The organism is uncultured Maribacter sp., from assembly GCF_947500985.1.
Classification (GTDB): Bacteria; Bacteroidota; Bacteroidia; order Flavobacteriales; family Flavobacteriaceae; genus Maribacter.
Genome location: NZ_CANMTX010000003.1, coordinates 576716 through 634386, shown reverse-complemented (window position 1 = coordinate 634386; position 57671 = coordinate 576716). Strand labels below are relative to the sequence as shown.

The following is a 57671-nucleotide window of genomic DNA, read 5'->3' as shown; positions in this document are numbered from 1 at the left end:
AATTATCTCAGCTTAAAACAGAACAGCACCAAATAGCAACGGATAGCGATAATAAGAATAATGGATACATGTTATTCGCATTCTTGGTATTCATCTACGGAATTACAATTTTCAGTTTCTGGAAGTACGGTAAATTTTTATTACCTGAAGCAGGTTCTGCTCATGGTGAAGAGTATGATAGCTTGATGTTAGTATCGATGGTTATTATATTTATAGTACAGACATTAACACAGGCACTATTACACTATTTCGGTTATAAGTATTCTGGTAAGAAAGGTCAGAAAGCGTTGTTTTACGCTGATAATGATCGTTTAGAGTTCATCTGGACAATTATACCCGTAATCGTATTAGCAGGTCTTATACTTTGGGGATTATACACATGGACAACTATTATGGATGTTAATGATGAAGATGACCCAATTATAGTTGAGTTATATGCACAGCAATTTAACTGGACTGCTAGATATGGTGGTGGAGATAATGTTTTAGGTGGCGCCAATGTTAGAATGATCGATATCGATAAAGCAAATGTGTTAGGTTTGGATGAATCTGATACTTATGCACATGATGATGTTATTGTTAAAGAATTGCATTTGCCGGTAGGTAGAAAAGTGAATTTTAAAATGCGTTCTCAAGATGTATTGCACTCGGCTTATATGCCTCACTTTAGAGCACAGATGAACTGTGTACCAGGTATGATTACTGAATTTTCGTTTACACCGATTTACACTACAGAAGAAATGAGAATGAATCAAGATGTGGTAGCTAAAGTGAAGAGAACTAATAAGCTACGTGCAGAGAAAGCTGTGAAAACAGGAGAGGCAATTGATCCTTGGGAGTTTGATTATATCTTGCTTTGTAATAAGATTTGTGGAAAGTCACATTACAATATGCAAATGAAGATAATTGTAGAAACAGAAGAGGAGTATAATGAATGGATGAAAGGTCAGTCAACATTCGCCGAGACGGTAATGAAAGACGAAGCTAGTCCTGCATTTAATACTGTAAGTTCAGTTTCAATAGGAGAGTAGTTTTTTATACTCAAGTCAACAAAGCTATAATAAGAAAATTAATAAAAATAAGATTACGATTATGTCAGCAACAGCACATGCACATGTAGATGATCACGCACACGACGATCATGGACATCATCATAAAGAAACTTTTGTAACAAAGTACATCTTTAGCCAAGACCATAAAATGATTGCCAAACAATACCTTATAACGGGTGTATTGATAATGGGTTTTATTGGTATTGCAATGTCATTATTATTTAGAATGCAATTGGCATGGCCAGGTGAGGCATTTCCAATATTTGAGGCTCTTTTAGGAAAATGGGCTCCAGGTGGAGTTATGGATGCTGACGTTTATTTAGCTTTAGTAACAATGCATGGTACTATCATGGTATTCTTTGTACTTACTGCAGGTTTAAGTGGTACGTTTAGTAACCTATTGATTCCGTTGCAAATTGGTGCTCGAGATATGGCATCAGGATTCCTTAATATGGTATCATTCTGGTTGTTCTTTGTTTCAGCTGTAGTAATGGTTATTTCATTATTTGTTGAAGCAGGTCCGGCAGCAGCTGGATGGACAATTTACCCACCTTTAAGTGCATTACCAATGGCACAACCTGGTTCTGGTTTAGGTATGACTTTATGGTTAAGTTCAATGGCGATTTTCATTGCATCATCTCTTATAGGATCTTTGAACTACATCGTAACGGTTATAAACTTAAGAACTAAAGGAATGTCAATGACAAGATTGCCTTTAACGATATGGGCTTTCTTTGTAACGGCTATTATTGGGGTAGTTTCTTTCCCAGTTTTATTGTCAGCAGCATTATTATTGATTATGGATAGAAGTTTTGGTACTTCTTTCTTCCTTTCAGATATATTTATTCAAGGCGAGGTTTTACATTATCAAGGTGGTTCGCCGGTATTATTTGAACATTTATTCTGGTTTTTAGGGCACCCAGAGGTGTATATTGTGATTTTACCAGCAATGGGATTAGTATCTGAGATTATGGCTACTAGTGCACGTAAGCCTATATTTGGTTATCGAGCTATGATTGCTTCTATTCTTGCAATTGCTTTTCTTTCAACAATTGTATGGGGTCACCATATGTTTATCTCTGGTATGAATCCATTTTTAGGATCTGTATTTACATTTACAACTTTGTTGATAGCGATACCTTCAGCGGTGAAAGCATTTAACTGGATAACAACCCTCTGGAAAGGTAATCTGCAATTAAATCCTGCGATGCTATTTTCAATTGGTTTTGTATCAACATTTATTACAGGTGGTTTAACAGGTATTGTTTTAGGAGATAGTACATTAGATATTAATGTTCATGACACCTATTTCGTAATTGCTCACTTCCACTTAGTAATGGGTATCTCTGCATTATATGGTTTGTTTGCTGGTGTGTACCATTGGTTCCCTGTAATGTTTGAAGGAAAACTTTTAAATAAGAATTTAGGATATGTCCATTTTTGGGTAACTGCGGTTGCTGCTTACGGTGTGTTCTTTCCAATGCATTTTGTTGGTATGGCAGGTGTACCAAGAAGATATTATGAAAACACGGCGTTTCCAATGTTTGATGAACTAGCAGATATACAAGTATTAATGACCGTATTTGCTATTATTGCAGGTGCTGCTCAATTAGTGTTCGTAGCAAACTTTATCTATAGTGTTTTCTATGGTAAGGTTGGTCCAGTTAATCCTTGGAAATCTAATACATTAGAATGGACTGCTGAACAAAAGCATATTCATGGTAACTGGGCTGGTGCAATACCAGAAGTTCATAGATGGTCTTATGATTATAGTAAGGTTGATGAGAATGGTGAATATTATATTCCAGGTCAAGATTACATACCACAACACATACCACTTCAGGAAAATGAAGAAGAAATGAATCATTAAGCTTCATTGAGTTATATAAAAGCCCAACTAGTAATAGTTGGGCTTTTTTTTGCAATCTTCTTAAGATATTGCTAAGTTGTTTTATTATTACACAAAATTAAATACCTTCAATTTTAAATAGAAGTTTAGATTATGAAAAAGTTCGCCCTACTTGTTATAGTATTGTTTATTTCAGTTAATGGTTACTCTCAACGTAAACCTAAGATAAAGGGGAATAAAAATGTCATTGAAGTAAGAGAAGATTTAGAGCCTTTTACAGCAATTGAATTAGTCGATGATTTAGATATTGTAATTCAGAAGTCTACAACTGAAGGTTATGCGTTAGAATTGGACGATAATTTATTGGATGTTCTTAAATTTAAAGTTGACGATGGTATTCTTAAGATATCATCATTTTATAATATAACGTCAAAAAAGAAACTTGATATTACTATCTTCTTTCAAGAACTAAGTAGTATTAAGATGCTAAATGGTAAAATTAGCATGAAAGACGTTATTTCTACAAATCGCTTAAGAGTACAAACTTTTGGTACTTCTAGATTAGAATTAAACGCTACTGCCGATATTATGGATATTACAATGGAAGAAATAAGTTCTGGTGATTTCAATTTAGCTAGTGATTCATTGAATATAACCTTAAAGGATAGAATAGATGTGAAATTGTATAGCACAGGAGCCAGTAACAATATTTACATGTATAAAAATGCTTCAGCGAAAGTAGAGGGTAATGCAGATTACTTAATGGCGAAAATGTACGGTAGTAGCTCTTTAAAAGCAGCTGACCTGCAAGCCAACTATGTGCTTCTAGTTACTGAAGATTCGCCAGATATTGAAGTCAGAGCATTAAAAACCTTACAACTTAGTTCAAAAGGAGGTACTAGAACCAAACTATATGGTGAACCACAAATTACCATTTTAGACTTTCTAGATACCTCGCGATTAGAAAAGGAGCGAAACTAATTCGCTATAGGTGCTGTCATTAAATGCTCAGGTATGCCAAAACCGTCTACAAGACTATTTAAATGTGGTCTTAGCTCGGTACATAAACGTTCAACTCTTTGGCGTATAGCTTTTGACTTAGTTCCGCTAATGTAGCCTTGTTCTAGATACCAAGAAGCATCTTTTCTTATTTCGGAAAGTGCGTATAAAGTTCCTAATTTTTCAAATAACGCTTTATACTCTGGTTCAGTCATTGAGCTTGTGTGCTCTATAAATGATTTATAAGCTAGTTCGGCACTATATGCCTTGCCAAGAGTCATTAAATGAGTTTGAACCTTTAAAAATGCTTGATAAGACGGAATACCTTTTTTAATATATCCCCTAATTCGCATAGCTATTGTATAGGTAAGTCTTCTTGTTCTATGCTCAAAGGCATGAACATGAAACTTCGGGTTGTATAAATGGTCCTTATCCGTCTTGTTCGTGTATAGCGGATTTATGGTAGAAAGCTTATCACTTAGTTGAGAGCTTAACAGTTTTAATACCGTTGAAAAGCCTGCGCTATTAAATTCAGCTTTAAAATCTGAAAGTACGCCTTTTGCCGCAAGTTGTAATAATACATTATTATCGCCTTCAAACGTGGTGAATATATCTACATCGCCTTTTAAATCTGCAATTCTGTTTTCTAACAAATAACCTTTGCCGCCACAGGCTTCACGACATTCTTGAATAGTATCGTTAGCATACCAGGTAATAATAGATTTAAGTCCTGCTACCTGTGTTTCAACTTGTCTTTTGTCTGGTTGAGATTCATCGCAGTAAAGCTTCATCATTTTATCTAATGTAATGTGATACACATATGCACTTGCAACTAGCGGAGTTAAACGTAATTGATGAGATGGGTAATCCATCAATAAATCTTCCTGTATTTTTACACTATCATTAAATTGTCTTCTTTTTAAAGCATGTTTAATAGCTATGGTCAGCGCATATTTGGCTCCGCCTAAACCTGCTCTCGCAACACAAATTCTACCACCTACTAAAGTACCCAGCATGGTAAAGAATCGTTTGTTAGGATTTTTAATTTCCGAATAGTATTCTCCATTACCTAAAATGGTTCCGTACTTGTTTAGTAAATTTTCTTTGGGTACTTCAACTTGATTAAACCAGATCTTGCCATTATCAACACCGTTTAGCCCTAGTTTATAACCATTGTCTTCAATAGTTATACCCGGTAGTAGCTCATGCTTTTCATTTCTAAGTGGAACTAGAATGGCATGAACACCTTCATTTTTTCCATTAATAATAAGCTGGGCAAATACAGATGCCATTTTAGAGTGTATGGCATTGCCGATATATTCTTTATTGTCATTTTTACCAGGAGTGTGAATGACGATAGTTTCAGTTTTCTTGTTGTAGGTTGCTGTAGTTTTTATTCCGCGAACATTTGATCCGTGTCCGGTTTCTGTCATTGCAAAGCATCCTAATAATTCTGTTTTTCCTGTTGCGGTTAAATATTTGTCATGGTGTTTTTTGGTTCCCAGTTTTTGAATGCTTCCTCCGAACAATCCAAATTGTACACCAAATTTTATAGCTAAGCTTCCATCAGACCACATCATATTTTCGAAAATGGTAGCATAGCCCTCCATATCATTGGTGCCGCCATATTCTTTTGGGTAAGCCATTGCACCGTACCCTTTATCCGCTAGAAATTCTACTTGTTTTAAAACATGATTTCTAAATTCTTTTTTGTCACGTCTAACTTCCCATGAAAATATAGGATCGTTAAGTACTGATCTAAAGGAATCTATAGCTTCTGCATGTTCTCCTTTTAAAATGGTGTCTATAACTTGTGCAGAATACTGTGAAGACTTTTTTTCTAAATCAATATGTACCTCAAATAAATGATTGTAATGATTTGGTTGAATGCCCAAGTTTATTTCAATCTCTTTAATTTGATCATTGAACAAGATGTCATTATGATAATGCGATGCTACTTTTTGACTGAATGCCGCAAGCGGATATGTTTCATGCTCTATCAACTTTACATTGCTATTGATAATTAATTGTTTCCAAGACTTAAATAATTCGTTCTTTGGTGGATTTTTGACATTCATCCATGTTTTAAGTTGTTTTTTATCATCGCCAGATAATGTGTTATCGTTAGAAATAGCATAATCAACGACATTTATTTCTGAAGCCGAGAGCAGGTCATCTGACCAGATAATATAAAAAACAGGAATATATTGTAAAACTTGTGCAGTATAATTTTCTTTTGTCATGCCATGAAATTACAATATTTAGTTAGATTTCTTATATGTATTTAACGCTTCATTTAGGGATTCGGATAAATTCAATTACCTAATGGTATAGATGTAAAGTTATCTCGTGTTTGTCTATCTTTGTTAGTGTATGAACGAGTATTTAGATCCATCTGCTGATGGTTTCTCTAATGAGGAGCTAGACATTGAAAGAGCATTAAGACCCATAAATTTTGACGATTTTACAGGTCAAGAACAGGTGCTTGAAAATCTTAAGGTATTTGTTGAAGCTGCAAATAGAAGAGGAGAGGCCTTGGATCATACCTTGTTTCATGGTCCCCCAGGTTTAGGTAAAACTACATTGGCAAATATCCTAGCTAATGAATTGGGTGTAGGTATCAAGATCACTTCCGGTCCTGTTTTGGATAAACCTGGCGATTTAGCTGGACTCTTGACAAATTTAGATGAGCGGGATGTTTTGTTTATTGATGAAATTCACAGATTAAGTCCTATTGTAGAAGAGTATTTATACTCTGCGATGGAAGATTATAAGATTGATATCATGTTAGAATCTGGGCCAAATGCGCGGTCTGTTCAGATTAATTTGAATCCGTTTACTTTGATTGGTGCTACCACCCGTTCTGGATTATTGACAGCACCAATGCGTGCACGATTTGGTATTCAAAGTAGGTTACAATATTATTCTACCGAATTGCTTTCGACTATTGTTGAACGTAGTGCAGAAATATTACGTGTACCCATTACTCAAGATGCAGCCATAGAAATTGCCGGTAGAAGTAGAGGTACACCTAGAATTTGTAATGCGTTACTTAGAAGAGTACGTGATTTTGCAGAGATAAAAGGAAATGGCTCTATTGATATGGAAATTTCAAAATTTAGCTTAAAGGCATTAAATGTAGATGCGCATGGGCTAGATGAAATGGATAATAAAATTCTAACCACTATTATTGATAAGTTTAAAGGCGGTCCTGTAGGTATTACCACTTTAGCAACTGCGGTATCTGAAAGTGCAGAAACTATTGAAGAAGTTTATGAGCCATTTCTAATTCAGCAAGGGTTTATTATGAGAACTCCTCGTGGTCGTGAAGTAACCGAATTGGCTTACAAGCACCTTGGTAGAATAAAAGGAGGAATTCAACCTGGCTTGTTTTGAGTATAGACATAAAATCTAAATGGACAAATAGCATTAAAACCGAAGCCAAACGCCTCGGTTTTTTATCATGTGGTATATCCAAGTCAAATTTTTTAGAAGAAGAAGCACCTAGGTTAGAAAAGTGGTTGAATAAAAATATGAATGGCGAAATGAGCTATATGGCTAATCATTTCGATAAAAGATTAGACCCGAGATTATTGGTTGAAGGCTCTAAGTCGGTTATTTCTCTTTTATTAAATTACTATCCAGAGGAAACGCAAACCGATGATTCTTATAAGATTTCAAAATATGCATATGGTCAAGATTATCATCATATCATCAAAACCAAACTAAGGCAATTACAAGAGTTTATTACCGAGGAAATAGGCGAGGTCAATGGTCGTGCTTTTGTAGATTCTGCCCCTGTATTAGATAAAGCTTGGGCAGCAAAAAGTGGGCTAGGATGGATAGGTAAGAATAGCAATTTACTCACCCAGCAAGTTGGCTCTTTTTATTTTATAGCAGAGTTGATAGTTGATTTAGAATTAGAATATGACCATGCGGTAACCGATCATTGTGGTACCTGTACCGCCTGTATAGATGCCTGCCCAACACAGGCAATTGTTGATCCGTACGTTGTTGATGGTAGTAAGTGTATTTCTTACTTTACGATTGAGTTAAAAAATGAACTGCCAAACGAAATGAAAGGTTCTTTTGATGATTGGATGTTCGGCTGTGATGTTTGCCAAGATGTTTGCCCTTGGAATCGGTTTTCGAAACCACATAATGAACCATTATTCAACCCTAATCCAGACCTCCTTAGTATGACTAAAAAAGACTGGGAAGAAATAACTGTCGATGTCTTTCAAAAAGTGTTCAAGAAATCTGCGGTTAAGCGAACGAAGTTCGACGGACTCACAAGAAATATTGAGTTTTTAAAATAATTGAAACTTCTCAATCGTTTTCGTTCGATTTTCTGAATAGTAATGTACTAGAACAGTCTTAATTATATTATATTGGTAGTCGTTGAAAATTACGTTTTCCGAAATAATACTATAGGTTTTGTGAGAATGTACTAAAACGTATCACCAATTAATTAACTGATCTCGTACATGAAGTTCAATAAACCAAGTCTAAGTTTCTGGCAGATATTTAATATGAATGTTGGTTTTTTAGGAATCCAGTATAGCTTCGGGTTGCAGCAAACCGCTATTAATCCTATTTTCTTATATCTAGGTGCCCCAGAAGATATGCTTCCTATTTTAAATATCGCTGGTCCGGTAACAGGGTTAATTGTGCAGCCTATAATTGGGGCTATTTCAGATAAAACATGGTCAGAACGTTGGGGTAGAAGAAAGCCTTTTTTCTTGATTGGGGCAATTTTGGGTAGTTTATGTTTATTCGCTTTCCCAACGAGTCCCGTTTTATGGTTTGCTGTTGGTTTACTTTGGATCCTTGACGTAGGTAACAATATGGCAATGGAGCCTTATAGGGCTTTTGTTGGTGATAAACTTCCTGAGAAACAATTGAGTTTAGGTTATCAAATGCAAAGTTTGTTTGTGGGTGCAGGTATACTTTTAGCAAATGGATCTATTGTACTATTCCAATATTTATTTGGAGGTGAATCTGTTGAAGTTGCTGGAACGATACCTACTTGGTTGTACTACTCATTTTATATTGGTGCAATTCTTTCCATTACCACTATCCTTTATTCAGTTTTAAAAACTCCAGAAATTCCCCCTTCATCAGAAGAGTTGACCGCGATTAACAATGCAAAAGCTAAACCGTTAACTGAGCGCATTGCTTTACCCTTTAAAGAAATTAGAGAATCTATACAGAAAATGCCCAAATTTATGTGGAGAGTAGGGGTAGTATATTTATTTCAGTGGTATGCACTATTTATTTACTGGCAGTATACTACACCGCTGTTTAAATTGACAATGGGCTACTCAACAGGAGAGGCAGCTTCTCAATCTGCACAAATGAGTTTAACTTATAATATAGTTACCATGGTAGTTGCTTTGGCTTTGGTGCCTTTGACATTGAAATTCGGTGGTAAAAAAATATATGCATTAAGCTTGTTCGGTACTGCTATTTCATTATTTACGATTCCGTATATCTCAGATCCGATTATGGTTCTGGTGCCAATGGTTCTTTTCGGTATTGGTTGGGCGGCAATGATGGGTATTCCTTATACCATGGTGTCAAAAGTGGTTCCGCAAGAAAGACGTGGTGTTTATATGGGTATCTTAAATATGATGATCGTAATCCCTATGGGTATTGAGACGCTCACATTCGGACCTATTTATAAATATTTACTTGGTAATAATGCTATTAATGCCATGTTGTTTGCTGGAGCATTTTTTGCAATCTCTGCTTTTTTAGCATTACGTCTTAATGTGACAAATAAAGAGAAGGCGTCTGAATTGTAATTTTATATGCTACTTTGAGCATATAAAATAGAACAATATATTTTGTTTACATAAATACGGATCTGCTTAACGCTTTCTTACAGAATACCTTTAAATTTGTTTTTTTAAATAGAAGAGTATGAGCAATGAAAAGCTAAGAAGAGAAGCACTTATTTATCATGCAAAACCACAGCCTGGTAAGATAAAAATAGTACCCACAAAACCTTATAGTACACAACGTGATCTTGCTCTGGCTTACTCGCCCGGTGTGGCGGAGCCTTGCTTAGAAATAGCAAAGGATAAAGAAAACGCATATAAATATACCTCTAAAGGTAATTTAGTTGCTATTATTTCTAATGGTACGGCTGTATTAGGATTAGGAAACATAGGCCCTGAGGCATCAAAACCTGTAATGGAAGGTAAAGGTCTTCTTTTTAAGATTTTCGCTGATATCGATGGTATTGATATTGAAGTGGATACTGAAGATGTAGATAAGTTTATTGAAACTGTAAAGATGATTGCCCCAACTTTTGGTGGAATTAATCTTGAAGATATAAAAGCCCCTGAAGCTTTTGAAATTGAACGCAGATTAAAAGAGGAGTTAGATATTCCTGTAATGCATGATGATCAACATGGTACTGCTATAATTTCTGCAGCTGCTTTATTAAATGCATTAGAGATTTCTGACAAGAAAATGGATGAAGTGCGCATCGTTATCAGTGGTGCGGGTGCTGCGGCTGTTTCATGTACTAAATTGTATAAAGCATTTGGTGCCAAGGCAGAGAATATAGTAATGCTTGACAGTAAGGGTGTCATTAGAAAAGATGCAGATAATTTATCGCCAGCTAAAAAGGAATTTGCTACCGATAGAAAAATTAACACGCTTGATGAAGCGATGGTTGATGCCGATGTATTCGTTGGTCTTTCAATAGCTAATGTAGTAACTCCAAATATGTTACTGTCTATGGCTAAGAACCCTATTGTATTTGCTATGGCTAATCCGGATCCAGAGATAGCTTACGATTTAGCAGTTGCTACCAGAAAAGATATTATAATGGCAACGGGACGATCTGATCATCCTAATCAAGTAAACAACGTACTTGGTTTTCCATTTATATTTAGAGGTGCTTTAGATGTTAGGGCAACGGCAATAAACGAGGCTATGAAAATGGCAGCAGTAAAAGCTTTGGCAGATTTAACAAGGCAACCTGTACCTGAACAAGTGAATATAGCTTATGGCGAAACAAGATTAACATTTGGTAAGGAGTATATTATACCTAAGCCTTTTGATCAGCGATTAATATATGAAATACCACCTGCAGTAGCTAAAGCAGCTATGGAGAGTGGTGTTGCCAAAGCTCCAATCGATGATTGGGATAAATATAGAGAAGAACTTATGCTTCGTTCGGGTAACGATAATAAAGTTGTGCGATTATTACATGGTAGAGCACGTAGTAATGCTAAGAGAATAGTATTTGCTGAAGCTGATCATTTAGATGTTTTAAAAGCAGCACAAATAGTTCATGAAGAGGGTATTGCTATTCCTATTCTTTTGGGTAGAAAAGATATTATTCTTGAATTGAAAAAAGAGTTGGAGTTCGATGCTGATTTGGTGATTATTGATCCTATCTCAAAGGAGTTCGACGAACGTCATATTCGTTATGCTACTAAATATTGGGAAAGTCGTAAACGAAGTGGTGTAACTTTTTACAGTGCAAAAATAAAAATGCGTGAGCGTAACTATTTTGGCTCGATGATGGTTCTTGAAGGTGATGCAGACGGAATGATTTCTGGTTACTCAAGAGCTTATCCTACGGTAGTAAAACCAATTTTAGAAGTTATTGGAAGAGCAAGTGGGGTTAAAAAGGTCGCAACAGTGAATATTATGATTACCGATAGGGGTCCATTATTTTTAGCGGATACCTCTATTAACATAGAGCCAAATGCAGAAGAGCTTGCAGATATAGCACAAATGACTGCGAATGTTGCTTCTAATTTTGGTTTTGATCCTGTATTGGCGATGTTGAGCTATGCTAACTTTGGGTCTTCAACGCATCCTAATGCTAGAAAAGTTAGAGAGGCTGTTCGTATTCTCCATGAGACAAAACCTGATTTGGTAGTTGATGGTGAAATACAAATGGATTTTGCTTTAAACAAAGAACTTCATGAGAGTAAGTTCCCATTCTCTAAACTAGCGGGTAGAAAAGTAAACACTTTAATATTTCCGAATTTAGAATCGGCAAATATTACCTATAAACTTTTAAAGGAACTGAACAGTTCAGAGTCTATCGGTCCAATTATGGTCGGTTTAAGAAAAGCGGTTCATATTATGCAATTAGGTGCCAGCGTAGACGAAATAGTAAACATGGCGGCAATAGCTGTAATTGATGCTCAAGAGCGCGAAAAGCGCAAGAAAGCTAAAGGTTCAAAATAATATTTAATTAAATAATAACTCAAACAGGGAAATTGGTAGACATACTTCTTTCCCTTTTTAATTTTAAAAAAACCATGATACATCACTTAAGAGGAAAACTAGTAGAGAAGAACCCAACTCATGTTATTATCGAATGTGGTGGTGTGGGCTATTTTGTAAATATTTCTTTAAACACTTTTTCAAAACTGCCAGAGCAAGAAAACATCTCAGTTTTTACGCACCTACAAGTGAAGGAAGATTCTCACACGTTGTTTGGGTTTGTTGAAAAATCTGAACGTGAAATATTCCGATTATTGCTATCTGTTTCCGGTATTGGATCAAGTATAGCCAGAACCATGCTTTCATCTATGTCTCCTTCTCAGGTAAGAGATGCCATTGCTAACGGAGATGTTGCATCAATACAGGCCGTAAAAGGTATAGGAGCCAAAACCGCACAACGTGTAATTTTGGATCTTAGAGATAAGGTATTAAAAGTTTACGATATAGATGAACTTTCACTAAGTATAAACAATACAAATAAAGATGAAGCGTTATCTGCTTTAGAAGTTCTAGGCTTCGCACGTAAACAATCAGAGAGGGTTGTCGATAAAGTGCTTAGTCAAGATGCTTCTCTAAGTGTCGAGAATATAATTAAACTCGCGCTCAAAAATTTGTAATAAGTTTGAAAAACGGGGTAACTAAATTTCTTAAAATTTCTTTTAAGCACATCTTTGTATTCTTTATGTTTTTGGGTTCCATAACAAGTGTTGTGGCGCAAGAAACAGAAGAACAGGAAATTGATTCGGTAAAAACAGGGTATGATCTGGGGAGAATTCTAATTGAGAATCCAGAAAGTATTGTGTCAAGGTATATTTATGACCCAGAACTTGATCGTTATATCTATAATGAGAGTGTGGGCGATTTTAATATCGGTTATCCTATAATTCTTACACCAGATCAATATTTTAAATTGATTAGGGAAGAAGGAATAAAATCATATTTCAAAGAAAAATCTGATGCATATTCAGGTAAAAAAGAAGGTAGTGAAGAAGCTCGTAAAAATTTACTTCCTAACTTTTATGTAAATAACGATTTCTTTTCAACCATTTTTGGTGGTAATACTATAGAGATAATTCCACAAGGATCTGTTGCGATGGATTTAGGTGTTATCTGGCAGAAAAATGATAACCCATCTTTATCACCAAGAAACAGAACGAATCTTTCTTTCGATTTTGATCAGCGTATTAGTCTTAGTATGCTTGGTCAAATAGGGGAGCGTTTGCAAGTAACTGCCAATTACGATACAGAAGCAACTTTCGATTTTCAGAATATTGTTAAGTTAGATTATACGCCAACAGAAGATGATATCATTCAATCTATAGAAGTTGGTAACGTAAACATGCCACTTAATAGTTCGCTAATTTCTGGTGCTCAGAGTTTATTTGGTGTAAAAACGAAGCTACAATTTGGTAAAACATCTGTAACTGCTGTTTTTTCCGAACAACAATCACAAAACAATACTGTAGTAGCACAAGGCGGTGGTACGGTAAACGAATTTTCATTAACTGCTTTGGATTATGATGAGGATAGGCATTTCTTTTTAGGTCAATACTTTAGAGACAACTATAACAATGCTCTTTCCTCTTATCCTTATATACAAAGTCAAGTTCAAATAACACGTATAGAAGTTTGGATAACCAATAGAACACAACAGACCTTGAATGTGCGTAATGTTGTGGCTATTCAAGATTTAGGTGAATCAGATATAACGAAAACTAGAGTTGGTCAAAATAGTGGTAGCGGTAGCGGTTTCTTTAATGGTCCTGCAGATTTAAGACCTAGAAACAACGCCAATGATTATGATCCCGCGTTAATATTAACCAATAATGGTGCGTTAAACGATAATATTAGGGAAATAGCTACAGTAGAAAGCGGTTTTAATGCAGGTAGTTTTGCTGCCGGGTATTCTCCAAACCAGGGCTTTGATTATGCTTATTTGGAAAATGCACGAAAATTAGTTGAGGGTACAGACTTTGATTACGATAGTCAACTTGGGTACATTTCATTAAATCAGCGTTTAAGTAATGATGAGGTATTGGGTGTTGCTTATCAATATACTTTTCAAGGTCAGGTTTATCAAGTGGGTGAATTTGCCAATGGAGATGTTGAAGCTACAACAGTTACAACTGATGCGACTAGTACTATTATAGAGAATAATACACTTATCTTAAAGTTGTTAAAAAGTAATATTACCAACATTTCGGATCCGATTTGGGATTTGATGATGAAGAATATTTATTCAACTGGTGCATATAGTTTAAGTGAAGAAGATTTTAAAATGAATATTCTATATTCAGACCCTACCTCTAGAAATTATATAACACCTATTGAAGAAGGTTTGGCTTCTGGCTGGCCAGAAGGTTTGGAAGAGACCATACTTTTAAATCTCTTTCATTTAGATAGATTAAATACTTATGAAGATTTACAGCCAGGGGGTGATGGATTTTTTGATTTTATAGATGGTCAAACAATAGATGTACAGAATGGGAGAATTATTTTTACCACTGTAGAACCTTTTGGTGAATATTTATATGAAATTTTAGAAAACGGCAATAGTGGTCAATACGATGTTACTTCTGGTTATAATGCAAACCAAGAGCAATATGTTTTTAGGAGTATGTACTCGTTAACTAAAACTGCTGCACTTCAAGATTCTGAGAAAAACAAATTTTTATTAAAAGGTACCTATAAATCTGAAAGTAGCAATGGTATTTCTATTGGTGCTTTTAATGTTTCTCAAGGTTCGGTAACGGTTACGGCAAACGGTAGAACCCTGCAAGAGGGTATCGATTATACGGTAAACTACCAATCGGGCACCGTTCAAATTTTAGATCCAAGTTTAGAGGCATCAGGTGTACCTATTAATATATCTGTAGAAAACAATGCTGTCTTTGGTCAACAAACACGTCGATTTACTGGTGTAAATGTAGAACATCAATTCAATGAGAAGTTTGTGTTGGGGGGTACATTGTTAAACCTTAATGAACGGCCACTAACTCAAAAATCTACTTACGGTGTAGAATCTGTAAATAATACTATTTTTGGATTGAACGGTAATTTTTCTACTGAGGTTCCTTTCTTGACCCGTATGGTCAATAAGTTACCAAATATAGATACCGATGTACCTTCTAATTTTTCTGTAAGAGCAGAAATGGCGGCATTAATACCTGGTTCTCCAAGTAATGCAGATTTTGAGGGCGAAACAACCACATATTTAGATGATTTTGAAGGTGCGCAGGCGTTAATTGATATTAGAGCTTCACTTGGGTGGTCTCTTTCTAGTATGCCTTTAGAATTTGGTAATGGCGATCAGCTTTTTGGTGGCTCTCCAGAAGACCCAACAAACTTATTAAATGGTTATGGTAGAGCTAAACTATCTTGGTATTCTATTGATCCAATATTCTTTACCACACAAAGACCTGCTGAGATTAGCGATGATGATATTTCAACAAACGCTACAAGAAGAATATATATAGATGAAGTATATCCTGAGACCGATGTAGCCCAAGGTACAACACAAGTACAAACAACTTTAGATATAGTGTACTATCCTACGGAAAAAGGACCATATAATAATAACCCTGATTTTGAGACGGAAGCTTCAAATGAAAAATGGGGTGGTATGATGCGCTCACTAAGTAGTACAGATTTTGAACAAAGTAATGTCGAATTTGTACAGTTTTGGGTAATGGACCCTTATGTAGATGGTGTGTCTAGTGGTTCTGGTGAGTTGGTAATTAATCTTGGTAATATTTCTGAGGATATTTTACGTGATGGTAAAAAACAGTATGAAAATGGATTGCCAGGTGTAGATAGTAGTGATTTTGTATCAGCAACTTCTTGGGGAGAAGTACCCGCAACACAATCTTTGGTATATGCTTTTGATGCCGACGAAAATAATAGAGTGTTACAAGATACTGGTTTTGATGGTGTTGATGATATTCGAGAAGCTGATATTTATACTAATAATAATGGTGATGATCCAGCATTGGACAATTATACTTATTACTTAAATAAGGAGGGAAGTATATTAGAAAGGTATATTGATTTTAATAACCCGCAAGGTAACTCACCTGTTTCGGTTTCTGATACCGATAGGGGTTCTACAACATTGCCAGATGTTGAAGACATTGATAGAGATTTAACCATGAATACGGTAAATAGTTATTATGAGTATCGTATAGCAATAAAGCCAAATACCACAATTAATGATGAGTATGTAACTGATATTATAGAAGGTACCGCTAGTGGAGACACTAGAATACCGAACGGAGATGATGTGAATTATCGTTGGATACAGTATAAGGTTCCCTTGAGCGACTTTGCTGATGCCATTGGTGGGATAACTGATTTTAGGTCTATTAGTTTTATGCGTATGTATATGACTGGGTTTACCGGCCAGACTATACTACGTTTTGCAGCTTTAGATTTGGTAAGAGGAGATTGGCGTACATATACCAGTACATTACAAGATACAGATATCGATAGTGACCCAACTGACGATGGTACTACTTTAGACGTAAATACCGTAAATATTGAAGAAAATAGTAGTAGAACGCCAATACCATACGTATTACCGCCAGGTGTGGTTAGAGAGCAACTTAATAATAATAACACTATTATTCGTCAAAATGAGCAATCTCTTTCTTTGACGGTATCTGATCTAGAATCTGAAGATTCGAGAGGGGTTTTTAAATATTTAAATGTAGATATTCGTCAATATGAACAATTAAAAATGTTCATGCATGCAGAGAAAATTGTAGATAGTGATTATGCAGATACTTCGACTCCATTAGTTGGTTTCTTGCGTATGGGTACAGATTTTACTCAGAACTATTACCAAATTGAATTACCATTAGAGTTTACACCTTTTACGGCAGTTGCAGATGATGAGGTGTGGCCAGAAAATAATGAGTTGAATATTTATCTTAGTGATTTGACAAAAGTTAAGTCGCAATGGATTTCAGATGGCGATTTAAATGATGTTCGATTCTTTGAGATTGAAAATGATGAAGTAATTCCCGTTGGTGAATTTGATGTTCGTACGCCTGGTAGAGTGCGTATAGGTATTAAAGGTAATCCATCATTAGGTAGTATTCGAACTATGATGGTGGGTGTAAAAAATCAAGATATTTTACCGGCCAGAGGAGAAGTTTGGTTTAATGAACTACGCCTTGCAGGTTTAGATAATAATGGAGGTTGGGCAGCTATTGCGGCTATTGACGCAAATATTGCAGATTTTGCAAATATTAGTGCAACCGGAAGTAAAAGTACATCTGGTTTCGGGTCTATTGATCAACTACCAAATGAACGTGCTCGGGAAGATGCAGTGTCTTATGACGTAGTTACTAATGTTAATGTCGGTCAATTATTTCCTAAGAAATGGGGTATTCAATTACCGTTTAATTACGGAATTTCAGAGCAATTGATTACGCCGGAGTTTGATCCAGTTTATGATGATTTAAAACTAGAGGATAGAATTGCTGCTGAAGATACTCAAGAAGGTAAAGATGAGGTCTTGGAGCAAGCTGAAGATTATACTAAACGTACCAGTATCAACTTAATTGGTGTTCGTAAAGCTCGTGGTGAAGAGGCTGATGCCAATTTTTATGATATTGAAAACTTTACATTCAACTATAGCTATAACGAAACTGACCACAGAGATTTTGAAATAGCAGAATTAAAGGAGCAAAGTGTAAATACAGGTTTTGTATACAATCATAGTTTTGAGCCGGTCGAGTTAGCACCTTTCGCTAAAAAAGATTCGCTTTTTACAGGTAAGTACTGGCAATGGCTAAAAGACTTGAACTTAAATTTATTGCCATCTAATATTGGGATTACTTCTAATATTAATAGACAATTCAATGCACAACGTTTTAGAGATGTGTATACCGATGGAGAAGATAGAATTGAATTACCTGAGTTACAACAACGTAATTATTTGTTTAATTGGCAGTATGCTATCAATTACAATTTAACAAAGTCGTTACGTTTAAATTTAACGGGTTCCAATAATAATATCGTTAGAAATTACCTGAACGAAGATGAACCTTTAGAATCCACTGATCGAATTATGAATGAATTGGGTATGTGGGACGGTTTCTTTGATGTTGGTGAACCGAATAGACATTCTCAACAAATGCAATTGAACTATGAGATTCCATTTTCCAAAATACCTGCGTTAGACTTTATTAGTACACAGTATTCATATACCAGTAATTTTGATTGGCAAAGAGGTGGAGATGCATTGTTTGAAGTAGCCGGTGAATATATCAACACGGTACAGAATGCAAATACGCATACGTTGACTTCTTCTTTGACTATGCAGAAGTTTTATGATTTAATCGGTCTTAAAAAACGTGAAGCTCCTAAGGCTTCAACTTCAGGACCTATACGAAGGGATAAATCTGGCGCGTTGTCCGAAGATCAAGAAAAAATTAAAGGGAAAACAAGCGATTTATTCAATACGGTTGTAGATATAGTTACTATGGTGAAACGATTAAATTTTAACTATAGTGAGAATAATGGTACTGTACTACCTGGATATACACAATCTGTTGGGTTTGTTGGTACTACCAAACCAACTGTAGGTTTCTTATTCGGTAGTCAATCAGATGTTCGTTATGAAGCGGCTAGAAACGGTTGGCTTACAGGGTATGCGGAATTCAATGAGCAATTCATCCAAAGAACAAATAAGCAATTGAATATTACTGCTACGGCACAACCAACAAGAGATATTACAATTGACCTAGTGGCAGACAGACAGTTTTCAGACAGCTATCAAGAAAATTTTAATGTTGTTGATCAAGAGTATAACCTGCAGTTGGGTAACAACTATGGTAGTTTTAGTATTTCCACTATGATGATCGGTACTGCTTTTGGTAAGAGCGATGAGTTCGATTCAAGTACTTTTCAGCAGTTTAAGGATAATAGAATTACTGTTGCGAATAGGTTGATTTCCGATAGATCGCAACCTGTAGGTGATTTAGATGAAGATGGTTTTCCGCAGTTATATGGCAAAACTCAACAAGAGGTATTATTACCTGCTTTCTTTGCAGCATATACAGGGCAAGATGCTGAACGTGTAAACTTAGATACGTTTAGAGATATTCCAATACCTAACTGGAGTATTAAGTATACCGGTTTAATGAAAAGCAAATGGTTTAAAAAGAAATTTAAACGCTTTTCTCTAAGTCATGGGTATCGTGCATCATATAGTATTAACTCCTACCAAACGAATTTAGAGAAGGTGCAGTTGATTAATGATGGTCAAGATGCTATAAATGCTGAGAATTTAGATCTCTTGCCGGATTTAATTTTGAACAATGTAGTACTTACAGATCAGTTTAATCCTTTGGTTCGTGTAGATTTTGAAATGAAGAATTCTGTTAGCGTGTTAGCAGAGGTAAGAACAGATAGGGCATTATCATTAAGTTTTGATAATGATTTAATGACCGAGATTAATGGTAAAGAATATACAGTTGGTTTGGGGTATCGTTTCAAAGATGTAAAATTTGTAACCAATATTGGCGGAAATAAAACTAGATTAAAAGGTGATTTAAATTTAAAAGCAGATTTGACATTACGTGATAATATTACGATTATTAGAAATTTAGATATCAATAGCAATCAAATAACCTCTGGTCAAAACCTTATGTCATTGAAATTTACCGCAGATTACGCCTTAAGTAAGAACCTAAATGCATTGTTCTTTTACGATCATTCATTTTCTCAGTTTGCAGTCTCTACGGCTTTTCCACAAACAACTATTAATACCGGATTTACAATTCGTTACAATTTTGGTAATTAATAGGGCTGTTTAATAAGGGATAGACTTAATTATTAGCTGCACTTTTGATCAAATCATAACATTTGTAATTATTTTGATAACCTAAGTTGAAAACTTTACATTTGCCGAAGTAAAAAAATAATAAAAGATTATAATGAATATACCAGCTGAATTAAAATATACAAAAGATCACGAGTGGGTTAAGATAGAAGGTGATGTTGCCATTGTAGGTATTACAGATTTTGCACAAGGTGAATTAGGTGATATTGTTTATGTAGAAGTAGATACTCTAGATGAAACATTAGATCGTGAAGCTATTTTTGGTACGGTTGAAGCAGTAAAAACTGTTTCTGACTTATTCTCTCCATTATCTGGTGAAATTGTTGAATTCAACGAAGCACTAGAAGACGAGCCAGAAAAAGTAAATTCTGATCCTTATGGTGATGGTTGGATGGTGAAAATTAAATTTAGCGACGCTAGCGAATTGGAAGATTTGTTAAGTGATGCTGCATATAAAGAGATAATAGGTGGTTAAAAACACTATTTATAAAGTACTTTTCATAAGCTGGATGATGTTTGTAACATTTTCCAGCTTATTTTCTTTTTCAGGAATTGGTACCTCAAGATTTAATATTCCGCATATGGATAAGGCTGTGCATTTCACATTCTACTATGTAATGGTAGTGCTGGGTTACTTAGCAATACCTAAAAGCAAAGAACAGGGCATAGGTAAGTCTAAGTTATTGTGGTACATTGTTTTATTCGCTGTGCTGTACGGCATAATTATTGAAGTATTACAGCATGTAGCTACCGCTGATAGACATGGTGATCCATTAGATGCAATAGCAAATTCTACCGGAGCGATTGTTGGAATGTTGGCTGTTAGATTTATAATTTTTCGGGTGCCCTCGTTAAAATGAAAATTTTAGTTGCATTTTTATGGATTAATTAGTTAAATTAGCAATCACTAAATTGAATATATATGGAACCTAAAAAGAATCCAAAAGCGGATTTAACAAAGAACAGCAGTCTTTATTTCGTTATCGGTTTGTTCGTAGTAATGCTATTTACTTTTGTAGCATTTGAATGGAAAACGTATGATGAGGTAAATGATTATGATATTTCTATGAATGTGGATGATCTTTTAGATGAAGAGGTTCCAATGACAGAACAAATCAAAACTCCACCACCTCCACCACCACCAGCTGCACCTGAAATTATTGAGGTTGTAGAAGATGAAGAGGAGGTTGAAGAAACTGTAATCGAGTCTACTGAAACCAGTCAAGAAGAAGAAATCGTTGAGGTTGAAGATATCGCGGTTGACGAAATTGAAGAAGACGTAGATGTACCTTTCGCAGTTATTGAAGATGTACCTGTTTTTCCAGGTTGTGAGAACGAGAGCGATAAAAGAGCTTGTTTCAACAAAATGATTCAGAAACACATTGGTAAAAACTTCCGTTATCCAGAAATTGCCCAAGAAATGGGTGTTCAAGGTAGAGTAAGTGTAATGTTCGTAATTCAAAAAGATGGTAGTATTGGTAACGTTAGAATGCGTGGACCAGATAAGAATTTAGAAAAAGAAGCTGCTAGAATTATCGGTAAATTACCTAAAATGACTCCTGGTAAGCAAAGAGGTAGAGCAGTACGTGTTCCTTTTAGTATTCCAATTAACTTTAAATTACAATAGTATTTATTTACTGTTTTAATCATATAAAAAAAATCCCGAGCAATTTGCTCGGGATTTTTTTTAGGTTTAATTTTCATAAGCAATCTATTTTTTTAAACTGGTATAGAAAATAGTTCTCATTCGCTCAGGACTTATGAATCCAGTTCCAAAGTCATTATCGTATTTAGATGATATAGATGAATCTTTTTCTACCTGTTCTAGAGTGTCACCAGATGCTATAGCTTTAAGAATATTCTCTTTAATAGTTTCTAACATATCAAGGTAAGCAATAAGTTTTTGTTTGTTAGAAGGTCTACCGTGACCAGGTATAATTATAGTTTTGTCATCAATGACCATTATCGCTTTTGCTATAGCGGATATATAACCTTCAACACTACCACCATTTTTTAAGTCCATATATGGATAACGCTCAGAAAAATACGTATCACCCATATGTAGTACATTGTTTTTCATAAAATAAATCATTGCGTCGCTATCGGTATGGGCGTTGTGTACATGAAAAGCCATTATGGTTTCATCGTTCTCAAATAACTGTAATTCTTCTGAAAAAGTAATTTCGGGTAAAATTTCTTTACCTAATTCAGGTTTCTCTTCTAGCTTTTTCTCTAGACTCTTTCTGACATTATTTTGAGCGATTAATATGGTCGATTCAGAATTGAACTCCGCATTACCACCAGTGTGATCGCCATGCATGTGCGTATTTATTAAATACTTTAATGGTTTATCCGTAATGCTAGATATAGCCAGTTTAATCTTCGGACTCAATCGTGCAAATTGATCGTCTATCATAAAAGAATTGGTAGCATTGACGTATAGACCAATATTTCCTCCTTGTCCAGTAAGCATATACACTTCACTAGTTAACGTGTCAATTGTGATGGTGACTTCTTTCTCTTGGCTCCAGCAAATAGAGTGAATTAGAAAAAGTACAATAAGTAAGTTTAAATGTTTCATTTTTAAGTGTTAAAGTGTTAACTCATTAGCTTTCAAATATACTAGAAATAAAGGTTTAAGGTTGCAGAAATATAGTAGGGGGGTTATCTTTGCAGACCTATTTAAAAAATATGAAAACGGCTGTTGGTTCGGAAAAGGGAGGTGCATTCGCATTGATTTTTGCCGATTTTAAGGAGATTACCAAAGCTAGATTGGCTATTAGTGTCGTTTTTTCTTCATTAGCAGGTTATTTTTTAGGTGCTTATGAAATACAATGGTTTCAAGTTTTGCTTCTTGCCTTTGGTGGGTATTGCATGGTTGGTGCTAGTAATGCGTATAATCAAGTTATAGAAAAAGATTTAGATGCGTTAATGAAGCGTACTAAAAATAGACCTATACCTGCTGGTCGTATGACCGTTAATACAGCAATGATTGTTGCAATTGTTTTGACATTACTTGGTATTTTGTCTTTATATCTTTTAAATCCTAAAACAGCAATGTTTGGGGCAATTTCTATATTTCTATATACTAGTGTTTATACCCCTCTAAAAACAATTACTCCGCTTGCGGTATTTGTTGGGGCAATACCTGGAGCAATACCGTTTATGTTGGGTTGGGTGGCTGCTACTGATGATTTTGGTATAGAGCCTGGTACCTTATTTATGATTCAATTTTTCTGGCAATTTCCTCATTTTTGGGCATTAGGTTGGATGTTGGATGAAGATTATACCGCTGGTGGATTTAAAATGTTACCGACAGGTAAGAAAGATGCAGCAACTGTATTGCAAATAATAATGTATACCATTTGGATGATGGCAGTTTCAATAATTCCCGTTTTTGGTATTACTGGTAGACTACAATTATCAGTAGTTGCTGCAGTACTAATCTTTTTGATGGGTGCTGTGATGTTAGGTTTTGCTTTTCAATTGTATAGAAAGCGAGATAATGTTTCGGCGAGAAAATTAATGTTGGCAAGTGTCAGTTATATTACACTGATGCAAATAGTTTACGTAATAGATAAATTTTTAGCTTAATTATGGATTTAACACAAGGTACGGCGGCAGAGAAAAATGCAAGGGCAAAAAAGATGATGCTTTGGTTTGGTATTATCAGCCTATTAATGGGTTTTGCGGGGTGGACAAGTGCTTATATTGTAAGTAGTTCACGAGAAGATTGGTCCAGCGACATTACGCTACCAAATTCTTTTCTATATAGTACTATAGTTATCATTATTAGTAGTCTTAGCTATATGATGGCGAAGAAAGCAATTAGAGAAGGTAAAAATGCAAGCGGTACTAAATGGCTATTGGCAACGTTAGGTTTAGGAGTACTTTTTATTTTTCTCCAATTCTCGGGTTTTTCTCAATTAGTATCCGAAGGGTACTACTTTACAGGACCTACAAGTAGTATAAAAGTATCTTATGTCTTTTTGATTGCAATGGTGCATGTGGTGCATGTTGTGGCAGGTATGATATCCTTATTGGTGGTATTGTACAATCAAAACAAAGGAAAATATAGTAAAGAGAACTATTTAGGTGTTACCTTAGGGGCAACATTTTGGCATTTTTTAGATTTATTATGGGTCTATTTGGTGTTATTTATGTTCTTTGTGAAATAAAAAGTGTATCAAAGTTAGTTTTGAGTCAAATTGCGTTTTTAAATAGTTCAAAAAAATGTAAATTTGCTAAAGTTTTATTAAAACGATAATTAGTATATGAATTCTACGGTGACTACGGGAACGGAAACAAGCGTATGGGGTGGTGGCAACCAGCCTTTAGGAGCAAGCTATGGAAAAATGATGATGTGGTTTTTCCTTGTATCGGATGCATTAACTTTCTCTGGATTTCTAGCAGCATACGGCTTTTCAAGATTTAAATTTATTGAAACATGGCCAATAGCGGACGAAGTGTTTACACACGTTCCTTTCTTTCATGGAAATTATCCCATGATTTATGTTGCACTTATGACTTTTGTTTTGATCATGTCATCTGTAACTATGGTTTTAGCAGTTGATGCTGGTCATAAAATGAAACAGAATGCAGTTATATGGTATATGTTCGCTACAGTTATTGGAGGTATAATCTTCGTTGGTTCTCAAGCTTGGGAATGGGGGACTTTTATTAAAGGTGACCATGGTGCATTAGAAACTAAAGGTGGTAGAATATTACAATTCGTAAAGGCTGATACAGGTGAGAGAGCTTCGTTAGCAGATTTTGCAGCTTCTATACCAGATGATAGAATTATTCACGAAAGAAAAAACGGAATTTGGTTTTTTCAAGAGCCGTCTTTAACTAGTGTTTCACTAGCAGAGGTGGTTGAAGGGTTTAAAGCTGATTCTAATATTTTGATTAGAACTGAGCAAATCAATGAAGAAGGTGAGAAAACACTTTTAGATAGAAAAGCCTCATTAGCAAAATTGGCAGAAGCAACACAAGTTGTTGAAGGTGCTAACTTGATTCATAATGAATATGGAAGTAGACTTTTTGCTGACTTCTTTTTCTTTATTACAGGTTTTCACGGTTTCCACGTATTCTCAGGTGTAGTAATTAATATTATTATTTTCTTTAATGTTGTTATTGGTACTTATGAGCGAAGAGGTCATTATGAAATGGTTGAGAAAGTCGGGTTGTACTGGCACTTTGTAGATTTAGTTTGGGTATTCGTATTTACCTTCTTCTACTTAGTATAATCCAATTAACAAAAAACAGCATTACTGAAAATAGAATTTTAGATTAAAGTAAAATGGCAGACGGACATAAATTAGAAATTTTTAGAGGACTTGTAAAGTTCAAATCTAACACACAGAAAATCTGGGGAGTATTAGCTTTTCTAACGCTTATAACTGCGGTAGAAGTAGTCTTAGGGATTATTAAACCGGCATCATTAACTGATACTTATGTATTGGGTATGAAATTGATCAACTGGATCTTCATTATATTAACCTTAGTTAAAGCGTATTATATTGCTTGGGATTTTATGCACTTACGTGACGAGAAGTCTTCACTAAGAAGAGCTATTGTTTGGACACCAATATTTTTGGTTATTTATTTGACATTTATCCTACTAGTAGAAGCCGATTATATTTATAATGTATATAAAGATGGCTTTGTAAGTTGGAACTTCTAAGTTATAATTAACAGTATTAAAAGACGGTTTTATTACCGTCTTTTTTATTTTTGTATAGTTTGTAATTTATTGATTATATCTATTGTAACTAATTAAATGGTTTCAATAACTAGTCTTCCTGATTTATGAAAAAGACCTTTGTTCTTGTTGTCTTATTTGTGCTGCCAATTGTGGCATATTTATTCTTTGCCTCTGGGGTAACTAATTTTGGTAAGCTAGCGCAGCTAACAAAAAATGTTCATGAAATAGATTTTTCTGATGAAGCTAAATTTAAAGGTAAAATTACCATTTTAGGTTTCTTAGGTTCTGATGTTGAAGGTAGAAAGGGTAATGCATTCAATATAAATCAAAAGATATATAAACGCTTCTACGAGTTTAAAGACATCCAATTTGTTATGGTTGTTGCTCATGACGCGGAAGGTGAAGTCGAAGCGCTTAAAACGGAGCTGGCTACACTAGCAGATAATGATAAGTGGAATTTCGTGTCTGCTAATGATATTCAAATTCAAGACCTTTTTAATAGTTTAAAAACTGACATCGTATTAGATGCTAAAAACAGTACCTCTTATGTTTTTATTATAGATAAAGACTTGACATTAAGAGGTAGGTCAGCTGACGAAGATGATGGTACAAAATATGGTTTCAATTCTAACTCAGTTTCAGATTTGAATAATAAAATGATCGATGATGTAAAAATTGTACTAGCAGAATACAGGCTTGCATTAAAAAAGAATAATACTGATCAATCTAAATAATGAATAAGAAGTATACATACGTTTGGGTTTCGCTAATTGTTCTAATTTTTGGCATTATTGTAGTGCCAAGAATAGTAGAAAGATTGTCTTCTGGATCTGTAGTTGAGAACGATCGTCTAAATGTTTCTGCAAAAGAGAATAGCGATAAGCTTGGCTATATATTGTTAGATGGGAAACGAAGAAAAGTGCCTGCTTTTGAATTTATAAACCAAGATAGTGTGGTTGTTTCTGACAAAGACTATTTAGGTAAAGTATATGTAGTAGATTTCTTTTTTACCAGATGCCCAAGTATCTGCCCCGTAATGACAACTAACTTAGTTGGTGTACAAAAGCATTTTAAAGATGCTGATGACTTTGCAATTGCATCTTTTAGTATTACACCAGAGTTTGATACACCACAGGTGCTAAGAAGTTATAAAGAGAAATATGAGATTCAAGATAACAACTGGAATTTAATGACCGGTGATCATGATGGTATATATGAATTGGCAAATGCAGGTTTCAATATTTTTGCAGCAGAAATGCCAGATGTTCCTGGTGGCTTTGAACATTCAGGTTTTTTCGCACTAGTAGATAAAGATGGTTATTTACGTTCAAGAAAAGATGAGTTTGGTAATCCTATTGTATATTATAGAGGACAAATTTTAGAAAAGGATGGCGTCAATGATCACGGTGAAACAGAAGAAATAGGGATTCTGAAAATTGATATTCAGAAATTGTTAGACGAATAAGATATTAGTATGCAAGGGAGTGTAAAAGACGAGAAAAAGTTTAATAGATTAATTGCGGTTGTTTCTATTATTATACCAATAGTGGTAGCCATTCTTTTTGGGGTTAAATTGCCTAATGTTGAACCGCTTTCATTTTTGCCGCCAATCTATGCTGCTATAAATGGATTAACAGCTGTATTGCTATTGATAGCTGTCTGGGCTATTAAAAATGGCAATCAAAAATTACATCAGAATTTAATGACAACCAATATTGCATTGTCTTTGCTATTTCTGATTATGTATATAGCCTATCACATGACATCAGACTCTACTAGTTATGGTGGAGAGGGTGCTATTAAATATGTCTATTATTTTATTTTAATAACTCATATCTTACTTTCTATTGCATTAATTCCTTTAGTGCTTAGAACTTATGCAAAGGCATATCTAAAGAAGTTTGAAGATCACCGGGCATTGGCGAAATATACATTTCCTGTTTGGTTATATGTTGCCGTTACCGGTGTTGTAGTTTATTTAATGATATCTCCTTACTATGCATACTAAACAAATGTTATTATTGGTAGTAGTTTTATTTCTATTTCTATTGATTCCGATAGATGCTGAGGCGCAATGTGCAATGTGTAGAGCGGTTTTAGAAAGTGAATCTTCTGGTAAAACAGCTGAAGGCATTAATAATGGTATCGTTTATTTGATGGCTGTTCCGTATGTTTTGGTAGCTGGTCTTTTCTATTTTATCTACAAAAAGATGAGGCCTTAAATTTTTTTTATAGTTTTTTTACACAAATAGTGTAACATTCTTCCATTTGGTTAGTCTTATGATTGTGTGATACTTGTATTGCACTCATCAATCAATCAAACTAATCAATCAATCTTATGTTCGACTTAGAACGTTGGCAAGAAATTTTCGATACTATTCGCAAGAATAAGTTACGCACTTTTCTCACAGGACTTTCTGTTGCTTCCGGAATTTTCATTCTAGTTATTTTATTGGGTTTTGGTCAAGGCATGCAAAATGGTATAGCCAAAGAATTTGAGCAAGATGCTGCTACTAGTGTTTGGGTCTGGCCAGGAGTTACCACTATTGGCTATAAAGGTATGAACCCTGGTAGACCTATTCAATTTCGTAATGAGAATTACGACATGGCCGGTGCTTTGTTTGAGGATCAAATTGAGAATAAATCTCCAAGGTTATTTGTTAGAGGGGTATTCGTAAACTACGGTAGCGAGTCTTTAGCTTATAATGTACAGGGTGTTTCTGATCAATTTCAATTTATCGAAAATGAGTTTATGACCTTAGGGAGATTCCTTAATCAACAAGATGTTGATTCTAAGGCTAAAGTTGCCATCATCAGTAATAAGATTAATCGAGAAGTGTTTCATGCGCTAGAGAGTCCTGTGGGGGAATTTTTAGACCTATCTGGTATCCCTTTTAAAATTGTTGGGGTATACGGTGATATTGGTGGCGAACGAGAAGAAGACCGTATTTATATTCCTGTCAGTACTGCGCAACAGGTTTTTAATGGTGCTGATCATTTAAATAATCTTTCCTATACATTGCCTCCTGTAGAAGATTTCGAAACTGCCGTTGCTCAATCTATCAAATTTAAGAACGAATTAAAATCGTATTTACAAAAAGCACATACTGTTGCTCCAGAAGATACAAGCGCAATTCAAGTATATAACCCTATGGAAGAGGCTAAGCGATTTTATGCACTAATGGGCGGTATCAAATTTTTCTTTTGGTTTGTTGGGGTGTGTACCATCATCGCAGGTATTGTTGGTGTTAGTAATATCATGTTGATTGTAGTTAAAGAACGCACCAGGGAAATTGGTATTCGAAAAGCACTCGGAGCCAAGCCATGGTCAATTGTTGGGATGATTTTGCACGAAGCAATCTTTATTACTGCAATTGCAGGTTTTACAGGACTCATTTTAAGCATGGGGCTGTTGGAAATTGTTGGACCGCATGTAGAGGTAGATTATGTGTTAAACCCCTCAGTGAATTTCAATGTTGCCTTAACCACTGTATTTGTTTTGATTTTTGCAGGAGCTGTAGCGGGATTTTTCCCTGCATGGCGAGCGGCTAAAATTCATGTTATAGAAGCATTAAGAGACGAGTAGTAAAAAAATAAATAAGTATAACTAAATAAGATAGAACCATGTTCAATGGAGACCGTTGGAAAGAAATCTTAGAAGTATTATCTAGCAATGTATTTAGAACATTGGCTACTTCTTTTGGTGTGGGCTGGGGTATTTTTATTCTAATTATATTACTTGCTGCAGGTAAAGGTTTGGAAAATGGTATTCGTGCCGATTTCGGAGACATCGCCACTAATACCATGTTCATGTGGTCACGTAATACGACAATGTCATATAAAGGACTGCCAAAAGGAAGACGTTTTAGTTTTAAAATTGAAGATGTACAGGCTATAAAAGACAATATTCCCAATTTAAGATTTATTTCTCCCCGAAATCAATTAGGTGGTTTCGGTGGTGGTAATAATGTGGTTCGTGGATTGAAAACAGGTGCTTTCAACGTTTACGGAGATTATCCAGAAATAATACGGCAAGAACCCATGACCATTACTTCTGGTAGGTTTGTAAATCATAATGACATTCAAGATAAAAGAAAAATTGCTGTAATAGGTGTTGGTGTACGAAATGAGCTTTATGACCAAGGAGAAAAAGTATTAGGAACCTATATCAAAATTCAAGGAATTAATTTTATGGTAGTAGGTACCTATCAAAAGAAAGATGATGGCGGTGGTGAAGAAGGTCAAAAAGAAATCTATGTTCCGTTTACTGCATTCTCACAAGCTTTTAATATGGGTAACGATGTCGGGTGGATGGCGATAACTGCTCTAGATGGTAGTTCCATATCTAATTTAAAGGAGAAGATAGTAGGTGTGGTCAAAGAAAAAAGAAAAATTCACCCAGATGATAAACGTGCCGTCGGGTATTTTGACTTGTATGAACAATTTAATCGAGTAGAAAGTTTGTTCGGCGCATTACGCTGGGTAGCTTATTTTGTAGGGGTATTGGTTCTATTATCCGGAATTATCGGGGTAAGTAATATTATGCTCATTGTAATTAAAGAACGAACCAAAGAAATTGGAATACGTAGGGCTCTAGGCGAAGCTCCTTGGTCTATTAAAAAACAAATTTTAATGGAGTCTATTTTCCTAACGATCATATCTGGTATGATCGGTATCGTTTTCGGTGCTGCATTTATATATGGCGTTAATGCGGTTCTTGATTCCGTAGGTCCGGTAGATATGTTTGTGAACCCAAGTGTAAGTTTAGGTGTGGTGGTCATTGCACTGGTCATTTTAATATTTTCCGGATTATTAGCCGGTTTCATACCTGCACAAAGTGCTATTAAAATAAGACCAATTGAAGCTTTGAGAACAGAATAAAATTATCATCAAAATATAACCAATCAAAAAATGAAAAAGTCAACAACAATTGTAATCCTGCTAATTATCGTACTAGCCTTTGGTGGCTCTATGTTCTATTTGTATTCTAAAAATGCAGAAGATCCCGTAGTATATCAAACAGAAGAGCCTTCTAAGCAGACCATAATAAAAAAGACAATGGCTACAGGTAGTATTCTTCCATTAGAAGAAGTGCTTATTAAGCCGAATATTTCAGGTGTAATAGAGAAGATTTTCGTGGAGGGTGGAGATTATGTAAAATCTGGCGATTTGCTGTGTACCATTAAAGTAGTACCTAATTTAAGCTCATTAAACGATGCTAGAAATAATATCAATGAAGCCAAAATCAATTTAGATGATCAATTGAGAAATCTTGATCGTCAAAAAGGTTTGTTTTCTAAAGGGGTAATTTCTAAGGTAGACTTAGAGCGTGCTCAGTTGAGTTATGACCAGTCTAAGCAATCTTACGCAGCTGCCAATAAAAGATATGATATTGTAAAAACGGGTACTACTTCTGGTTTTGGTAATGCCGCAAATACACAAATAAGGGCAACGGTTAGTGGTATGGTGCTAGAAGTGCCTGTAGAAGTAGGTAATCAGGTAATTGAGAGTAATAATTTTAATGAAGGTACTACCATAGCAGCTATTGCAGATGTTGATAAAATGATTTTTGAGGGTAAGGTAGATGAATCAGAAGTTGGGAAAATTAAAGAAAATCTTCCCTTAGAAATTACCGTTGGTGCTATAGAAGATAAAGTGTTCGATGCTATTCTAGATTATATAGCTCCGAAAGGAAATGAAGAGAATGGCGCTATACAGTTTGAAATAAAAGGGACGCTTAAGAAACAAGACTCCGTATTCATTAGAGCAGGTTTAAGTGCAAATGCATCTATAATTTTAGCTCGTGCAGATAGTGTTTTAGCAGTAAAAGAAGCTTTGGTGCAATTCGATGATAAAACCAAAAAACCATTTGTAGAAATCGCTACAGGCGATCAAGAATTTGAAAGAAGAGATATAGAATTAGGTATCAGCGATGGTATTCATGTTCAAATAAATTCAGGCATTAAAGAAGGTGATAAAATTAAGGTTTGGAACGAGGTAGTGCCCGATGAGCTTGCCGAGAACGAATAAAATAAAAAAAGTATTAAATTGATGTAACAAATTATACGCTGCATAGTCTAATGAATAGACAGTGTAAAAATTGTTCAAAACAACAACCAACATGATTCAAATTAAAGATCTTCACAAGTCCTATAAAATGGGCAAGAATTCTCTTCACGTTCTTAAAGGAATAAATTTTAATGTTGAAGAAGGGGAGTTAGTAGCTATCATGGGCTCTTCTGGTTCGGGTAAATCTACCTTATTAAATATTTTAGGTATGTTGGATAGCTCTGATTCTGGGGAGTATATTTTAGATAATGTTCCAATCAAAGATTTAAACGAAACTAAAGCTGCTAGATACAGAAACAAGTTCTTAGGTTTTGTTTTTCAATCGTTCAATCTTATCAATTATAAAAGTGCAGCAGAGAATGTTGCCTTACCATTATATTACCAAAAAGTACCAAGAAAAGAACGTCAAGAAAAAGCTTTAAAATATTTAACTCAAGTAGGTCTAAAAGAATGGGCAGGTCATTTGCCTAGCGAGCTTTCTGGTGGTCAAAAACAACGTGTTGCCATTGCAAGAGCTTTAGCTGCTGAACCTAAAGTATTGCTTGCCGATGAGCCTACAGGTGCATTAGATAGTAAGACATCTTATGAGGTGATGGACTTGATACAGAAAATTAACGATGCGGGAAATACCATATTGATAGTTACTCACGAACCAGATATTGCAGATATGTGTAAGCGTATTGTGCATTTGAAAGATGGAGTAATTATAGAGGATAAGAAAATAGAACAAGTAAGAGCCGAACAATATGTTTGATAGAGACATTTGGCAAGAAATTTATCATAGTATAAGCAACAACAAGCTTAGAACTTTCCTTACTGGGTTTTCAGTAGGTTGGGGTATTTTCATTTTGGTATTGCTTTTGGCTTCTGTAAAAGGAATGCAAAACGGATTCACACTTCAATTTAGTGATGATGCTACCAACTCCATTTTTGTTAGAACAGGTACTACTTCATTGGCCTATGGCGGATTTGAAGCTGGACGGAGAATTCAAATGACGAATGATGATATTGAATACATTAAAAGAAGTTTTCCTGACGATGTAGAATATATTAGTCCGAGAGTATACCAAAATACATCGGCACGTTATAAGAGCGAAACGGGTAGTTATAATATACAGGCTGTTTACCCGGATCACCAAGCTATTGAAAAGACTATAGTAAATAAGGGTCGATTCATAAATACTAACGATTTAATGAATGCCTCTAAAGTTGCTGTTATAGGCAGAAAAGTAGAGGAAGATTTATTCAAAAACGAAGATGCCATAGGCAAGTTTGTTGAGTTCAACGGATTACCTTTTAGGGTCATTGGTACGTTTACCGATGATGGTGATGATAATGCAGAGCGAAACATTTATGCACCTACCAGTACATATCAAAAAATGTATGGTCAAACAGATCATATTGATCAGATTGCTTTAACCTATAATCCTAATTACGATTTAACAGAGGCACTTGCTTTTTCAGATAGATTAGAAAATGTTTTTAGAAGACGTTTTAAAATTGCTCCCAAGGATCAATCGGGAATTAGAATCTTTAACTACGCAGAGGTTTTTGAAGACATCAGCAACTTTACAGGTGGTTTAGATATCGCGGTAATTATAGTGGGACTTCTAATATTACTATCTGGTATTGTGGGTATCGGTAATATTATGGTGTTTATCATTAAAGAGCGTACAAAAGAAATTGGTGTACGTAAAGCCTTGGGTGCCGAGCCGTGGTCAATTATAAAATTAGTATTGTTCGAATCTGTTTTTATAACTGCTTTATCCGGATTTATTGGACTAGGAATTGCAACCGGATTATTGGCGGCCATTGGTCCAAGTATTAAAACAGGTGCATTTGCCAACCCGTCTGTTAGTATGTCAATGGTTGTGACCGCAACTATAATATTGATTGTAGCAGGAGTTCTCGCAGGATTAATTCCGGCAATGAAAGCGGCAAGAGTAAAACCAATTGTAGCATTAAGCGATAAATAATATGTGGATACTTGATAGAGATTTATGGTCAGAGATTTTTGCCACATTAGGTAAGAACTTGTTTCGCACATTTTTAACCATGCTAGGGGTAATTATAGCGATGATAATTCTTGTGCTATTATTAGGTGGTGCAAACGGTATGAGCAATGGTTTTCAAAAAATATTCGCAGGTACAGCATCTAACAGTCTGTTTGTATGGAGTCAAAGTACCTCAGAGCCTTATAAAGGATTTGAAAGAGGACGTAGAATTCAATTTAAACTTGAAGATGCTACTATTTTAAAAGAACAGATTCCAGAAATAGAAGTTCTTGCCCCAAGAATAGAACTTGGTAGTCATAGGGGCGTGGTTACCGTATATAGAAATGGTTTAACCAGTGGATCGGCAGTTTATGGTGATTATCCTAATGTGGATGAAATCATGAAGAAGAAGCTAGTAGAGGGTAGATTTCTGAATGAAAATGACATGACCGAGTCTAAAAAAGTGTGTGTTATTGGAGAAGAAACGTATAAACTTTTATTTGAAAAAGGCGAAAATGCGATAGGGGAAGATGTTCGTATTAACGGAGTGTTCTTTAATATCGTTGGAATATATAAGCCAAATCAGAACATCAATATTGACGGAGAGAATTCAGTGTATATTCCGTTTTCAACATTTCAAAAAGCATTTGGTTCTGGAGATAGAATGGGATGGATGGCAATTTCGGTTCAGTCAGATACCAAAGTACCTGTAGTTGAAAGTCAGATAAAACGTCTGTTGAAAAACAAGTATGATATCAACCCTATAGACGAACGCGCTATTGGTAGTTTTGATATGTCTGAAGTATTCAATAATGTATCAGCATTTACAGGTGTATTACAAGGTGTATCGTTCTTCGTTGGAATTTTGACCTTACTGGCAGGTGTTATTGCTATTAGTAATATTCTTTTAATTACGGTAAAAGAACGTACAAAAGAAATAGGTATTAGACGTGCCTTAGGTGCTACCCCAAAAGTAGTAAAGAGACAAATTGTACTGGAGTCTATAGTAATTACGGTATTTGCTGGCTTTGTCGGTTTTGCAATTGCAATAGGGTTTCTAGCGATTGCGAATAATATGATAGGTGAAAATAGTGATATGCCATTTTATAATCTTATGATTAGCATACCGCAATTTTTAGGTTCCTTTATTTTGATGGTAGGTCTTAGTGTTTTAATCGGATTAATACCTGCAAATAGAGCTATTAGAATAAAACCAATTGACGCCTTAAGAGAAGAGTAAAAGACCAAACAACAAAAGAATAAATAACAATCAAATAGTTGAGCATGAACAAGTATGTAAAGTACGCATTAATAGGAGTAGCAGTTATAGGGATACTGGCTGCAGTAGTCTATTTTTTAAAGAAGAATAGTACTCCTTTAAAAACATATGAAACGGAGACCGTTGAAAAAAGAGATATTACCAACAAGGTTGTTGTTACCGGTAAGGTAATACCACAAGATGAAATAGAGATTAAACCTCAGATTTCGGGTATAATCCAAAAGGTATATTTGGAAGAAGGTGTTCAAGTTAAAGCGGGTGATTTAATTGCTACGATAAAAGTTGTACCTAATGAACAGTCTTTAAATCAGGCTCGTGGTAGAGTAAACAATGCCAAAATTTCTTTAAGTAATACAAAGATTGAATACGACCGAAATAAAACACTTTTTGATAAAGGGGTGATTTCTAGTCAAGATTTTAATGCATTGAAATTACGATTTGATCAAGCAACGCAAGAACTACAGAATTCTCAGGCAGACTATCAGATAATTAGAGTTGGTTCTGCAGGTGGCTCATCTAGTGCAAATACTAATATTAGAGCTACAGTAACCGGTACGTTATTAGAAATACCTGTTGAGGTAGGTGATCAGGTTATTGAAAGTAATAATTTTAATGACGGTACTACTATTGCCTTTATTGCAGATATGTCTAAAATGATTTTTGAAGGTGAAGTTGATGAAGCTGAAGTGGGGAAACTTAAAGTAGGCATGCCATTAGAAATTAGCATGGGTGCTTTACAAGATGAAAAATTCAATGCCAAATTAAAGTTCATAGCACCTAAAGGTGTTGAGGAAGAGGGTGCCGTTCAGTTTAAGATAGAAGGTGATTTGGTAGTGTCTGATAGTACTAATATTAGAGCTGGTTATAGCGCAAATGCAGCAATTGTCTTAGAAGAGAAGAAAGATGTGCTTTCTATTAAAGAAGCACTATTACAGTTCGATAAAGAAACAAATAAGCCATACGTTGAGGTCGAGACAGGTGATAATGAGTTTGAAAAGAGAGAGCTTGAACTTGGTGTAAGTGATGGTATCGACGTAGAAATTATTTCTGGTATCGATGAAAACTCCAAAATAAAAATTTGGAACAAGTTGGAAGCCAAAAGTGAGGATAACGACGAGAACGACGATTAAAAACAATCAATCAAATCAAAAAACGAATCGAGCAACCTATGTATAGGTTGGTTTAAAAAAGAATAAAATGAAAGTAAAAATCACAGGATTACTACTGATATTTTCTGTTGTGTTAGGCATGGCACAGCAAAAGAAATGGACTCTAGAGGAGTGTGTGTATTATGCTGTAGAGAATAATCTGACTGTTAAGCAGTTTGAGTTAGATTTGGAAAATGCCGCATTAGATAAATCTGATGCAATTGGTGCATTGTTGCCAAGTTTAAATAGTTCTATAAGTGCATCTGCAAATACAGGACTTGCATTGGATCCTACTACCAATAATTTGGTTTCAGCAACTATCTTTTCTGCTTCGGGAAGTATGACTTCATCAGTGACACTTTTTGATGGTCTTCAAAATTATAATAGAATTGAAAGAGCCAAGTTAACTGCGATTAGCAGTCAATATAGATTAGAGGATGGTAAGGATGATATAAAGCTAAGTGTCGCTAATGCGTATTTAAATGTTTTAGCTAATAAAGAATCTTTAAAAGTTTTTAAAGCGCAACTGGTCATTACCGAACAAGATTTAAAGCGTACTAAAGACTTAGTGGATTCTGGTGTTTTGCCTAGTGGCGATTTATTACAAATAGAAGCTACTGCTGCAACTCAAGAACAGCAAATGATAAATGCTCAAAATTTGATTTTGATTTCAAAAATTAGTTTGGCGCAATTAATGAGCATTACAGACTACGAAAATTTTGATATTGCAGAAGAAGAGTTTGATATACCTCCATCGGATATATTGAATAATTCTGCCAAGGTTATTTTTGATAAAGCTTTAACCTTTAGAAATGACATTCAGTTTGCCTTGACAGGAGTGGAATTGGCTCAAAAGGACTTAGAGATAGCTAAGGGTGCCAAGTACCCTAGTGTAGGTGCCTTTATTAATTATAATACTAGATATTCCGATCAAAATAATGATCCGTTTACCGGAGAGGCAATTCCATTTAAAGACCAATTATATATTAACGACGGTATCTCTTATGGGGCGCAAATGAACATTCCTATTTTTAATGGATGGAGTGTTAGAAATAATATAAAGCGGTCACAAATTAGTATTGATATCGCTCAGATCGAGTTTGAAAGAACTAAGTTACAGTTAGAGACTGATGTAAACCAAGCCTATGTAAATGTGACCAATTTTTTTAAGGCATTTCAAGCAGCAGAAAAAACGCTGGAGGCTAGAACTCTTGCTTATCAGTATTCTAAAGAACGTTACGATGTAGGGTTGATGAATGCATTTGAATTTAGCCAATCACAATCACTTGTTGATAATGCAGAAGCTGATTTAATACGTTCTAAGTATGACTATATATTTAGATTGAAAATATTAGAATTTTATTTTGGAATACCTATTTCATTAGAATAGATTAAGTATTGAAATATAAAAGCCTGTAACATTTTAGCGTTACAGGCTTTTTCATTTTGTAGTAAGTAATACCTTTGCAATATGGGCATACTATTAAATCTAGAAACATCATCTACAAATTGTTCGGTCTGTGTTGCTAAAGACGGCGAAATTCTTTCAATAAGAGAATTGAATTCAGCAAACTATTCGCATGCAGAGAAACTACATGTTTTCATTGAAGAGGTAATACATGAAGCTTCTTTGAAAATGGAAGATTTAGAAGCTGTGGCAGTAAGTAAAGGTCCAGGTTCTTATACGGGACTTCGAATTGGTGTTTCAGCGGCAAAGGGCTTGTGTTATGCATTAGGCATCCCGTTAATTTCGATTTCAACGTTGAAGAGCATGGCATCCCAAGTTAAAATTCAAGATAACGAGGTATTGATACCCGTTTTAGATGCTAGGCGTATGGAAGTGTATTCGTCAGTTTTAGATAATGAGCTCAATGAAATAAGAGAAACGAAAGCTGAAATAATTGATGAGCATTCCTTTCAAGAATATATCAATGTAAAACATATTCATTTTTTAGGTAGTGGAGCAGAGAAGATAAAAGAATTGTTTCCATTAGAATCTATAACCTACCATTGTGAAGTAGTGCCTTCTGCTAAAGAAATGGCTTCTATTTCATCGGATAAGTTTAATGTATCGGATTTTGAAGATGTGGCTTATTTTGAACCATATTACTTGAAAGATTTTGTGATGCAGACTAAGAAAGCGAAAGCATAAAAATTTCGTAAAATAAAAAAGCCCTTGATTACTCAAGGGCTTTTTTATTCACTGTGAATTGTAAATTAGTTTTTCATCTGTGTAACTACTCTCTGTGGGAATGGTATTTCAATACCAGCAGCATCAAAACGATACTTTATTTCTTCTAATACAAAGAAATGTGCAGCCCAAAAATCGCCATTATTTGCCCAGAAACGTAAAGTTAGGTTTACCGAGCTATCTCCTAATTCTCCTACATAAACCTCAGGAGCAGGTGTCTTTAAAATAGTTTCACGTTCGTTACAGATGGCTAGAAGAATTTCTTTAGCTTCTTTAATGTTTGAACTGTAACCAATACCGACATCAATTTTATCTCTTCTAGTGTCTTGCGCGTTATAGTTTGTAATGGTGTTATTGGATAGTTGACCATTTGGTATTATTGCAATTTGATTACCGAAAGTACTCACCTTTGTAGTAAAAATTGAAATTTCTTTTACTGTACCATCAACACCCTGAGCAGATATAAAATCCCCTATTTTAAAGGGTTTAAATAATAAGATAAGAACACCCCCGGCAAAATTTGCCAATGAACCTTGTAGTGCTAAGCCAATAGCCAAACCTGCGGAGGCTAAAATGGCAACTAAAGAACTTGTTTGAACCCCTAATTGGGTAATCACCAATATAAAGAGTATTATTTTTAAAGCAATACTGATAAAACTTTGTAAGAATGTTTCTAACGCTAAATCGTAATCTTTATTTGCGAAAAATTTACGTATCATTTTATTTATGAAACGTATGACATAGGTACCAGCAATTAATAGAAAAATTGCCCATAATATACTAGGAAGTACATCCCAAAGCCAAGCTATAGCATTATCTGCATGTTCTTGCAGATTCATTATTTTATCTAACATAATTTGTTTTTTTATAACAGCCAACTTAACCAATAGCGTATAGCCTATAAAATTTAGAGGCTAAACAATTGTTAAAAGATACGGGAAACAAGATCTAAAGCTTTGCTTGGTTCTTCTACGGGCATTTGACAACTACCGTGATTACAAACGTAGATAAGTGTCTTGTTCATTATATACCTATTCATCAATAAAGGTAAGTTGCTAGTTTTAGCATTTGAAGCAGCAAATATAGCGTTTGGCATATAGTTCTTCATGAGTGATGTGCATATGAGTTCAAAATTTTCGCCGATAACGACCAATTCATAGAAATTCTCACTCATTAGCTGTGCCAGGTGAAGCCAATTGGCATGATTTTGAGGATTCTCAGTGATAGATGTTTTCATGCTTTTCATCATTTGATGCAAACGACTATCAAAATTATCTTCAGGAAAATATTTGGAGAGCTTATGTAGGTTATGCGCCATCATTGAATTAGAAGATGGAATTACGTTATCTGAAACTTCTAAAGTTCTTCTAATAAGACCGTTGTCATTACTAGATGTGAAAAAGAATAGCCCCGTATCAGAATCTGAAAAATTTTCAATGACATATTTTGTTAACTCTAAACTATAATCAAGCCATTTTTCATCAAAAGAAACTTCATATAGCCCTATGAATGCATCGATAATAGAAGCGTAATCTTCTAGAAAACCATGAATAGTACTTTTTCCATTTTTGAAGTTGCGGAATAAGCCACCATCTTCGGTGGTCATATGTTCTAGAATAAAATTAGCATTATTAATAGCAAGGCTCAAATACTTGTCATCTTCTAAATATCTATAGGCATCTGTTAGTCCTTTTAATGTCAAGCCATTCCAAGAAGTTAAAATTTTATCATCTAACCTTGGTTTGTTTCTTTTTTCTCTCTCTACTTTCAATAATGAAAGACACTTGGTAATTATTTCTTGCAATTCTATTTTGGTGATAGAATGATTCATTGCAATAGCTAAGGCTTCTGAATCTCTAATAAGCACATAGTTATTATCTTCCCAATAACCATAAGAGTTAATACTGAAGTAATCACTAAAAATAGGGTAATCGTCTTTTAATAGCTCTTTAAGTTGTTCTTCTTGCCAAATATAAAATGCACCCTCTACTAACTTGTTGTTATCAGTTAAACTATCAGCATCTAAAGAAGAGTAAAACCCATTGCTTTTATCTAATAGTTCTTCTTCTAGGAATATGATACTTTTTTCTACGACAGCTTTATAGAGATTATTGTTAGTCTTTGCATATGCATTCGCGTAAAGACTAATTAACAAGCCGTTGTCATATAACATTTTTTCGAAATGGGGTACATGCCATTTAGTGTCTACGGAATATCTAGAGAATCCACCACCAACATGATCAAATATGCCGCCCCAGGCCATTCTTGTTAGAGTGGTGTTTACATATTCATTTACAGTATTATCTTGTTTTGCGTGAGAATAGTATTGTAAAAAGTTAAGATTGGTAGGCATCATGAATTTTGGCGCCCGTTTATATCCTCCTAAAAAGGTATCAAAGTATTTGGTCCAATCGATTACCATCGTATCAATTTCAGAATCTTCAATTAAATCTTGATTTTCATCTGAAGTAATAACATTTATTTCTTTTAGTCCTGTTGCCATGTTTTCGGCATATCCAATAATCTTATTAGGGTCTTCAACATAAAGTTGTTGAAGTTGATTCAATACTTGTATCCATTCTTTTTTTTTGACGAAGGTTGCGCCCCAGAAAGGTCTGCCGTCGGGTAGCGCCAGTATATTTAAAGGCCAGCCGCCACTACCTGTCATCATCTGTAATGCATCCATATAAATATGGTCGATATCTGGTCGTTCTTCCCTGTCCACTTTAATATTTATAAAATGGGCATTCATTGTTTCTGCGACTTCTTCATCTTCAAAACATTCATGTTCCATAACATGACACCAATGACAAGCGGCATAACCAATACTAATAAGTATTAGTTTTTGCTCTTCTTTTGCCTGTTTTAAAACATCATCATTCCACGCTTCCCAATTAACCGGGTTATGCGCGTGCTGCAGTAAATATGGACTGCTTTCTTTAATTAGATTATTAGTATGCTTTTGTGGGGTAGGCATTGGGTGTATTTTAGTTTTAAAACAAAAAAAGCGCCTTTTGGCGCTTTTAATCCTGTTAGGTAATTGTTATTTCACTTCAAAAGTGATTTTCACATTTACTCTATAATTTTTGATTTTACCATCTTCAACAGTAGCACTTTGCTCGTTGATGTAAACCGATTTAATATTCTTTACTGATTTAGATGCTTCAGAAACTGCTTTTTTTGCTGCGTCTTCCCATCCGTTGTCAGAATTTGCTAATATTTCAATTACTTTTAAAACTGCCATAATTAATGATTTTTAGATTTATTTAAAGTTACAAAAATTGAAGGCAATGTTTAATTCAATTCTATGATTAATTAACCGTTAAGCGCAACTACCTCATTTACTTTGTCTCCCATCATATTTTTTAGCATTGTCTCGATTCCGTTTTTCAAGGTAAAAGTTGATGATGGGCAACCACTACATGCTCCTTGTAAAATTACATTAACCGTTTTGGTTTCTACATCGTATGATTGAAACATAATATTACCACCATCACTCGCTACGGCTGGTTTTACATATTCTTCTAAAATATCAACTATTTCTTGAGAGGTTTCATCAAGTTCTATTTTACTTTCTGCAGATACGGTTTCAGATACTTGTGCTTCTGTACCAATAGCTTTTGCATTGTCAGCAACAATTTCTTTACCATCTGCTATAAAATTTCTTATAACTTCTCTTAGTTCAATATTAATATCATCCCATTCTGCAACTTCAAATTTAGATACAGAAACGTAATTTTCGTCAATGAAAACTTGCTTAACAAACGGAAACTGAAATAGCTCCAAGGCCAAGTTAGAATCTCTAGCTTCATCAATATTTTTGAATTCGAATGCTGATGCTACAATTTTCTTGCTAGCCACAAACTTCATGGTGGATGGGTTGGGTGTTACCTCTGCATAAACGGTTACGGGAACTGGTTTGTCCATGTCTTCTTCAATAACTATGGGTTCCCCAGCATTTAAATACTCAACTAGTTGTTGCGCCACTTCATCTTTTACATCTTCCCATTGAACAATATCATAACGTTCTAATCCGATAAAATCACCAGAAATATATACCGTTTTGATAAATGGTAAGTGGAATAACTGCTGGGCTAAAGGTGAGTTTTTAGCATCATCAATATTCTTGAATTCGTAATTTTTTCGTTGAACTAATATGTGATTAGTTTCGAACTTTAATATATTTGGGTTATTGGTCTTAACGACGGTAATTGAATACTCTTTCATTTCTCAGTAATTTTATGTAAAAATACAAAGGAAATCTTAGTTTAGCAGCACATAATAATGTTCAGGTTAACCCGTTATTAACTTTATAAAAGCGAAACTAAACCTAGTTTTAACATCCCAAGATGAAATACAACTTTTTATTGATATTGATTTTTCTTTTTGTAGGTTCGAAATCTACCGCACAAGAAGGGATTCCTGTTTATTTTGATTATTTATCAGATAACTACTATTTGGTTTTTCCGTCTATGGCAGGTATAGGAGAGGGAGGAAAAGTAAGAGCTACTGCTAGAAAGCAATGGTTCGACGTTGATGATGCCCCAAGTTTACAAACTATTAATGCACATTTTAGATTGGGTGATTCGCCAAGTGGTATCGGTGTTATTCTTTTTAATGATGCTAATGGCTACCATTCGCAAACTGGTGCAAAATTAACTTATGCTCATCATTTAAGAATGGGTAGTAGAGATGTAAGAGTGCTAAATCAATTATCTTTTGGATTAAGTGCTACTATTTTACAAAGTAGTTTAGATGAAACTGAATTTAGATCTGTTACGCCAGATCCTGCAGTTTCAGGTATTAAATTAAGCTCATCATACACGAACGTTGATATTGGTATTTCATATAATTATCAAGAATTTTATACACATTTTGCTGTGACTAATGCACTTACGGGTAGTAAGAGAAATGTTTATTATAGAGATAGACAAGACAACCCTGATCAGTTGGTGATTGATAATATAAGACGATTTTTAATTTCTACAGGTTATGTTTTTGGAAAAAGCGAATGGCAAGTTGAACCTTCTGTACTTTTTCAATTAACTGAATTTACCAAGGAAAAAACTATAGATATAAACGGTAAAGTGTATAAGGATGTAGATTTTGGTCGCATTTGGGGAGGAATTTCTTATAGAAGAAGTTTTGATGGAGCTCAATTTCAAGATAATGGAACTTTCGGAGAACAACGTTTGCAATTGATAACGCCTATAGTTGGTGCAAACATTAATAACTTTATGGTCTCTTATAACTATTCGTACCAAATGGGAGATATCCGTTTCGATAATGGAGGTTTTCATCAGATAACTTTAGGGTACGATTTCGGACAAACAGGTCGTAAGTACGATTGTTACTGCCCGGCAGCAAATTAAAAAGGTCTGCTCATAGTTGAGCAGACCTGATATTTTATTATTCCCAACTGTAATTTTTCGTTTTGGCTTGTTTTTTTATTGCTTTGATCATAGCATTTTCAAGCTCTCCTGAATTATCATCTTTTTGATGTTCAGAAATATAAGCTAATCGTTTCGTGTTATATTGTTGTATCTCTTTTTGAATTTCTTCTCTTTCATTCTTTTTTGATTCGACGTAGGTTTTTATTTCTTTCTCATTTTTACCTTGCAATTCTTCTGGTAATTCATCATTTTCTACTGAATTTATTTCAAATTCGGCATCATCGTAAGCATCGACCAAATCCCATTTTTTATTATTATAAAGTCTAGAACTTTTGCTGACAGCTCTTTTAACGGCAACCGCTTCTTCCATTTCCAATGCATTACTGTCTTGAACTTCTTGTGCGATATATTTTGATTTACCCATCGACCCGTAAGAAACGTATGTTGTATTTAATCTTGAATTCAGTTTAATAATAATATCGTCATAAGGAGTGTTGATATGTACAACTTTCTTATTGTGATCAATAGCCATATATTCTCCACCTGTTAATGAAGCACCATTTTTCCAATCGGTATTTATTCCCAATTCATAATTTCCACAGAAGATGGTATTTACCACTACATCTTTTTCATTGGCATTAGCTAATGCAGTTCTGTAGTTATATCTACCTTGTGTAAAGGGTTCGTTACCGGCAATAAAAATCATTCGCAGTAAATCCGGATTCTTATTCCATGGTAATTGGTGTAAAGAGGTCTGTAATACCTTTCCGCAATACTCTTCGCCGCCATTGGTAGTCAAAGAAAATAACTTTTCTGAAATTTCATCTAAATCACTGCTAAAACCTAATACTTGCTGAATGTACCCTTCGTTTGCAGAAAGATTGTCGTTGCCATATTGGTATAATGCAATTTGTAAATTTGGTCTGGTGTCGTTACCGCATTTTGCATAACTAAACTCATTTACAATGTCCCAAAGCTGAGATTTTGCTTGATTTATCAATCCGTCCATACTATTGCTAGTATCTAATAACAGGGCTATTTGAACTGTGTTCGTTTCTTTTGGTTCAATAGTTTCAGAAGCTTGGGCAATTAATTCAATAGGCTTTTTCTTATCAGTAGTATTACATGCAAATACTGTAGTTAAAGTGAGAAGTGCTATGCCGAATGATCCAAGTTGTTTAATCGTTTTCATCGTTTTTTGTTTTAAATTCAATGCTAAACTAAAAACAAAGTATTTCTCTGAATAACGATAATGAGCGAACTGTCCGTTTCACTTAGTAAAGTGGTATGCAGAGTTTGTAAACCCATGAAATGATGCTTTAATATTGGTTGTTTTAAGTATTTCGTATTTTTTAGTGCCACAATAATCAGCTAAGTTTACCGTAGTAATAACAGATGAATAATTATAGTATCTATATCGTAATATGTTTTCTTTTGGGATGGAGCGCACTTTATTCTCAAGGGCAAAACGATGCTCTAAGATTTACTTTAGAGGGTAGGGTAGAAGTTAGAAATACTGGAAAACCAATATCGGGAGTTTCCATTTCTAATGATATGGGAGACTTTGTGATTACTAATGGTTTAGGAGAATTTGAAATTAGAACTAGAATTGGTGATCAGCTAGTTATAGAGCATGATGATATTGAAACCTTACGGTACGATGTACAGAAGAATGACGATGTTTTAATCTTAGTTGAAGATTTTGAATCTTCACCAATTAGCAGTCGATCAAAATCATTACCAGATATATCTGTCAAACATCAGCAGTTATTAGATTCGGCAGAAGAGTATAAAGCTCAAGATATTGAAAGAAGTATTGACTTGGTAGCGCAATCTATATCAATTTTAGGGAAGCGAGGGCGAAAGAAAGAACTGGCAAGGTCGCTTTCTAAACTTGGCGAGATCTATCAATATCATAAGCAATTAGATTTGGCTATTGATAATTATGAAGATGCTTTAGAAAATAATAAGACGATTTCAACTTCTTTGCTTTTAGCTAAGGCGTATAACTTAGCGAACAGATATGACGAAAGCTTAGCGTTGTTGAATCCGTTATTAGAGATTAAGTCCATGCCGCCACACCAAAGTGTACTACTTTATGAACTGCTAGGTGATGCTAAAAAAGGAAATGGTAGAACACAAGAAGCTTTAGATTTATATAATAGAGGGTTGTTGATTGCCGATAAGAATCAGATTACATCAAAAATGATTGACCTAAATTCTAAAATAGGCGACACCTATTCTTTAGGAAATCAGAATATGGAGGCTGAAGCTTATTATGATAGTTCGTTAGAACTTGCAACTCAGTCAGCACCCAAAAGAGCATTGCAAGAGAAGGAAAAGGTGGCAGATTTCTACAATACAAAAAGTAGGTTCAACGAAGAGATTACTATGCGTAAAAGCAGTCTTCAAGAATTAAAAAAGCTTAATTCGCCCAATGCAGGTGTAAAGAAATTTGAATTAGGCGATACCATTACATCACAGCGTATTAATTACAAAATTGCAAATGCATATATTTCTCAAGACAGGTATAATGAGGCTATACCTTTTTTAGAGAAAAGTATTGTTGAAGCAGATTCAGATGATGATTTATTGGTTCAGAAAGATGCTACTAGAAAGTTATCTGAAGTGTATAAGGTAAAAGGTGATTTTACCAAGGCATTAGATACCTACCAAGCATATGTGGCTTTAGTAGATTCATTATATGTGCGTAAAGAACAAGAAATATCTAGAGCTACTCGTTTTAATCGCGAAATTGCAAATGCAGAAAACCGACTTACAGGTTTAGAGCAAGAAAGAGAATTATCGCAAAGTAAATATGATCTTGCGCTTACAGAGCAGGAGCTGGTGAAAGAGAGTAATAAGCGGCAGGAATTGGTGATTTATTCGCTAATATTCGGGCTCCTATTGACCTTACTGGCGGCTTTTTTCTTTTACCGTAGTAATCAACAACAAAAACTTGCAAATAATTTGTTGGCATTGAAATCGTTGAGGTCACAAATGAATCCGCATTTTATTTTCAATGCGTTGAATTCGGTAAATAATTTTATTTCAAAAAGTGATGAACGTAGTGCCAATAGGTATCTAAGTGATTTCTCAAAGTTGATGCGCTCTGTATTAGAAAATTCTGAAGAAGATTTTATTCCATTGGAAAAAGAACTGCAACAGTTAGAACTTTATATAAAACTAGAGCATTCTAGATTCGAAGATAAGTTTGATTACAAGATAGCTGTTGATGAGAATGTACAGGTTAATAAGTTTCAAATTCCACCAATGTTATTACAACCTTACATTGAAAATGCTATTTGGCACGGATTAAGGTATAGAGAAGAAAAGGGTGAATTGTTGGTAACGGTCAAAGAGAATAGTGCTGATTCCATTATAATCTGTATTACTGACAATGGTATCGGAAGAAAGAAATCTGCAGAAATTAAAACTCAAAATCAGCGAAAACAAAAGTCCAAAGGAATGGGCATCATTAAAAAACGTGTGGCTATTTTAAACGATATGTATACAGATAAAGTAGATATTAAAATTTCAGATTTACAGTCAGATGGTTCAGGAACTAAAGTCCTATTCATTTTAAAAAGAGAAAAATGAGCTTAAACGCAATTTTAGTAGAAGATGAGGCAAATAGTAGGGAGATATTAAGAAATTATATTGCTAAATATTGCCCAAGTGTAAACTTGCTGGGAGAGGCTTCATCAATTAAAGAAGCCTTAGTCTTAATTAATGGTAACGACTTAGATTTGGTATTTTTAGATGTAGAGATGCCTTTTGGTAATGCGTTCGATTTGCTGGATCAATTACCAGATAGAACTTTTGAAACCGTTTTTGTTACTGCTTATGATCATTATGCAAAAGATGCTTTAAATAACCATGCTGCATATTATTTGACAAAGCCTATCAACATAGATGAGTTGGTAAATGCAGTTGAGTATGTAGATGGTGTTAGAGAGAAAGAAGCCAGTTTAGAGGGGGAGGTTTTAAGTACAAAATCTAACGGAGTAGAGGGGAAGTTGACATTGCCGCAGCAAGACGGATTTCAAGTATTGAATATTGCTGAAATATTGTATTGCAAGGCAGATGATAATTATACCGAAATCTACTTGTTGAATAAGAAGATTTTGGTCAGTAAGACATTAAAATATTTTGAAGAGGCTTTAACCGACTATCCGTTTGCACGAGTACATAAATCTTTTTTGGTAAATGTAAATGAGGTGGTGAAGTACAGAAAAGGTAAAGGTGGTAGTGTAGTAATGTCTAACGGTAAAGAAGTGATGGTTTCCGCATCAAAAAAGAAAGATTTTCTATCCTATTTTAATTAAACGAATTACAATGATAAAAGCAGTTAGGGGTAAAGAACCCGTTATAGGTGAAGATTGTTTTATTGCAGAAAATGCAACAATAGTTGGTGAAGTAAGTATGGGTAAGCAATGTAGTGTGTGGTTTAATGCAGTACTACGTGGCGATGTTCATTTTATTAAAATGGGCGATAAGGTTAATGTACAAGATGGTGCCGTAATTCATTGCACGTATTTAAAGTCTCCTACCACAATTGGTAATAATGTTTCTATTGGGCATAATGCTCTTGTACATGGCTGTACCATACATGATAATGTGCTAATTGGTATGGGTAGTATTATTATGGATGATTGTGTAGTAGAAAGTAATAGTATTATTGCTGCCGGAGCTGTGCTAACTAAAGGCACCCACGTGCCATCTGGTAGTATTTTTGCTGGTATGCCGGCAAAGAAAATAAAAGATATTAGTCCCGAATTAAGTTCTGGTGAAATTAATAGAATTGCCGAAGCCTATACAATGTATTCTGGTTGGTTTAAAGAATAGGTGGGTATCCAAATATGCAATTGGGTATTACAGTCTATCTAAAATACGTATTTTTGCCCCACCAAAACTAAAAGTTATGAACGCGTATGTTTTTCCTGGGCAAGGTGCTCAATTTGTTGGAATGGGTTTAGATTTATATGAAAAATACCCTATTGCAAAAGAGTTGTTTCTTAAGGCAAATGAAATATTAGGCTTTGAGATTACTGAGGTAATGTTCAGAGGTACTGCCGAAGGATTGAAAGAAACCAAGGTAACTCAACCAGCTATATTCCTACACTCTGTTATTTTGAGTAAAGTAATGGGAGATTCATTTAAACCAGATATGGTTGCTGGTCATTCATTAGGAGAATTCTCTGCCTTGGTTGCAAATAATACCTTAAGTTTTGAAGACGGATTAAAATTAGTATCGCAACGAGCCTTGGCAATGCAAAAAGCTTGTGAACTTAAACCATCTACCATGGCAGCCGTTTTAGGTCTGGAGGATGCTGTTGTAGAAAAAGTATGTGCAGAAACTTCTGGAATTGTGGTTGCTGCAAATTATAACTGTCCGGGTCAATTAGTAATTTCTGGTGAAATATCTGCAGTAGAAGAAGCTTGTGAAAAATTGAAAGAAGCTGGGGCAAGGCGTGCATTAATGTTGCCTGTTGGTGGCGCTTTTCATTCACCTTTAATGGAGCCTGCTAGAGAAGAGTTAGCTGCGGCAATTGCTAATACTACATTTTCTGCGCCTAGTTGCCCAATATACCAGAATGTGCCTACCACTGCGGTGACTAGTGCAGATGAGATTAAAAAGAATTTGATGTTGCAATTGACAGCCCCTGTAAAATGGACGCAAAGTGTACAGCAAATGGTAAAAGATGGTGCTACGGTTTTTACAGAAATAGGTCCTGGAAAGGTGTTACAAGGGTTAGTGAGAAAAATTGAACCTAACGCAACTACGCAAGCCCCAGAGTTAACAGACTAACCATTGTTTCCTTAATATTACCATTTAACCTATAAATCCTTTTTTCAACTGTTTGTGAGGGGTTTACCTTGATTTTTTTGTAATATTGAGACCCTCATTTTTGGTTATGGATTTAGAACATCCTTCAGCCTTATTGTTGGGAATGATAAAGAATGCTATGAAAATAAGTATATATAATAATTTTTTGACTCCTCATATTAGTAGGATTCTAAAGAAATTCCTTTTCGTTTTTGGATTCCTTTTTTTAGGTACTTTTTCTCAAAGTGCTTATGCTCAAAACGTAACTATTGAAAAAATCAACGATGCTCTTGAAGAGGGAGAAGTATCTGGTAGTTTTCGAATTAATGTTATTAATCCAGGATTTGGTGCCGGTAGTGTTACAGTTAATTATAATGTATTATTAACTAGTACAGCCACTTCAAATATCGATTATCAGGAGTTAGATGAAGAAATTGATATATCTTATAATTTTGCTGGGGTTGGTAGTGCAACTGTAGATATTGTAGTTGACGATGATAATCTTGTTGAAGGTGAAGAAACTATTAATATCGAATTAGTTGAAGATGAACCTAACTATTTTATAGGAGTAGATAGTGAGGTTACCATTAATATTGAGGACAACGATTTTGGAGAGGTTTCTGTTACTGCTTTTGTGCCTGAAACAATAGAGGGGGCTACTACAGGAGCTGATCGTGGAAGATTCAGGTTTTTATTAGACAATGAGAATAATACTGGGGAGCCTGTAGAGATTGATTATGAACTTTCTGGTACGGCAATTAGTGGAGACGATTATTCTATTACAGGAAATGTAATTATTAATGATGGTGCCAGTGCCACGAATATTTATATAATTCCTGATGATGATAATCTTGTAGAAGGAGATGAAACTGTAGTGTTGACAATTACAGGTATTGATAGCGATTCGTATACAATTGGTACTCCAGATACAGATACGGTTACCATTCTTGATAATGATATTTTTGAGGCTTCTATTGAATCTACAACTGCGACAGCCAGAGAAAGTCCTTTAACTGTAGGTGTTTTTACCGTTGATGTAGATATGATCAATGCGACCGGAGCACCTATTGAAATTGAATATACAGTTAGTGGTACAGCAGATGAGGGAGATGATTTTTCAGCTCTATCAGGTACGGTTGTTATTGAAGAAGGTGAAAGTACAGGTGTTATTACACTTACGCCAATTAATGATACCGATATTGAAAGTAACGAAACAGTAGTGTTAACTTTGGTAAATGGTCCTGATTATACGGTTGGCGGTCCAGATAGTGCTACGGTGATAATCGTAAGTGACGATACCAATGTTGCACAAATTACTGCATCAGATGGTACGGCTGCCGAAAGTAATGGTGCTGTTTCTTCTGGAGAATTTACGGTTAGCTTAAGTGCTCCAAATAATACAACAGGTCCAATTATAGTAAACTATGCGATTAGTGGTACTGCAGATAATAGTGTTGATTATACGGCTATAAATGCTAACGCTGTTAGTATTCCTGTTGGAGAACAAGAGATTGAAATTGATATTCTTCCAATCAATGATGCAGTTCAAGAAGGAACTGAAAGCGTAATAATCACATTGGCAACTGGTACAGGTTACATACTAGGTTCCGGACCTACACGTACGGCAACGGTTCAAATTAATGATAATGACCAAGCCACGTTAACAATCTCCGATAATTCTTTAAATGAAGATGATGCAGCTGGTGAAATGGAATTTGATGTGGTTCTTGATTTGGAAGTTGTTGGTGGTACAACCGTAACTTATTCCTTTGCAGATGATACGGCTACAGGTGGAGGTACAGATTATACGGGTACTAATGGTTCGCTGATTTTTACAGGAACAGCAAACGAAATCCAAACAATTACAGTGCCTATTAATAATGACGCTGTTCTTGAAAATACAGAAACATTTACGATTCAATTAGGGTTACCTACTAATAATGTACAACTTGCAAGCGGGGGTATAGCTACTGGTACCATACAAGATGACGATAACTGTGTTGCTGCTCCAACACTTGATACTACAGTTTCAAATATCTATTGTGTAGAAGAGGCTGGAGATGATTTTTCAGCAAATCTATTCGATTTTACAAGTAGCCCAGCACCTGCGGGAACTGTTTTAACTTGGAGTAGAGTTTCCAATCCTTTGAATACAAATTCTCACTTGACGGCTGCAGAAGCTCAAGATGTAGATTTGCCTGCTTCTTACTACGGTTTTTTCTATGACGCAGCTAATGATTGTGCAAGTGGTACCATCGAAGTGCAAATAGTTAGAAATGTGTTGCCGCAATTAACTGTTATTAATGATAATGAACGTTGTGGTCCTGGTACTTTATTATTAAGTGTTGAACCAACTGATGGCGCTTCTGTTAATTGGTATGATTCTTTGGATGCAGTTACGCCAATTGCAATGGGCGAAACATTTACAACTCCTTCTTTAAACGCTACCGCGACATACTATGTAGAAGCAACCGAAAATGAATGTACAACTGACAGACAACCTGTTATTGCTAGAATAGGTTCTCAAGCTACCACTGGCACGGCAACAAACGGTTCTATCTGTAATGTGGCTGCGAACGGACTTACTACTATTGATTTGGATACGAGATTGAATGGAGCTGATCCTGGGGTTTGGGTTTTTGTTTCCGGACCTCAAAACGATGTAGCTATTAGTTCTACAAATGTTGTGGAATTCGAAGATTTTGCTTCTGGTGCTTATGTTTTTAGATTTACGACAACAAATTCTACTGCACCATGTGTTAACCCTACTGTAGATGTAACTGTAAACGTTAGCGATTGCGAAACCGATGATGATAATGATGGTCTTTTAGGTGGTCAAGAAGTAACTCTTGGTACAGATTCTAATGATGCTGATACCGATGGTGATGGTATTGAAGATGGAGTTGAGGTTGGTGATGATATTGCTAATCCTTTAGATGAGGATGAAGACGGAATTATCGATGCTTTGGAATCTAATACTGCTGATGCCGATAATGATGGAGTAAATGATCAACAAGATCCTGCCAATAATAATCCGTGTATACCTAATCGATTTAATGGTAGTTGTGATACCGATGGTGACGGAATTTCAGATTTAGACGAACAAACAAATGGTTCTGACCCTGATGACCCTTGTGACCCGGTGGCTACGCCCAATTGTGATGATCCAATTGATTTAGAAGTGTTGAAATCTGTTGATAATATTGATGCTTTAATTGGAGATACGATTATTTTTAAAATTTTAATTACCAATTTATCTGACAGAACCGCAAGAGCTATTGTTGTTGGTGATTTTTTAGAATTAGGTTTTGATTTTGTTTCTGCAGATGCTCCTGAGGCTACTGATTATGATGAGGTATCTGGAAATTGGACTATTTCAGAACTTTCAGCAGGTATTTCTTTGGAACTATCTATCACTGTAGTAGTGGCAGAGCAGGGGCCTTACACGAACACTGCTGTACTACTAGAATCTATTCCTTCTGATAATAATCCTGAAAATGACGAAGCAACTGTAGAATTGAGTACAGAGGCTCCAGAAGGCGTTGATCTTAGAATTGAGAAAGAGGCTCGTCCAGATAAAGCATTGGTGGGTGGCGAAGTAGAATTTATTATCCGAGTTACTAATATTTCTGAATCTGATGTAGTGACCGATATTATTGTCAATGATTTAATATCGATAGAAAACGGATTTGAATTTGTTTCTGCAGAGTCAGATTTTAATGGCACATACGATGAAGCATCCGGTAATTGGAATATTCCTTCTTTAGATAGGGAAGAAACAGCAACATTAAGAATTATAGCAAGAGTTCCTGCTTTGGGTACATATACGAATACAGCAAATATTGTTAGATCCACACCAAGGGATGGTAATACAGAGAATAATGAAGCAACCGTTGAGGTTGAGGTAATTCAGAAAAGCCCTGCCGACCCGGGCTTCCTGTTCAATCAATTCTCGCCAAACGGTAATAATCAAAATGAGGTTCTACGTATTAATAGAACTTTAACGAATCCTGAAACCGGTGCGCAAGTAGAGGTTAATTTACAGTACAAAATAAAAATTTACGATCGTTACGGAAATCTTGTTTTTGAAACTGAAAAAGTAAATGATGGCGATGTTTGGGATGGTACCTATGAAGGGAAAGAATCGCCAAAAGGAACTTATTTTTATATCATGAATTATAGTGTTAATAATCAACCTGCAGTATTGGATAAAGGTTGGATACAGCTTATTAGATAAAATAAATTATGGATTATAACTTTAATAAATCGAGTTATACTATTGCTTTAGTACTATTTTCTCTGTTAAGCTTTAATGCATATTCACAGAAAGAACCGCAGTACACCCAGTACATGTATAATATTGGTAGTTTTAACCCAGCTTATGTTGGTACGGTAGAAAACCCTGAATTCTCAGGATTGTATAGAGCTCAGTGGATTGATATACCTGGTGCACCTAGAACTTTTCGTTTCGGTGCAAACTTGCCTTTTAAGAATGAAAAAGTAGGTTTAGGTATTAATATTGTAAATGATGAATTGGGACCTGCAACACAGACTTATGCTGATATATCGTACTCATATCAAATAATGGTCACCGATGAAACGAAATTGTCTTTTGGTATTGATGCCGGTGGTTCGTTTTTAAATGTTGATTTTTCGAAAGGTACTTTTGAGAACCCAGGTGAAAACCTTAGTGATGAGATGTTAACCAAATTCTACCCAACGGTAGGTGCTGGTGCTTTCTTGTATTCAGAAGATTGGTATTTTGGTGCTTCTGTACCTAACTTTTTAACCGAAGGAGTGTACAATGACGAAATTGCATCTGTGGTAGAAGATAAGCTTCAATTCAATTTTATAGGGGGTTACGTTTTTGAACTTTCAGATAATCTAAAATTTAAACCTGCATTTTTAGTAAATACCATTTCAGGTTCTCCTGTCAATGTTAACTTGTCAACGAATTTCTTGATTTCCGATGTGGTTACTGCGGGTGTTTCGTATAGAATTGACAATGCTTTTAGTGGTTTGGCAGGCTTTCAAATATCCAATACCTTGTTTGCAGGGTATTCGTATGATTATAACACAAACTTACTTGGAGACTTCAATAACGGGTCTCATGAGATCATACTTAAATTTTATTTAGGTAGAAAAGGACCTTCGAAATCTAAAGGGAGTAGTGATAAGAATGCAAAAGGTATACCAAAACAAGTTGATTCACCTCGATTCTTTTAAAGAGAACTAAAATGAAATTTAAATTAATCATAGTATTACTAGTTTTTGTACCATTTCTAAGTACGGCTCAAGACAAAAAATCTAAAGCCGATAATCTTTTTTATGGATATCAATATGAAAAAGCCATTGTAGCCTATAAAAGTGAAATGCAAAAAGATTCATTAACCAACCATCAGTTATTGAACCTTGCAGATTCTTATTTTAGTACAGGTAGCTTTGATAGTGCTTCTGAACTTTATTTAAAGGTCAATAAGAACGATACTATAATGTCTGTCAACAGATTTAATAAAATGTTGCAGAGTCTTTCTAAAAACTCAGAAAGAGATCGAGTAAAAATGTTCTTAAAATCAAAAGCAGACAAATTATCTCCAGAACTTTTAGAAAATGCAGAGTTTAATTATAGTTTATTAGAAATTCCTTCTAATACAGATAATAGTATCATAAGAGATTTAGGGGTAAATAGTGTACAGGGAGATTTCTCGCCGGCATTTTATAAAAACGGTGTACTCTTTAGTAGTAGTAGAGGTCGCAATACTAAAAATGTTTATAAACCAACGGGTGAGTCGTATTTAGACATTTACTTTGCAAGATTGGGTTCTGATAATAATTTGGTTGATGTAGAAGCTTTTAAAGAAATTCCGGCAACTGACTTTCATAAATCTACACCATATTATTCTGAAAAACTTGAAACGTTTTTTTACATCCTATCTAATGAAGAAGATGGAGAGCTTAGATATAATGAGAATGGTAAAAATGCATTGGCAATAGGTACGCTTACAAAGAATAACAGGTTTAGGTTTATATTAAAAGATTTAAGTACTTCTTTTTATTATCCTTACTTTGATGATGCTACTGAAAGATTATATTTTGCTGCCAATTTTGATGATAGCTATGGTGGTACAGATTTGTATTACGTGTACACTAATAACGGACAGATAATGTCTGCGCCAATTAATTTAGGGCCTAGAATAAACTCACCAGGAAACGAGATTGCTCCATACGTTTTTGATGGTAGTTTATATTTTTCTTCGGATATTTTTTATGGTCTTGGGGGGATGGATATTTACAAATCTAATATGTTGCCTAATGATTCGTATACCATACCCGTAAACCTTGGCGACAGAATTAATTCGACATCAGATGATTTCGGATTCATTATTCAAAATGTTGAAAATACAGGATTATCAGGATTCTTTGCTTCTAATAGAGCTGGTGGTAAAGGTGGAGATGACTTATACGGTTTTCAGCTTAAAAATGCACCTGGTTTAAAAACTTTTGCCTTAGGCGGTAAAGTAGTTAACCTTCGGAATAAAGTTGGATTAAAAGGTGCTCAGGTGAGATTGTTGAACCAACAAGGAGATGTTTTAAAAGAAGTTATTGCAGGTAATGATGGTAGCTTTAGAGTAGAGGTGCCGTGGATGTCTCAAGTAACGATCCAGGCTATGAGTGATGGCTATTCTATTTTTTCTACCACCTATTCTGAAGAGGGAATGGAGGAAATTCAAAATACTGCTTATAATATGGGTCTTTCAAGAATGGAAGACTTGGTAACACAACGTGAAGACAAGACAGTATTAAAACTAAATAAGTTCTATTTCGACAAAGGTAAATCAGTATTAAACGCCCAAGTAGAAGAGGAGCTTAAGAAAGTTGTAGACGCTGTGGTTCGTTTTCCTCAAATGAGATTAAGAATACAATCACATACAGATACTAGAGGCAGCTCGTCGTCTAATAAAAGATTGTCGCAAGCAAGAGCCGATGTTATCAAAAACTACCTTTTGAGCAACGGGTTGAATTCAAGCAACATTATTGAGGCTACTGGTTACGGTGAAGAGACGATTGTTAACAATTGCGTTAATGGCGCTTACTGTTTAGATTTTCTTCATAAGCAAAACGAGCGTACTTTATTTGTCGTGGAGTAATTGTTGTCTATTTCTATATCATTATTAAAAAATAATGATATAGAAATAATAAAGGGCGAAACCAGACAAGAATAAAATTCCTGCATAGGTGAGTAGTTTCAATTTCTTACCTGGTCGAAATTTAGGGTCTAGGTCATCGCTGGTTACATTTTTTAAATTCATATAACCTACAATTGGCGCTACAACGAAAGAGACGAATGTAGCCAAAGCAACCAAATTTCCCATATTTGCACTAAACGCTGCTATAACTACAAAATTAATTAGGGTTAAGGCGAAAACGCCTGCGACGTATGCTGTTTTTGTTCTATACCATGTAGTTTTTGGTTTTAATAGTGATATGATATCTAAGCTGACTCTAGCTAAAGCATCATGTGCGGTCATACAAGTACTGAACATTGTGGCAAATGCAGAAATGGCTATAAACAGATATGCCCATGAGCCAATATGTTGTGTAAATAACCGAACTACTTGGTCTGCAAAACTTACTGCATTATTACTGAGTTGTATGTTTGTTCCGTATAATGTATACCATCCTATTATCATAAAAAAGACAGCTAATATGGCGGTAATGGTATATCCGATATTAAATTCTTGCAACGATTCTTTTAAGCTTGGCTTGTCTTGAGTTTTCCATTTTTCTATACTCCATAAACTGATCCAACTAGATGCTTCTACGCTGGTTGGCATCCATCCAATTAATCCTATTAAAAACAGTATTCCTACTTCATTAAAAATGGGTAGGGGTTTAAAGTCTTGCACATGGCTCACTGGTCCTTTTGCTAGAACTAAAATTGTGGTCACTAGTAATGCAACAAATAATACGCTAACAACGAATTTTAAGCTGATTTCTAAAAACTTATATTTTCCAAAAATGAGTAGTGCACTTATAACTAAAAATAAACTT

Annotated in this window: 45 protein-coding genes (2 of these 45 running past the window's edge); 37 read left to right on the top strand and 8 right to left on the bottom strand. The window is 35.0% G+C overall.

Annotated features, from left to right (window positions below):
* From Q0871_RS09235 to Q0871_RS09225, 3 genes are all read left to right on the top strand, one after another.
* Window positions 1-1031 carry the 3' portion of a cytochrome c oxidase subunit II gene (locus Q0871_RS09235; RefSeq protein ID WP_299321224.1) on the top strand. It extends 73 nt beyond the left edge of the window, so the window shows 1031 of its 1104 coding nt (coding positions 74-1104); its start codon lies beyond the left edge, outside the window; it ends in the stop codon at window positions 1029-1031.
* Window positions 1032-1092: 61 nt separating this feature from the next.
* Window positions 1093-2922 carry a cbb3-type cytochrome c oxidase subunit I gene (locus Q0871_RS09230; protein WP_299321223.1) on the top strand — a complete coding sequence of 610 codons (1830 nt, stop codon included), beginning with the start codon at window positions 1093-1095 and terminating at the stop codon, window positions 2920-2922.
* Window positions 2923-3054: 132 nt separating this feature from the next.
* Window positions 3055-3882 (top strand): DUF2807 domain-containing protein, encoded by an 828-nt coding sequence (locus tag Q0871_RS09225; protein WP_299321222.1) that lies wholly within the window; start codon window positions 3055-3057, stop codon window positions 3880-3882.
* Here Q0871_RS09225 and Q0871_RS09220 read toward each other — a convergent pair.
* The gene (locus Q0871_RS09220; protein ID WP_299321221.1) at window positions 3879-6143 is read right to left on the bottom strand and encodes an acyl-CoA dehydrogenase; all 2265 of its coding nucleotides are present in this window, start codon (window positions 6141-6143) and stop codon (window positions 3879-3881) included. The genes Q0871_RS09225 and Q0871_RS09220 overlap by 4 nt on opposite strands.
* Before the next feature lie 130 nt (window positions 6144-6273).
* On the opposite strand from Q0871_RS09220, the gene ruvB reads away from it, so the two are divergent.
* The 9 genes from ruvB to Q0871_RS09175 all read left to right on the top strand — a co-directional run bounded on the left by ruvB (window position 6274) and on the right by Q0871_RS09175 (window position 21635).
* On the top strand, window positions 6274-7296 hold the full coding sequence (gene ruvB, locus Q0871_RS09215) for a Holliday junction branch migration DNA helicase RuvB (protein WP_299321220.1): 1023 nt from the start codon (window positions 6274-6276) through the stop codon (window positions 7294-7296).
* A gap of 2 nt (window positions 7297-7298) precedes the next feature.
* Window positions 7299-8219: a tRNA epoxyqueuosine(34) reductase QueG gene (gene queG / locus Q0871_RS09210; RefSeq protein WP_299321290.1), complete on the top strand. Its 921-nt coding sequence runs from the start codon at window positions 7299-7301 to the stop codon at window positions 8217-8219.
* A 168-nt stretch (window positions 8220-8387) separates the two neighbouring features.
* Window positions 8388-9707 (top strand): MFS transporter, encoded by a 1320-nt coding sequence (locus Q0871_RS09205; RefSeq protein ID WP_299321219.1) that lies wholly within the window; start codon window positions 8388-8390, stop codon window positions 9705-9707.
* Between the two features lie 118 nt (window positions 9708-9825).
* Entirely contained in the window at window positions 9826-12120 is a 2295-nt protein-coding gene (locus Q0871_RS09200) for an NADP-dependent malic enzyme (protein WP_299321218.1), read from the top strand.
* 74 nt (window positions 12121-12194) lie between these two features.
* Complete coding sequence (gene ruvA, locus Q0871_RS09195; RefSeq protein ID WP_073242374.1) at window positions 12195-12776, top strand: Holliday junction branch migration protein RuvA; 582 nt, start codon at window positions 12195-12197, stop codon at window positions 12774-12776.
* 65 nt (window positions 12777-12841) lie between these two features.
* A complete protein-coding gene (gene sprA, locus Q0871_RS09190) occupies window positions 12842-19969 on the top strand; it encodes a cell surface protein SprA (RefSeq protein WP_299321287.1) in 7128 nt (2375 codons plus the stop codon).
* Between the two features lie 133 nt (window positions 19970-20102).
* The gene (gcvH, locus tag Q0871_RS09185) at window positions 20103-20483 is read left to right on the top strand and encodes a glycine cleavage system protein GcvH (RefSeq protein ID WP_276491973.1); all 381 of its coding nucleotides are present in this window, start codon (window positions 20103-20105) and stop codon (window positions 20481-20483) included.
* A gap of 34 nt (window positions 20484-20517) precedes the next feature.
* Complete coding sequence (locus tag Q0871_RS09180; RefSeq protein ID WP_367275137.1) at window positions 20518-20868, top strand: VanZ family protein; 351 nt, start codon at window positions 20518-20520, stop codon at window positions 20866-20868.
* 62 nt (window positions 20869-20930) lie between these two features.
* On the top strand, window positions 20931-21635 hold the full coding sequence (locus Q0871_RS09175) for an energy transducer TonB (protein ID WP_299321217.1): 705 nt from the start codon (window positions 20931-20933) through the stop codon (window positions 21633-21635).
* Between the two features lie 84 nt (window positions 21636-21719).
* Here the strand turns inward: Q0871_RS09175 and Q0871_RS09170 are convergent, their stop codons facing one another.
* Window positions 21720-22589: an MBL fold metallo-hydrolase gene (locus tag Q0871_RS09170; protein WP_299321216.1), complete on the bottom strand. Its 870-nt coding sequence runs from the start codon at window positions 22587-22589 to the stop codon at window positions 21720-21722.
* Window positions 22590-22699: 110 nt separating this feature from the next.
* Here Q0871_RS09170 and cyoE point away from each other — a divergent pair, with 110 nt between their 5' ends.
* The 17 genes from cyoE (at window position 22700) to tsaB (ending at window position 38357) form a co-directional block, all read left to right on the top strand.
* Window positions 22700-23602 carry a heme o synthase gene (gene cyoE / locus Q0871_RS09165; protein WP_299321215.1) on the top strand — a complete coding sequence of 301 codons (903 nt, stop codon included), beginning with the start codon at window positions 22700-22702 and terminating at the stop codon, window positions 23600-23602.
* A 2-nt stretch (window positions 23603-23604) separates the two neighbouring features.
* Window positions 23605-24186 (top strand): cytochrome c oxidase subunit 3, encoded by a 582-nt coding sequence (locus tag Q0871_RS09160; protein ID WP_299321214.1) that lies wholly within the window; start codon window positions 23605-23607, stop codon window positions 24184-24186.
* A 96-nt stretch (window positions 24187-24282) separates the two neighbouring features.
* On the top strand, window positions 24283-25257 hold the full coding sequence (locus Q0871_RS09155) for a cytochrome c oxidase subunit 3 (protein ID WP_299321213.1): 975 nt from the start codon (window positions 24283-24285) through the stop codon (window positions 25255-25257).
* Window positions 25258-25310: 53 nt separating this feature from the next.
* Complete coding sequence (locus Q0871_RS09150) at window positions 25311-25694, top strand: cytochrome C oxidase subunit IV family protein (protein ID WP_299321212.1); 384 nt, start codon at window positions 25311-25313, stop codon at window positions 25692-25694.
* Window positions 25695-25819: 125 nt separating this feature from the next.
* The gene (locus tag Q0871_RS09145) at window positions 25820-26449 is read left to right on the top strand and encodes a hypothetical protein (protein ID WP_299321211.1); all 630 of its coding nucleotides are present in this window, start codon (window positions 25820-25822) and stop codon (window positions 26447-26449) included.
* Entirely contained in the window at window positions 26449-27180 is a 732-nt protein-coding gene (locus Q0871_RS09140; protein WP_299321210.1) for an SCO family protein, read from the top strand. Before Q0871_RS09145 ends, Q0871_RS09140 begins: the two co-directional genes overlap by 1 nt.
* A 9-nt stretch (window positions 27181-27189) precedes the next feature.
* Window positions 27190-27723 carry a DUF420 domain-containing protein gene (locus Q0871_RS09135; RefSeq protein WP_299321209.1) on the top strand — a complete coding sequence of 178 codons (534 nt, stop codon included), beginning with the start codon at window positions 27190-27192 and terminating at the stop codon, window positions 27721-27723.
* On the top strand, window positions 27713-27937 hold the full coding sequence (locus Q0871_RS09130; protein ID WP_299321208.1) for a hypothetical protein: 225 nt from the start codon (window positions 27713-27715) through the stop codon (window positions 27935-27937). The genes Q0871_RS09135 and Q0871_RS09130 overlap by 11 nt, the downstream gene beginning before the upstream one ends.
* 116 nt (window positions 27938-28053) lie before the next feature.
* The gene (locus Q0871_RS09125) at window positions 28054-29301 is read left to right on the top strand and encodes an ABC transporter permease (RefSeq protein ID WP_299321207.1); all 1248 of its coding nucleotides are present in this window, start codon (window positions 28054-28056) and stop codon (window positions 29299-29301) included.
* A 38-nt stretch (window positions 29302-29339) separates the two neighbouring features.
* Window positions 29340-30596 (top strand): ABC transporter permease, encoded by a 1257-nt coding sequence (locus tag Q0871_RS09120; protein ID WP_299321206.1) that lies wholly within the window; start codon window positions 29340-29342, stop codon window positions 30594-30596.
* Window positions 30597-30626: 30 nt separating this feature from the next.
* Complete coding sequence (locus Q0871_RS09115; RefSeq protein WP_299321205.1) at window positions 30627-31745, top strand: efflux RND transporter periplasmic adaptor subunit; 1119 nt, start codon at window positions 30627-30629, stop codon at window positions 31743-31745.
* A 91-nt stretch (window positions 31746-31836) separates the two neighbouring features.
* Window positions 31837-32538, top strand: a complete 702-nt coding sequence (locus Q0871_RS09110) for an ABC transporter ATP-binding protein (protein ID WP_073242403.1) — start codon at window positions 31837-31839, stop codon at window positions 32536-32538.
* A complete protein-coding gene (locus Q0871_RS09105) occupies window positions 32531-33760 on the top strand; it encodes an ABC transporter permease (RefSeq protein ID WP_299321204.1) in 1230 nt (409 codons plus the stop codon). Before Q0871_RS09110 ends, Q0871_RS09105 begins: the two co-directional genes overlap by 8 nt.
* A 1-nt stretch (window position 33761) precedes the next feature.
* Complete coding sequence (locus tag Q0871_RS09100; protein ID WP_299321203.1) at window positions 33762-35018, top strand: ABC transporter permease; 1257 nt, start codon at window positions 33762-33764, stop codon at window positions 35016-35018.
* Window positions 35019-35062: 44 nt separating this feature from the next.
* A complete protein-coding gene (locus Q0871_RS09095) occupies window positions 35063-36187 on the top strand; it encodes an efflux RND transporter periplasmic adaptor subunit (protein WP_299321202.1) in 1125 nt (374 codons plus the stop codon).
* A 67-nt stretch (window positions 36188-36254) separates the two neighbouring features.
* On the top strand, window positions 36255-37595 hold the full coding sequence (locus Q0871_RS09090; protein ID WP_299321201.1) for a TolC family protein: 1341 nt from the start codon (window positions 36255-36257) through the stop codon (window positions 37593-37595).
* Between the two features lie 81 nt (window positions 37596-37676).
* On the top strand, window positions 37677-38357 hold the full coding sequence (gene tsaB, locus Q0871_RS09085; RefSeq protein ID WP_299321200.1) for a tRNA (adenosine(37)-N6)-threonylcarbamoyltransferase complex dimerization subunit type 1 TsaB: 681 nt from the start codon (window positions 37677-37679) through the stop codon (window positions 38355-38357).
* Between the two features lie 65 nt (window positions 38358-38422).
* Here tsaB and Q0871_RS09080 read toward each other — a convergent pair whose 3' ends face one another.
* The 4 genes from Q0871_RS09080 to Q0871_RS09065 all read right to left on the bottom strand — a co-directional run bounded on the left by Q0871_RS09080 (window position 38423) and on the right by Q0871_RS09065 (window position 42623).
* Window positions 38423-39250 (bottom strand): mechanosensitive ion channel domain-containing protein, encoded by an 828-nt coding sequence (locus Q0871_RS09080; protein ID WP_299321199.1) that lies wholly within the window; start codon window positions 39248-39250, stop codon window positions 38423-38425.
* A gap of 71 nt (window positions 39251-39321) precedes the next feature.
* Window positions 39322-41373, bottom strand: coding sequence for a thioredoxin domain-containing protein (locus Q0871_RS09075; protein ID WP_299321198.1), 2052 nt, complete (start codon window positions 41371-41373; stop codon window positions 39322-39324).
* Between the two features lie 66 nt (window positions 41374-41439).
* On the bottom strand, window positions 41440-41640 hold the full coding sequence (locus Q0871_RS09070; RefSeq protein ID WP_027064938.1) for a dodecin family protein: 201 nt from the start codon (window positions 41638-41640) through the stop codon (window positions 41440-41442).
* Between the two features lie 71 nt (window positions 41641-41711).
* Window positions 41712-42623: a NifU family protein gene (locus tag Q0871_RS09065; protein ID WP_299321197.1), complete on the bottom strand. Its 912-nt coding sequence runs from the start codon at window positions 42621-42623 to the stop codon at window positions 41712-41714.
* A 122-nt stretch (window positions 42624-42745) separates the two neighbouring features.
* Between Q0871_RS09065 and Q0871_RS09060 the strand changes: the two genes are divergently transcribed.
* Window positions 42746-43768 (top strand): type IX secretion system membrane protein PorP/SprF, encoded by a 1023-nt coding sequence (locus Q0871_RS09060; RefSeq protein WP_299321196.1) that lies wholly within the window; start codon window positions 42746-42748, stop codon window positions 43766-43768.
* A gap of 37 nt (window positions 43769-43805) precedes the next feature.
* Here the strand turns inward: Q0871_RS09060 and Q0871_RS09055 are convergent, their stop codons facing one another.
* Window positions 43806-44981 (bottom strand): vWA domain-containing protein, encoded by a 1176-nt coding sequence (locus Q0871_RS09055; RefSeq protein WP_299321195.1) that lies wholly within the window; start codon window positions 44979-44981, stop codon window positions 43806-43808.
* Between the two features lie 203 nt (window positions 44982-45184).
* Here Q0871_RS09055 and Q0871_RS09050 point away from each other — a divergent pair, with 203 nt between their 5' ends.
* From Q0871_RS09050 to Q0871_RS09020, 7 genes are all read left to right on the top strand, one after another.
* Window positions 45185-47389, top strand: coding sequence for a histidine kinase (locus Q0871_RS09050; RefSeq protein WP_299321194.1), 2205 nt, complete (start codon window positions 45185-45187; stop codon window positions 47387-47389).
* Window positions 47386-48117, top strand: coding sequence for a LytTR family DNA-binding domain-containing protein (locus Q0871_RS09045; protein ID WP_299321193.1), 732 nt, complete (start codon window positions 47386-47388; stop codon window positions 48115-48117). Before Q0871_RS09050 ends, Q0871_RS09045 begins: the two co-directional genes overlap by 4 nt.
* Window positions 48118-48127: 10 nt before the next feature.
* Window positions 48128-48637 carry a gamma carbonic anhydrase family protein gene (locus Q0871_RS09040; protein WP_073242428.1) on the top strand — a complete coding sequence of 170 codons (510 nt, stop codon included), beginning with the start codon at window positions 48128-48130 and terminating at the stop codon, window positions 48635-48637.
* Between the two features lie 76 nt (window positions 48638-48713).
* Window positions 48714-49601, top strand: coding sequence for an ACP S-malonyltransferase (gene fabD / locus Q0871_RS09035; protein WP_299321192.1), 888 nt, complete (start codon window positions 48714-48716; stop codon window positions 49599-49601).
* Window positions 49602-49707: 106 nt separating this feature from the next.
* The gene (locus Q0871_RS09030; RefSeq protein ID WP_299321191.1) at window positions 49708-53856 is read left to right on the top strand and encodes a Calx-beta domain-containing protein; all 4149 of its coding nucleotides are present in this window, start codon (window positions 49708-49710) and stop codon (window positions 53854-53856) included.
* 8 nt (window positions 53857-53864) lie between these two features.
* Entirely contained in the window at window positions 53865-54845 is a 981-nt protein-coding gene (locus Q0871_RS09025; RefSeq protein WP_299321190.1) for a type IX secretion system membrane protein PorP/SprF, read from the top strand.
* A gap of 11 nt (window positions 54846-54856) precedes the next feature.
* Window positions 54857-56767, top strand: coding sequence for an OmpA family protein (locus Q0871_RS09020; RefSeq protein ID WP_299321189.1), 1911 nt, complete (start codon window positions 54857-54859; stop codon window positions 56765-56767).
* Window positions 56768-56791: 24 nt separating this feature from the next.
* Here Q0871_RS09020 and Q0871_RS09015 read toward each other — a convergent pair whose 3' ends face one another.
* Window positions 56792-57671: the 3' portion of an NRAMP family divalent metal transporter gene (locus Q0871_RS09015; RefSeq protein ID WP_299321188.1), read on the bottom strand. 371 nt of this gene lie beyond the right edge of the window; the window shows 880 of its 1251 coding nt (coding positions 372-1251); the start codon falls outside the window, past its right edge — the gene reads right to left on this strand; the stop codon is at window positions 56792-56794.

Coding starts and splice junctions, on each gene's coding strand:
- Q0871_RS09230 (WP_299321223.1), top strand. CDS start 1,093: ATGTCAGCAACAGCACATGCACATGTAGATGATCACGCACACGACGAT.
- Q0871_RS09225 (WP_299321222.1), top strand. CDS start 3,055: ATGAAAAAGTTCGCCCTACTTGTTATAGTATTGTTTATTTCAGTTAAT.
- Q0871_RS09220 (WP_299321221.1), bottom strand. CDS start 6,143: ATGACAAAAGAAAATTATACTGCACAAGTTTTACAATATATTCCTGTT.
- ruvB (WP_299321220.1), top strand. CDS start 6,274: ATGAACGAGTATTTAGATCCATCTGCTGATGGTTTCTCTAATGAGGAG.
- Q0871_RS09205 (WP_299321219.1), top strand. CDS start 8,388: ATGAAGTTCAATAAACCAAGTCTAAGTTTCTGGCAGATATTTAATATG.
- Q0871_RS09200 (WP_299321218.1), top strand. CDS start 9,826: ATGAGCAATGAAAAGCTAAGAAGAGAAGCACTTATTTATCATGCAAAA.
- ruvA (WP_073242374.1), top strand. CDS start 12,195: ATGATACATCACTTAAGAGGAAAACTAGTAGAGAAGAACCCAACTCAT.
- sprA (WP_299321287.1), top strand. CDS start 12,842: ATGTTTTTGGGTTCCATAACAAGTGTTGTGGCGCAAGAAACAGAAGAA.
- gcvH (WP_276491973.1), top strand. CDS start 20,103: ATGAATATACCAGCTGAATTAAAATATACAAAAGATCACGAGTGGGTT.
- Q0871_RS09180 (WP_367275137.1), top strand. CDS start 20,518: ATGATGTTTGTAACATTTTCCAGCTTATTTTCTTTTTCAGGAATTGGT.
- Q0871_RS09175 (WP_299321217.1), top strand. CDS start 20,931: ATGGAACCTAAAAAGAATCCAAAAGCGGATTTAACAAAGAACAGCAGT.
- Q0871_RS09170 (WP_299321216.1), bottom strand. CDS start 22,589: ATGAAACATTTAAACTTACTTATTGTACTTTTTCTAATTCACTCTATT.
- cyoE (WP_299321215.1), top strand. CDS start 22,700: ATGAAAACGGCTGTTGGTTCGGAAAAGGGAGGTGCATTCGCATTGATT.
- Q0871_RS09160 (WP_299321214.1), top strand. CDS start 23,605: ATGGATTTAACACAAGGTACGGCGGCAGAGAAAAATGCAAGGGCAAAA.
- Q0871_RS09155 (WP_299321213.1), top strand. CDS start 24,283: ATGAATTCTACGGTGACTACGGGAACGGAAACAAGCGTATGGGGTGGT.
- Q0871_RS09150 (WP_299321212.1), top strand. CDS start 25,311: ATGGCAGACGGACATAAATTAGAAATTTTTAGAGGACTTGTAAAGTTC.
- Q0871_RS09145 (WP_299321211.1), top strand. CDS start 25,820: ATGAAAAAGACCTTTGTTCTTGTTGTCTTATTTGTGCTGCCAATTGTG.
- Q0871_RS09140 (WP_299321210.1), top strand. CDS start 26,449: ATGAATAAGAAGTATACATACGTTTGGGTTTCGCTAATTGTTCTAATT.
- Q0871_RS09135 (WP_299321209.1), top strand. CDS start 27,190: ATGCAAGGGAGTGTAAAAGACGAGAAAAAGTTTAATAGATTAATTGCG.
- Q0871_RS09130 (WP_299321208.1), top strand. CDS start 27,713: ATGCATACTAAACAAATGTTATTATTGGTAGTAGTTTTATTTCTATTT.
- Q0871_RS09125 (WP_299321207.1), top strand. CDS start 28,054: ATGTTCGACTTAGAACGTTGGCAAGAAATTTTCGATACTATTCGCAAG.
- Q0871_RS09120 (WP_299321206.1), top strand. CDS start 29,340: ATGTTCAATGGAGACCGTTGGAAAGAAATCTTAGAAGTATTATCTAGC.
- Q0871_RS09115 (WP_299321205.1), top strand. CDS start 30,627: ATGAAAAAGTCAACAACAATTGTAATCCTGCTAATTATCGTACTAGCC.
- Q0871_RS09110 (WP_073242403.1), top strand. CDS start 31,837: ATGATTCAAATTAAAGATCTTCACAAGTCCTATAAAATGGGCAAGAAT.
- Q0871_RS09105 (WP_299321204.1), top strand. CDS start 32,531: ATGTTTGATAGAGACATTTGGCAAGAAATTTATCATAGTATAAGCAAC.
- Q0871_RS09100 (WP_299321203.1), top strand. CDS start 33,762: ATGTGGATACTTGATAGAGATTTATGGTCAGAGATTTTTGCCACATTA.
- Q0871_RS09095 (WP_299321202.1), top strand. CDS start 35,063: ATGAACAAGTATGTAAAGTACGCATTAATAGGAGTAGCAGTTATAGGG.
- Q0871_RS09090 (WP_299321201.1), top strand. CDS start 36,255: ATGAAAGTAAAAATCACAGGATTACTACTGATATTTTCTGTTGTGTTA.
- tsaB (WP_299321200.1), top strand. CDS start 37,677: ATGGGCATACTATTAAATCTAGAAACATCATCTACAAATTGTTCGGTC.
- Q0871_RS09080 (WP_299321199.1), bottom strand. CDS start 39,250: ATGTTAGATAAAATAATGAATCTGCAAGAACATGCAGATAATGCTATA.
- Q0871_RS09075 (WP_299321198.1), bottom strand. CDS start 41,373: ATGCCTACCCCACAAAAGCATACTAATAATCTAATTAAAGAAAGCAGT.
- Q0871_RS09070 (WP_027064938.1), bottom strand. CDS start 41,640: ATGGCAGTTTTAAAAGTAATTGAAATATTAGCAAATTCTGACAACGGA.
- Q0871_RS09065 (WP_299321197.1), bottom strand. CDS start 42,623: ATGAAAGAGTATTCAATTACCGTCGTTAAGACCAATAACCCAAATATA.
- Q0871_RS09060 (WP_299321196.1), top strand. CDS start 42,746: ATGAAATACAACTTTTTATTGATATTGATTTTTCTTTTTGTAGGTTCG.
- Q0871_RS09055 (WP_299321195.1), bottom strand. CDS start 44,981: ATGAAAACGATTAAACAACTTGGATCATTCGGCATAGCACTTCTCACT.
- Q0871_RS09050 (WP_299321194.1), top strand. CDS start 45,185: ATGAATAATTATAGTATCTATATCGTAATATGTTTTCTTTTGGGATGG.
- Q0871_RS09045 (WP_299321193.1), top strand. CDS start 47,386: ATGAGCTTAAACGCAATTTTAGTAGAAGATGAGGCAAATAGTAGGGAG.
- Q0871_RS09040 (WP_073242428.1), top strand. CDS start 48,128: ATGATAAAAGCAGTTAGGGGTAAAGAACCCGTTATAGGTGAAGATTGT.
- fabD (WP_299321192.1), top strand. CDS start 48,714: ATGAACGCGTATGTTTTTCCTGGGCAAGGTGCTCAATTTGTTGGAATG.
- Q0871_RS09030 (WP_299321191.1), top strand. CDS start 49,708: ATGGATTTAGAACATCCTTCAGCCTTATTGTTGGGAATGATAAAGAAT.
- Q0871_RS09025 (WP_299321190.1), top strand. CDS start 53,865: ATGGATTATAACTTTAATAAATCGAGTTATACTATTGCTTTAGTACTA.
- Q0871_RS09020 (WP_299321189.1), top strand. CDS start 54,857: ATGAAATTTAAATTAATCATAGTATTACTAGTTTTTGTACCATTTCTA.